General features: G+C 63.7%; 49 protein-coding genes and 1 pseudogene (2 of these 50 only partly in view). 8 read left to right on the top strand and 42 right to left on the bottom strand.

Annotation, left to right across the window (positions count from 1 at the left end; genetic code table 11):
• From AB4Y35_RS22250 to rbsK, 8 genes and pseudogenes are all read right to left on the bottom strand, one after another.
• Positions 1 to 732, bottom strand: partial view of a glucosidase gene (locus AB4Y35_RS22250; protein ID WP_368705947.1) — the beginning only. 1,998 nt of this gene lie to the left of the window's left edge; 732 of the gene's 2,730 nt are visible here — the first part of the coding sequence; its start codon is at positions 730 to 732; its stop codon lies beyond the left edge, outside the window.
• A gap of 92 nt (positions 733 to 824) precedes the next feature.
• The gene (locus AB4Y35_RS22245; RefSeq protein WP_368705946.1) at positions 825 to 2,792 is read right to left on the bottom strand and encodes an amylo-alpha-1,6-glucosidase; all 1,968 of its coding nucleotides are present in this window, start codon (positions 2,790 to 2,792) and stop codon (positions 825 to 827) included.
• Between the two features lie 95 nt (positions 2,793 to 2,887).
• Positions 2,888 to 3,916, bottom strand: coding sequence for a substrate-binding domain-containing protein (locus AB4Y35_RS22240; protein ID WP_368705945.1), 1,029 nt, complete (start codon positions 3,914 to 3,916; stop codon positions 2,888 to 2,890).
• 197 nt (positions 3,917 to 4,113) lie between these two features.
• A complete protein-coding gene (gene rbsB, locus AB4Y35_RS22235) occupies positions 4,114 to 5,079 on the bottom strand; it encodes a ribose ABC transporter substrate-binding protein RbsB (RefSeq protein WP_324162576.1) in 966 nt (321 codons plus the stop codon).
• A gap of 106 nt (positions 5,080 to 5,185) precedes the next feature.
• Complete coding sequence (locus AB4Y35_RS22230) at positions 5,186 to 6,145, bottom strand: ABC transporter permease (protein ID WP_368705944.1); 960 nt, start codon at positions 6,143 to 6,145, stop codon at positions 5,186 to 5,188.
• Between the two features lie 43 nt (positions 6,146 to 6,188).
• Positions 6,189 to 7,697, bottom strand: a complete 1,509-nt coding sequence (locus AB4Y35_RS22225; protein ID WP_368705943.1) for a sugar ABC transporter ATP-binding protein — start codon at positions 7,695 to 7,697, stop codon at positions 6,189 to 6,191.
• A 10-nt stretch (positions 7,698 to 7,707) separates the two neighbouring features.
• Positions 7,708 to 8,106 carry a D-ribose pyranase gene (gene rbsD / locus AB4Y35_RS22220; protein ID WP_368705942.1) on the bottom strand — a complete coding sequence of 133 codons (399 nt, stop codon included), beginning with the start codon at positions 8,104 to 8,106 and terminating at the stop codon, positions 7,708 to 7,710.
• An 8-nt stretch (positions 8,107 to 8,114) separates the two neighbouring features.
• Positions 8,115 to 9,079, bottom strand: a pseudogene (rbsK, locus tag AB4Y35_RS22215) (ribokinase).
• 165 nt (positions 9,080 to 9,244) lie between these two features.
• Between rbsK and AB4Y35_RS22210 the strand changes: the two are divergent.
• Entirely contained in the window at positions 9,245 to 10,165 is a 921-nt protein-coding gene (locus AB4Y35_RS22210; protein WP_368705941.1) for a 3-hydroxyacyl-CoA dehydrogenase family protein, read from the top strand.
• 18 nt (positions 10,166 to 10,183) lie between these two features.
• Here the strand turns inward: AB4Y35_RS22210 and AB4Y35_RS22205 are convergent, their stop codons facing one another.
• Complete coding sequence (locus AB4Y35_RS22205) at positions 10,184 to 11,641, bottom strand: sigma-54 interaction domain-containing protein (protein ID WP_368705940.1); 1,458 nt, start codon at positions 11,639 to 11,641, stop codon at positions 10,184 to 10,186.
• Positions 11,642 to 11,998: 357 nt separating this feature from the next.
• Here AB4Y35_RS22205 and AB4Y35_RS22200 point away from each other — a divergent pair, with 357 nt between their 5' ends.
• Together AB4Y35_RS22200 and AB4Y35_RS22195 are read left to right on the top strand one after the other, a co-directional pair.
• Complete coding sequence (locus AB4Y35_RS22200) at positions 11,999 to 13,399, top strand: GntP family permease (protein WP_368705939.1); 1,401 nt, start codon at positions 11,999 to 12,001, stop codon at positions 13,397 to 13,399.
• Between the two features lie 24 nt (positions 13,400 to 13,423).
• Positions 13,424 to 14,215 (top strand): 3-hydroxybutyrate dehydrogenase, encoded by a 792-nt coding sequence (locus AB4Y35_RS22195; RefSeq protein WP_368705938.1) that lies wholly within the window; start codon positions 13,424 to 13,426, stop codon positions 14,213 to 14,215.
• Positions 14,216 to 14,246: 31 nt separating this feature from the next.
• On the opposite strand, the gene AB4Y35_RS22190 is transcribed toward AB4Y35_RS22195, so the two are convergent.
• The 15 genes from AB4Y35_RS22190 to AB4Y35_RS22120 all read right to left on the bottom strand — a co-directional run bounded on the left by AB4Y35_RS22190 (position 14,247) and on the right by AB4Y35_RS22120 (position 32,893).
• On the bottom strand, positions 14,247 to 15,026 hold the full coding sequence (locus AB4Y35_RS22190) for a hypothetical protein (RefSeq protein ID WP_368705937.1): 780 nt from the start codon (positions 15,024 to 15,026) through the stop codon (positions 14,247 to 14,249).
• Between the two features lie 187 nt (positions 15,027 to 15,213).
• On the bottom strand, positions 15,214 to 18,174 hold the full coding sequence (locus tag AB4Y35_RS22185) for an EAL domain-containing protein (protein ID WP_368705936.1): 2,961 nt from the start codon (positions 18,172 to 18,174) through the stop codon (positions 15,214 to 15,216).
• On the bottom strand, positions 18,171 to 19,415 hold the full coding sequence (locus AB4Y35_RS22180; RefSeq protein WP_368706135.1) for an ABC transporter substrate-binding protein: 1,245 nt from the start codon (positions 19,413 to 19,415) through the stop codon (positions 18,171 to 18,173). The genes AB4Y35_RS22185 and AB4Y35_RS22180 overlap by 4 nt, the downstream gene beginning before the upstream one ends.
• 332 nt (positions 19,416 to 19,747) lie before the next feature.
• On the bottom strand, positions 19,748 to 20,983 hold the full coding sequence (locus tag AB4Y35_RS22175) for an MFS transporter (RefSeq protein WP_368705935.1): 1,236 nt from the start codon (positions 20,981 to 20,983) through the stop codon (positions 19,748 to 19,750).
• Between the two features lie 484 nt (positions 20,984 to 21,467).
• Complete coding sequence (locus AB4Y35_RS22170) at positions 21,468 to 22,619, bottom strand: diguanylate cyclase (RefSeq protein ID WP_368705934.1); 1,152 nt, start codon at positions 22,617 to 22,619, stop codon at positions 21,468 to 21,470.
• Between the two features lie 193 nt (positions 22,620 to 22,812).
• Positions 22,813 to 23,151 carry a type II toxin-antitoxin system RelE/ParE family toxin gene (locus tag AB4Y35_RS22165; protein ID WP_368705933.1) on the bottom strand — a complete coding sequence of 113 codons (339 nt, stop codon included), beginning with the start codon at positions 23,149 to 23,151 and terminating at the stop codon, positions 22,813 to 22,815.
• Positions 23,151 to 23,435: a type II toxin-antitoxin system Phd/YefM family antitoxin gene (locus AB4Y35_RS22160; protein ID WP_133183973.1), complete on the bottom strand. Its 285-nt coding sequence runs from the start codon at positions 23,433 to 23,435 to the stop codon at positions 23,151 to 23,153. The genes AB4Y35_RS22165 and AB4Y35_RS22160 overlap by 1 nt, the downstream gene beginning before the upstream one ends.
• 156 nt (positions 23,436 to 23,591) lie before the next feature.
• The gene (locus AB4Y35_RS22155; RefSeq protein ID WP_368705932.1) at positions 23,592 to 24,218 is read right to left on the bottom strand and encodes a hypothetical protein; all 627 of its coding nucleotides are present in this window, start codon (positions 24,216 to 24,218) and stop codon (positions 23,592 to 23,594) included.
• A 138-nt stretch (positions 24,219 to 24,356) separates the two neighbouring features.
• Entirely contained in the window at positions 24,357 to 25,241 is an 885-nt protein-coding gene (locus tag AB4Y35_RS22150) for an SMP-30/gluconolactonase/LRE family protein (RefSeq protein ID WP_368705931.1), read from the bottom strand.
• On the bottom strand, positions 25,238 to 26,005 hold the full coding sequence (locus AB4Y35_RS22145) for an SDR family NAD(P)-dependent oxidoreductase (RefSeq protein WP_368705930.1): 768 nt from the start codon (positions 26,003 to 26,005) through the stop codon (positions 25,238 to 25,240). The genes AB4Y35_RS22150 and AB4Y35_RS22145 overlap by 4 nt, the downstream gene beginning before the upstream one ends.
• Before the next feature lie 88 nt (positions 26,006 to 26,093).
• A complete protein-coding gene (locus tag AB4Y35_RS22140; RefSeq protein ID WP_368705929.1) occupies positions 26,094 to 28,502 on the bottom strand; it encodes a glycoside hydrolase family 3 N-terminal domain-containing protein in 2,409 nt (802 codons plus the stop codon).
• A 107-nt stretch (positions 28,503 to 28,609) separates the two neighbouring features.
• Positions 28,610 to 29,740, bottom strand: a complete 1,131-nt coding sequence (locus AB4Y35_RS22135) for an ABC transporter ATP-binding protein (protein WP_368705928.1) — start codon at positions 29,738 to 29,740, stop codon at positions 28,610 to 28,612.
• A gap of 45 nt (positions 29,741 to 29,785) precedes the next feature.
• On the bottom strand, positions 29,786 to 30,616 hold the full coding sequence (locus AB4Y35_RS22130) for a carbohydrate ABC transporter permease (RefSeq protein ID WP_368705927.1): 831 nt from the start codon (positions 30,614 to 30,616) through the stop codon (positions 29,786 to 29,788).
• A gap of 3 nt (positions 30,617 to 30,619) precedes the next feature.
• Entirely contained in the window at positions 30,620 to 31,537 is a 918-nt protein-coding gene (locus tag AB4Y35_RS22125; RefSeq protein WP_256094494.1) for a carbohydrate ABC transporter permease, read from the bottom strand.
• A 60-nt stretch (positions 31,538 to 31,597) separates the two neighbouring features.
• Complete coding sequence (locus AB4Y35_RS22120) at positions 31,598 to 32,893, bottom strand: extracellular solute-binding protein (RefSeq protein WP_368705926.1); 1,296 nt, start codon at positions 32,891 to 32,893, stop codon at positions 31,598 to 31,600.
• 312 nt (positions 32,894 to 33,205) lie between these two features.
• Between AB4Y35_RS22120 and AB4Y35_RS22115 the strand changes: the two genes are divergently transcribed.
• Positions 33,206 to 34,255 carry a LacI family DNA-binding transcriptional regulator gene (locus tag AB4Y35_RS22115; RefSeq protein ID WP_069262205.1) on the top strand — a complete coding sequence of 350 codons (1,050 nt, stop codon included), beginning with the start codon at positions 33,206 to 33,208 and terminating at the stop codon, positions 34,253 to 34,255.
• On the opposite strand, the gene AB4Y35_RS22110 is transcribed toward AB4Y35_RS22115, so the two are convergent.
• From AB4Y35_RS22110 to AB4Y35_RS22065, 10 genes are all read right to left on the bottom strand, one after another.
• The gene (locus tag AB4Y35_RS22110; RefSeq protein ID WP_201695153.1) at positions 34,234 to 34,623 is read right to left on the bottom strand and encodes a type II toxin-antitoxin system VapC family toxin; all 390 of its coding nucleotides are present in this window, start codon (positions 34,621 to 34,623) and stop codon (positions 34,234 to 34,236) included. The genes AB4Y35_RS22115 and AB4Y35_RS22110 overlap by 22 nt on opposite strands.
• Entirely contained in the window at positions 34,623 to 34,853 is a 231-nt protein-coding gene (locus AB4Y35_RS22105; protein ID WP_069262207.1) for a type II toxin-antitoxin system Phd/YefM family antitoxin, read from the bottom strand. The genes AB4Y35_RS22110 and AB4Y35_RS22105 overlap by 1 nt, the downstream gene beginning before the upstream one ends.
• Positions 34,854 to 35,541: 688 nt before the next feature.
• On the bottom strand, positions 35,542 to 35,763 hold the full coding sequence (locus AB4Y35_RS22100; RefSeq protein ID WP_368705925.1) for a hypothetical protein: 222 nt from the start codon (positions 35,761 to 35,763) through the stop codon (positions 35,542 to 35,544).
• A gap of 29 nt (positions 35,764 to 35,792) precedes the next feature.
• Complete coding sequence (locus AB4Y35_RS22095) at positions 35,793 to 36,923, bottom strand: ABC transporter ATP-binding protein (RefSeq protein WP_368705924.1); 1,131 nt, start codon at positions 36,921 to 36,923, stop codon at positions 35,793 to 35,795.
• A gap of 96 nt (positions 36,924 to 37,019) precedes the next feature.
• Positions 37,020 to 38,357: a GH1 family beta-glucosidase gene (locus AB4Y35_RS22090; RefSeq protein ID WP_368705923.1), complete on the bottom strand. Its 1,338-nt coding sequence runs from the start codon at positions 38,355 to 38,357 to the stop codon at positions 37,020 to 37,022.
• 67 nt (positions 38,358 to 38,424) lie between these two features.
• A complete protein-coding gene (locus AB4Y35_RS22085; protein ID WP_028204698.1) occupies positions 38,425 to 39,255 on the bottom strand; it encodes a carbohydrate ABC transporter permease in 831 nt (276 codons plus the stop codon).
• The gene (locus AB4Y35_RS22080; protein WP_342921768.1) at positions 39,252 to 40,277 is read right to left on the bottom strand and encodes a sugar ABC transporter permease; all 1,026 of its coding nucleotides are present in this window, start codon (positions 40,275 to 40,277) and stop codon (positions 39,252 to 39,254) included. The genes AB4Y35_RS22085 and AB4Y35_RS22080 overlap by 4 nt, the downstream gene beginning before the upstream one ends.
• 106 nt (positions 40,278 to 40,383) lie before the next feature.
• A complete protein-coding gene (locus AB4Y35_RS22075) occupies positions 40,384 to 41,631 on the bottom strand; it encodes an ABC transporter substrate-binding protein (protein ID WP_368705922.1) in 1,248 nt (415 codons plus the stop codon).
• Between the two features lie 175 nt (positions 41,632 to 41,806).
• A complete protein-coding gene (locus tag AB4Y35_RS22070; RefSeq protein ID WP_368705921.1) occupies positions 41,807 to 42,898 on the bottom strand; it encodes a LacI family DNA-binding transcriptional regulator in 1,092 nt (363 codons plus the stop codon).
• Between the two features lie 207 nt (positions 42,899 to 43,105).
• On the bottom strand, positions 43,106 to 44,260 hold the full coding sequence (locus AB4Y35_RS22065) for a porin (protein WP_368705920.1): 1,155 nt from the start codon (positions 44,258 to 44,260) through the stop codon (positions 43,106 to 43,108).
• An 862-nt stretch (positions 44,261 to 45,122) separates the two neighbouring features.
• Here AB4Y35_RS22065 and AB4Y35_RS22060 point away from each other — a divergent pair.
• Positions 45,123 to 45,416: a BON domain-containing protein gene (locus AB4Y35_RS22060; protein ID WP_368705919.1), complete on the top strand. Its 294-nt coding sequence runs from the start codon at positions 45,123 to 45,125 to the stop codon at positions 45,414 to 45,416.
• Between the two features lie 67 nt (positions 45,417 to 45,483).
• On the opposite strand, the gene AB4Y35_RS22055 is transcribed toward AB4Y35_RS22060, so the two are convergent.
• The 5 genes from AB4Y35_RS22055 to AB4Y35_RS22035 all read right to left on the bottom strand — a co-directional run bounded on the left by AB4Y35_RS22055 (position 45,484) and on the right by AB4Y35_RS22035 (position 50,784).
• The gene (locus AB4Y35_RS22055; protein WP_368705918.1) at positions 45,484 to 46,758 is read right to left on the bottom strand and encodes an ABC transporter permease; all 1,275 of its coding nucleotides are present in this window, start codon (positions 46,756 to 46,758) and stop codon (positions 45,484 to 45,486) included.
• Positions 46,759 to 46,782: 24 nt separating this feature from the next.
• Complete coding sequence (locus tag AB4Y35_RS22050) at positions 46,783 to 48,303, bottom strand: sugar ABC transporter ATP-binding protein (RefSeq protein WP_368705917.1); 1,521 nt, start codon at positions 48,301 to 48,303, stop codon at positions 46,783 to 46,785.
• Positions 48,304 to 49,278 carry a substrate-binding domain-containing protein gene (locus tag AB4Y35_RS22045; RefSeq protein ID WP_368705916.1) on the bottom strand — a complete coding sequence of 325 codons (975 nt, stop codon included), beginning with the start codon at positions 49,276 to 49,278 and terminating at the stop codon, positions 48,304 to 48,306.
• A gap of 72 nt (positions 49,279 to 49,350) precedes the next feature.
• Positions 49,351 to 50,418 (bottom strand): LacI family DNA-binding transcriptional regulator, encoded by a 1,068-nt coding sequence (locus tag AB4Y35_RS22040; RefSeq protein ID WP_368687993.1) that lies wholly within the window; start codon positions 50,416 to 50,418, stop codon positions 49,351 to 49,353.
• A 129-nt stretch (positions 50,419 to 50,547) separates the two neighbouring features.
• Entirely contained in the window at positions 50,548 to 50,784 is a 237-nt protein-coding gene (locus tag AB4Y35_RS22035) for a hypothetical protein (RefSeq protein WP_368705915.1), read from the bottom strand.
• Between the two features lie 376 nt (positions 50,785 to 51,160).
• On the opposite strand from AB4Y35_RS22035, the gene AB4Y35_RS22030 reads away from it, so the two are divergent.
• On the top strand, positions 51,161 to 51,598 hold the full coding sequence (locus tag AB4Y35_RS22030) for a YMGG-like glycine zipper-containing protein (protein ID WP_368706134.1): 438 nt from the start codon (positions 51,161 to 51,163) through the stop codon (positions 51,596 to 51,598).
• A 26-nt stretch (positions 51,599 to 51,624) separates the two neighbouring features.
• On the opposite strand, the gene AB4Y35_RS22025 is transcribed toward AB4Y35_RS22030, so the two are convergent.
• The 3 genes from AB4Y35_RS22025 to AB4Y35_RS22015 all read right to left on the bottom strand — a co-directional run bounded on the left by AB4Y35_RS22025 (position 51,625) and on the right by AB4Y35_RS22015 (position 54,830).
• Positions 51,625 to 52,197: a hypothetical protein gene (locus AB4Y35_RS22025; RefSeq protein WP_368705914.1), complete on the bottom strand. Its 573-nt coding sequence runs from the start codon at positions 52,195 to 52,197 to the stop codon at positions 51,625 to 51,627.
• Positions 52,198 to 52,527: 330 nt separating this feature from the next.
• A complete protein-coding gene (locus AB4Y35_RS22020) occupies positions 52,528 to 52,926 on the bottom strand; it encodes a 2-oxoglutarate dehydrogenase (protein WP_368705913.1) in 399 nt (132 codons plus the stop codon).
• An 83-nt stretch (positions 52,927 to 53,009) separates the two neighbouring features.
• Positions 53,010 to 54,830 carry a peptidase S10 gene (locus AB4Y35_RS22015; protein ID WP_368705912.1) on the bottom strand — a complete coding sequence of 607 codons (1,821 nt, stop codon included), beginning with the start codon at positions 54,828 to 54,830 and terminating at the stop codon, positions 53,010 to 53,012.
• Between the two features lie 831 nt (positions 54,831 to 55,661).
• Here AB4Y35_RS22015 and AB4Y35_RS22010 point away from each other — a divergent pair.
• Both AB4Y35_RS22010 and AB4Y35_RS22005 read left to right on the top strand, forming a co-directional pair.
• On the top strand, positions 55,662 to 56,819 hold the full coding sequence (locus tag AB4Y35_RS22010) for a hypothetical protein (RefSeq protein ID WP_368705911.1): 1,158 nt from the start codon (positions 55,662 to 55,664) through the stop codon (positions 56,817 to 56,819).
• Positions 56,820 to 56,879: 60 nt separating this feature from the next.
• Positions 56,880 to 57,220: the start of a TAXI family TRAP transporter solute-binding subunit gene (locus AB4Y35_RS22005; RefSeq protein ID WP_368687999.1), read on the top strand. 760 nt of this gene lie beyond the right edge of the window; the window shows 341 of its 1,101 coding nt (coding positions 1-341); the start codon lies at positions 56,880 to 56,882; its stop codon lies off the right edge, out of view.

Here is a 57,220-nt window from a genome sequence, read left to right as displayed (position 1 = left end):
GCCACAGTGCGCCACGACGTGCTCGCCGCCGGCCGACGAGACGAGCGCGAGCGACGGCTTGCTGCCTGCGGCCTTCCACGACCACGTGTTGCGCGCCCAGAACTGCGGCAACACATCGATCGATGCGTGCTGCCCGGCGCGGTTCTCGACTGTCACGCGCATGACGATGTCTTCCGGCGTGTGCTTTGCGTATTCGATCTGTACATCGAAATAATGCTCGTCATCGAATGCGCCCGTGTCGAGGATTTCATATTCGGGCGAGCCGGCGCCGCGCCGCGCGTTTTCGTCGACCAGGTCCTGGTAGGGAAACGCCGCTTGCGGGTACTTGTAGAGCATGCGCATGTACGAATGCGTCGGCGTGCTGTCGAGGTAGAAGTACAGCTCCTTCACGTCCTCGCCATGATTGCCTTCCTGATTCGTGAGGCCGAACAGACGCTCCTTCAAAATCGGGTCGAGGCCGTTCCACAGCGCGAGCGAGCAACACCAGTCCAGCCGCTCGTCGCCGAAACCGGCCAGGCCGTCCTCGCCCCAGCGATAGGCGCGCATGCGCGCGTGGTCGTGCGGGAAGTAGTCCCACGCGGTGCCGTGCTCGCTGTAATCCTCGCGTACCGTGCCCCATTGGCGCTCGCTGAGGTACGGTCCCCAGCGCTGCCAGCGGGCGTAATCGGCCGAGTAGAGGCGTTGGCCTTCAACCGTGTGGATGAGGCCGGCGGCGCGCTGCAGCATGGGCATCTCCTTGAATTGGGGCGCGGCGCAAGCGTCGCGAGTCTCCCATGCTAGCGCGGTTTGCCCGCCGGGCGTGCGCGCGGCGCTTCGGCTGCGGACTAGCCGGCGTCGCCGAGCCGTTTCAGGACGCGCAGCAGTTCGCCGAGCGACCAAGCCTGGAACGGCGCGCCGCCAGGCCGGTGCGGCGCATCGCCATCGGCGACCTCGGGAAGGTGGTCGAGCCCGGCGCGGTCGAGATGCGCGAGCAGCGGCGCGACGAACCGCTCGCGAGCGAGCGCGCGCTGCGCCGCGGTATCGCCGTTCACGCGCAGCCAGGCGTCCACGAAGGGGCCGAGCAACCAGGGCCAGACGGTGCCCTGATGATAGGCGCCGTCGCGCTCGAGCACGCCGCCACGGTACTGCCCGCGATACGCGCGGTCAGACGGCGCGAGCGTGCGCAGCCCCATGGGCGTAAGCAGCCTGGCTTCGACCTGCGCGACGACCGGGCGCGCCGCGTCGCCTTCGAGCAGCGCGAACGGCAGACCGCCTGCCGCGAAGATCTGGTTCGGCCGGATCGAGCGATCGGCCGTGCCGTCTACGTGGTCGACGTCGACCACGTCGAATAGCGCCCCCGTCGACGGATCGACAAAGCGCCCGGCAAACGAGGCGCTGGCGCGCGCTTCGAGTTCGCGCCAGCGCGTATCCCATGCCGCCGCAATGCGCAGCGCGTTGATCCAAAGCGCCTGAATTTCGACCGGCTTGCCGATACGCGGTGTGACCACCCAGTCGCCCGCCTTCGCATCCATCCAGGTGAGCTGCATGCCCGGCACGCCGGCTCGCAGCAGGCCATCGCGCGGATCGGCCGCGATCCGGTAGCGCGTGCCGCGCGCATAGCCTTCGAGGATGGCATCGACGGCGCCTTGCAGCGCATGCCGCGCTTCGTGCGGCACGTTCCCGGCCGCGAAGTACTCGTGCACCGCCACGACGAACCACAGCGATGCGTCGACGGAGTTGTATTCGGGCGCGCCGCCCGCATCGGGAAAGCGGTTCGGCAGCATGCCCTCTGATACGGTCGCCGCCCATTCGAGCAGGATCTCGCCCGCCTCCTCGTAGCGCTCGTTCGCGAGCAGCAGACCACGCATGGCGATGAACGTGTCGCGGCCCCAGTCGGTGAACCACGGATAGCCCGCGACGATCGTGCGGCCGTCGCCGCGCGCGACGACATAGGCGCTGGCCGACCGCTGCAGGCGCGAGCCGAACGACGCCCGGCGCACTTCTTCAAAGCCGGCGAGCAGTTGCGCGCGGCTCGCCGCGCTTTCGCCGCTGTCGAGCGTGGTATCCGGCGCAGGTGCACCGGACGATGGTTGCGCGCGCAACAGCATCACCGCGTCGCCCTCGCGCAGATCGAACGTGAACACGCCTGGCGTCGCGAGGTCCTCGGTGTAGTCGAGACCGCGCTCGCGTTCGCACGTGTAGCAGAAGTTGCGGTACCAGTCCGGCGCATGCGTATAGCCGCCGTTAGAGTGCGCGACGATGGCCGGTAGATCGCCGTACGGTTGCCAGCGCACGTGCTCGCCGTCGATCCGGGCGTTGAAGTCGAACGCGGAGTTCTCGTGGTGGAGCCCGTGATAGTCGCGGCCCGAGATCAGCGGGCGGACCTTCAGCACGGCACCGCCAGCCCCGGAGGGCGCATTGAGCCGCCAGCGCAGCACGGTCTCGCGGCTCGCCTTTGCCACGAACACTTCTGCCGTGAGCATGGCGCCGCCGTCCAGCCGGTAGCGCCACGTGGGCCACGGCGTGGAGTCGAAGCTCGCGATGCGCTCGGAGGTATCGGCATAGAGCAGATCGGGCGCGTAGCGCTGCATCGTCAGTGCGGTCTTGCGCTCCCCGTCCTCGAGCCAGGCTTCGATGCCGTTGACGAGCACCACGCGGTTCGTGGGCGGCTGCCTGGCCGTGAGCAGCAGCGCGTGATAGCGGCGCGTGCGCGCGGTGCCGACGGTGCCGGATGCGAATCCGCCAGCGCCGTCCGCTTCGAGCCATTCGTCGTCGAGGCGCTGCGCATCGATGGGGCTGTCAAGACGCGTCATCGGATGTCCTACCCTCGTGGATCATCTGCGCAACGATACTCCCGTTCGCCTCGGGCTGCCGTGAGCGTCAAAGTCGGCGCAGTTGCACCGCCCCGTCATTCGACGGTTCGCCCGCGCCGCTGCCGGTAATGGATCTGCGCGGGCACCTGAATGGACTCGGGTGCGCCCTCGCCTTCGAGCAGTGAAAACACGCAACGCAGGCTATGTTCCGCGAGTTGAGCGCTGTCCTGCACGATGGCGTCGATGCGAAGCGGCAGGCAGTCGAGCAGCTGATGATCGTCGAAGGTCATCACGCAGCCCGGCGCCTGGGCGAGTTGGTGTGCTTCGTTCACGAACTCCAGCAAGCCTTCGAGCAGCGTGATCGAACCGGCGAACAGCGCCTCGGGATAGCGCCCATGCGCTTCGAACCAGGCCTTCATCAGCGCATAGCCCGACTCACGCTGGTAGTCGCGCTGAAACACCCAGTCGGCCTGCTCCGCAATGCCGTGGCGCTCGAGCGCGAGCCGGTAGCCCGCCAGGCGGTCGCGGCTCGGTGACAGTTCGGGCTGGCCGCCGAAAAACACCACTTCCCGCACGCCCTGCTCGATCGTCTCGCCCACCAGGGCCGCCACCGTTTCGGCGGCGTCGGTAATCACATAGGGAATCGCGCTCGTCGCCACGCGGCGGTCGGCGAACACGATCGGCAGACGCTTGACCCACTTGTCGTAGCGCGGCGCATCGGCGGTGCACGGCACGACCACCACGCCATCCACCTGCTGCGCGACCAGATGCGCGAGGCCCTCGGTCTCGCGCACCGGATCTTCGTCGCTCGTCACGATCACGAGCTGATACCGGTAGCGCTCGCGGCATTGCCATTCCATGGCCTGGGCGAGCGCGGCGTGCGCCGAGTTGGTCAGATCGGGAATCACGAGGCCGATCGTGTTGCTGCGCCGCGAACGCAGCGCGCGCGCCGATTGCGACGGCGTGAAATGATGGTCCCTCGCCACCTGCAGCACGCGCTCGACCGTGGCCGCCGAAATACGGTAGCGCTCGGCGTTGCCGTTGAGCACCATGCTGGCCGTGGTGCGCGAAACCTCCGCGAGGCGGGCAATGTCGTCGATAGTCAGACGCTCGAACTGGGACACGCGGCGTTCCTGCTAGGTGTGGGTTGGGGATCGGGTGAACGCGGGAGCGAAGAGCCCGCGACGCGGCTGGGAGCCCGGGCAAGCCCAAAAACAAAGCGCCCCGTGTGGCACGGGGCGCGCGGTCGCTCTCAAGCGCGCGCGGACGCGAAGATCTTCGCGTCCGATGGTACTACGCTCGCGCGCGCCTGAAAACGTGCTTACTGCTTGTACAGGTTCAGCGGCACCGGGATGAACTTGTCGACCGGCTGACCGTCGACCACCTTCTTCGCGGCCTGCACGCCATACTGGCCGATCAGTTCGGGCTGCTGCTGCACGGTCGCGGCCATCTGGCCGGCCTTGACCGCGGCGATCGCGTCGTCGGTGGCGTCGAAGCCGACCACGGCCACGTTCTTCAGGCCCGCAGCCTGCAGCGCCTTGACCGCGCCCAGCGCCATTTCGTCGTTCTGCGCGAACACGCCCTGAATGTCCTTGTTGCTCTGGATGATGTTTTCCATCACCGACAGGCCCTTGGCGCGATCGAAGTCGGCCGGCTGCTTCGTGACGATCTTCACGCCGCCCTTGGCTGCGATTTCATCGTCGAAACCGGCGCCGCGCTCGTTGGCCGCCGACGAACCCGGAATGCCTTGCAGCTCGACGATGTTGCCCTTGCCGCCCAGCTTGTCGGCGAGGAAATCAGCAGCCATTTTGCCGCCCGCCTTGTTGTCCGAAGCGATATGCGAGCTGACTTCCGCGCCGTTCACGCTGCGGTCGAGCGAAATCACCTTGATGCCCTTGCTCGTCGCTTCCTTCACGACGTTGGCCACCGCCGAAGAATCGGTCGGGTTGATCAGGATGACGTTGACCTTCTTCTCGATCAGGTCTTCCACGCTCGCCTGCTGCTTGGCGGGATCGTTCTGCGCGTCGACGGTGATGAGCGTCACGCCGTCCTTCTTCGCTTCGTCTTCGGCGCCCTTCTTGAGCGAGACGAAGAACGGATTGTTGAGCGTCGAGATCGACAGGCCGACCGTGACCGCGCCGCCCGAAGCCGGCGCCGCAGCCGACGCGCCGGCATCGGCGGTGCTGCCCGGACCTTCCTTCGAGCAGGCCGCGAGGCCCAGCACGAGCGAACCGGCGGCAAGCGCCGCAAAGAGTTTCGAGATCGACGGCGAATTGTGCTTATGCATAGTCTTCCTCCTCGTTATTTGTCGAGTATGTGGAGATAAAAAACTCAGGATATCTATTGATGCGAAACTGCCGCGCCACGCGAATGGAGCGTGGTGCGGCCGGGGATTACGACGACTTCTTGTTGCCGCGGTCGATCAGCACGGCAAGCAGGATCACGATGCCCTTGATGACCTGCTGATAGAACGACGACACGTCGAGCAGGTTCAGGCCGTTGTTGAGCACGCCGATCAGGAGCGCGCCCACGAGCGTGCCGAAGATCCAGCCGCGGCCGCCCGTGAGGCTCGTGCCGCCCAGCACGACCGCCGCGATGGCGTCGAGCTCGTAGCCCGTGCCGGCGGTCGGCTGCGCGGAGTTCAGGCGCGAGGTCAGCACCACGCCCGCGAGCGCCGACATGACGCCCGCGATCGTGTACACCCACAGCTGGATGCGATCGACCTTCACGCCGGAAAGCTTCGCCGATTCGGCATTGCCGCCCGTCGCATAGATATGGCGGCCGAACACGGTCTTGCGCAGCAGGACCCAGAACACGCCGAACATCACGAGCATCAGCACGACGGGAATCGGCACGAGGCGCGCGACATAGCCGCCGCCCAGCAGCGAGAAGAAGTCGCTGCTAAAGCTGCTGATCGGGCTGCCGTTCGACACGACGAGCGCGAGGCCGCGCAGCACCGTCATCGAACCGAGCGTGGCGATGAACGGCGCGACCTTGCCCTTGCTGATCACGAGACCGTTGGCAAAACCCATCAGGCCGCCGGCCACGAGACCGGCGAGCGTCGCGACGACGGCGGGCTTACCCGCGCTCAGCAGCGTCGCGATGATCACCGAGGAAAGCGCGAGCACGGAGCCCGCCGAGAGATCGATGCCGCCGAGCAGGATCACGAGCGTCATGCCGAACGCGATCAGCGCGTTGATCGACGCCTGCCGCATCACGTTGAGCAGGTTGTCGAGCGTGAGGAAATCGCGGCTCACGATCGAGAGCGCCACCGAAATGATCAGCAGTGCCATGAAGGGTCCGAGCTTTTGCAGCGTCGCCCGGCTGCCGGGGGTAAGGGTCACTTGCGACATGTCATGTCTCGCTAGTTTTCAGTGATTGGGTAAGCGCCTTCGCTCAGGCCGCCACGGCTTGCGTGGCACTCGCCTGGCCGCCGGCTGCCGCCGTCATGATCCGTTCCTGGGTGGCCGCGGCTGCCTCGAAGATGCCGTTCTGGCGTCCCTGATGCATGACGAGAATGCGGTCGCTCATGGCCAGCACTTCGGGCAGCTCGGACGACACCATCACGATGGCGACGCCCTGCTCCGCGAGCTGATTGATGATCGTGTAGATCTCGGCCTTGCCGCCCACGTCCACGCCGCGCGTGGGCTCGTCGAGCAGCAGCACCTTCGGCGGCTGCGCGAGCCACTTCGCGAACACGACCTTCTGCTGATTGCCGCCCGAAAGCGCCTTGACGTCCAGTTCGGCGTCGCGCGTGCGCACGCGCAACTGCTTGATGAGCCCGTCGACGGCGCTGCGCTCCGCGCGCTCGTTGACGAAGCCGAGCGTGGCGTACTGGTCCAGATGCACGAGCGTCGCGTTTTCGCGCACCGACATGCCGAGCACGAGCCCCTGTCGCTTGCGGTCTTCCGTGACGAAGCCAATGCCCGCCGCAATCGCGCTCGACGCGTCGCGCACCTCGAGCGGCTTGCCGTCGAGCGTGACCGTGCCCGCGGTCTTGCGGTTCGCGCCGAACAGCGTACGCAGAATCTCGCTGCGGCCTGCGCCCATGAGCCCGGCGATACCGAGCACCTCGCCCGCGCGCACGTCGAACGTAATGCCTTCGATATGGCCGTCGTCCGCCAGACCGGACACGCTCATGCGCACGTCGCCCGGCGCATGGCTGCGCTTTGGGAATCGCTCGCCGATCTCGCGGCCCACCATCAGGCGCACGATCTCGTCGAAGCCGGTGTCGCGAATCGCGCGCTCGCCGACGAAATGGCCGTCGCGCAGCACGCTGATCTTGTCGCATACACGGAAGATCTCTTCCATGCGGTGCGAGACGTAGACGATCGCCACGCCGCTCGCCTTGAGCGACTGCATGATCTCGAACAGCGTTTCGATCTCGCGGTTCGTGAGCGCGGCGGTCGGCTCGTCCATCACGAGGACTTGCGCGTTCAGCGACAGCGCCTTGGCGATTTCCACGAGTTGCTGCTGACCGATGGAGAGCAGCCCCGCCTCGGTCTGCGGATCGATACGCTGCGCGCCTACCTTGTCGAGCCACTTGCGCGCCTCGTTGCGCATCGTCGCGACATCGACCATGCCGAAGCGGCTCGGCTCGCGGCCGAGGAACAGATTCTCCATCACCGTCAGTTGCGGGATGAGGTTCAATTCCTGGTGAATGATGGCAATGCCAGCGCGTTCGGCCTCGACGGTGCTGCGGGTCTGCACCGCGCGCCCATCGACGAGGACCTCGCCTGCATCGGCTTGATACACGCCGCTCAGGATCTTCATGAGCGTCGATTTGCCTGCGCCGTTCTCGCCCATCAGCGCGTGGATCTCGCCGGCCTCGATGCGGAAATCAACGCCTTCGAGCACCCGAACCGGACCGAACGCCTTGCCGATCCCCTGCATCATCACTTGCATCCTGGACCTCTCAGAAGATCACGCCCGAATGCAAAATCACATTCGCGTAGGGGCTGCATTCGCCGGTGCGGATCACCGCCTTCGCCTCGCGGCAGCGGCGCTTGAATTCTTCGTGCGGTACGTTTTCCACGGCGATGTGCGCGGCGGCCATCTCGCGGCTGCGCGCCACCACGGCCGCGTTGTGCGTCTGCGCCTCGCTCGCGAACACCGCGCGCTCGGCCTTGAAGTCGGCGAGCACGCTGTCGAGCACGGCGAAGAAGTCGGGCACGCCCACCGCGAGCGAAACGTCGATGCATTCCACACCGTCGGGAATGGGCAGGCCGCAGTCGGCGATCACGAGGCTGTCCGTGTGGCCCATGCGCGCGAGCACGCGTGCGATATCGCGATTCAGATGTCCGTGTTTTTTCACTGCGAATCTCAGGCTTGCGTGTTCAGGAAGGCTTCGAGTTCGGCGAGCGTGGGCATGCCGCCCTGCGCACCGGCGCGCGTCACCGAGAGCGCGCCCGCCGCGTTCGCGCGCCGCACGGCCTCGCCAATGCCGAGATGCCAGAACGCCGCGAGCGCGCCGTTGAAGGTGTCGCCGGCGCCGGTCGTATCGACGGCTTCGACGGTGAATCCCGGCTGATGCACGAGCGCGCCATCGGCGTCGGTGTAGTACGCGCCGTCTTTACCGTGCGTCATGGCAATGCGCACAGGCGAGCGCGCGATGACCTCGGCCCACGCGCCTTCCGGCGTTTGCAGCGCGGTCGCGAGCTCGTGCTCGTTGGGCGTGAGCAGCGTGGTCAGCTCGAGCAGCTCGCCGCTCAGTTCGACTGCGGGTGCGGGATTAAGGAAGAACGGCTTGCCGTGTTCGCGAGCGCGCCGCGCGGCATGGAGCACCGTTGCATAGGGCACTTCGAGTTGCGCGAGCACGACGTCGGCCTGGGCGATCGCGGCGCTTGCACGGTCGATGTCTTCGGGCGAAAGCTCGTGGTTCGCGCCCGGCACGACGATGATCGCGTTGTCGCCGCCCGAGAGTGTGATCGAGGCAATGCCTGTCGCCTCGCGACCCGTGCTCACATGCGCGATATCGACGCCTTCGCGCGCCAGCGTCGCTTTCATCTCGCCGCCGAACGCATCGGCGCCGACGCAGCCGATCATCGTCACCTCCGCGCCAAGGCGCGCCGCCGCGACCGCCTGGTTCGCGCCCTTGCCGCCCGGATGGGTCGAAAAATGCGTGCCGAACAGCGTCTCGCCGAGCCGGGGAAACGTGTCGGTCGTGACGACCATGTCCATGTTGATGCTGCCCACCACCACTACGCGCGCCATTGCACTCCCTTTCCACGGCTTGCCGCGCCTGCGGTTTTTTGCCGTGCTAAAACGTAATCAGCTTGGGAGCGCAGTTATACCAGAGTCCTCACGCGGGTGAAATAGACCCAGGGTATTACCGGATACGCATAACAATATGTCCCTGATTATTGGCAACCAGCCGAAGCGGGACGACGCCGCGTCATGCGAAGCGCTATGCTGTCGAACCCAATTGAAGAACAGCAAGGAGATGACGAAGCATGAACAGAACGGTGACGGTGGCGGGCGTGATCGGCACGGGATTGATGGGCGTCGGCATCGCGACGCAATGTGCGCTGCACGGCCTGCGCACGATCGTCCATGACGTCGATCCCGCACGGCTCGACAGTGTGTCCGCGAAGGCCCAGGCCGTGCTCGACGAACTGATCGACGCAGGCCGCATCGACGCGGCAACAGGCGCGGCCGCGCTTGCGCGTATCGAAACGAGCGCGACACTCGACGCCATGGCCGAAGCCCAGTTCGTCTTCGAGGCCGTGCCCGAAGTGCTCGATCTCAAGCACCGGCTCTATACGCAACTCGGCGCGGTGCTCGCTCCCGACGCGATTCTCGCGAGCAACACGAGCGGCTTCGAGCCGGATCTGCTGGCAGAGCCGCTGGCCGCGCCCGAGCGCTTCGTGATCGCGCATTTCTGGAATCCGCCGCACATGATCCCGCTCGTCGAAGTCGTGCCGGGGCGCGCCACCACGCCCGACGTCACCGCGCGAACCGAGACGCTGATGCACGCGATCGGCATGGAGCCCGTCGTGCTCGCCAAGGCGATCCCCGGCTTCGTCGGCAACCGGCTGCAATTCGCGGTGCTGCGCGAGGCGCTCAATATCGTGCGTTCGGGCGCGGCGAGCCCCGAGGTGGTGGACCGCGTGATGAAGGCGTCGCTCGGCCGCCGGTGGGGCATCGTCGGCCCGTTCGAGAGCGCGGACATGGGCGGCCTCGACACCTTCGTCGACATCTCCTCGCATCTCATGCCCGAACTGGCGAAGGACGAAGACGTGATCGATTTGTTGCGCGCGCAAGTCAAAGCGGGCCGCGTGGGTGTGCGCAGCGGCGCGGGCTTTTACGACTGGGATGAAGCACACGTGGCGCGCGTGAAGGCCGCGCGCAAGCAGCTGATTGCGGGCGGGTGACTGCGCGGACTCACGGCATCAAACGTCGATACCCAGCGCAACGATGCGCCGGTACAGCGTCGCGCGCGCCATGCCGATCTGCGCGGCGGCTTTCGTCACCTGGCCGCCCGCCGCGCGCAACGCGTCGGTCAGGAAGCGGCGTTCGTAGTCGCGCATTGCTTCGTCGTACTGCTGATACTGCGGCGCGCCGGTGTCGTCCTGCGTATCGTGCTGAGCGCCCTCCTCCTCGTCCCGGCGCTGCCCGCGCCCGTCGCCGATGAAGCGCGCGAGCGAGCGCGCATCGATGCGCTCGCTATCCGATAGCAGCACCGCGCGCTCGAGCGTGTTGCGCAACTCGCGCACGTTGCCCGGCCAGCCATACGCACACAGCACTGCGAGCGCGTCCTTGTCGAGTTCGAGATGCCCCGCGCCGCTCTCCACCGCGAGCTTGTCGAGAATCGAATACGCCATCGCCTCGATGTCCGCCAGGCGCTCGCGCAGCGGCGGCACACGAATCATCAGCACGTTGAGCCGATAGTAGAGGTCCGCGCGAAACCGGCCCTGCGCCACGAGCGCGGGCAGATCCGCCGAGGTCGCCGCGATGATGCGCACGTCGGTGCGCACGATGCGATTCGAGCCGAGCGGCTCGAACTCCTGCTCCTGCAAAACCCGCAGCAATTTGCCCTGCAGCGCGAGCGGCATGTCGCCGATCTCGTCGAGAAAGAGCGTGCCGCCCTGGGCCAGCTCGAACTTGCCGATGCGCCCCTTGCGCTCCGCGCCCGTGTACGCGCCCGCCTCCGCACCGAAGAACTCGAGTTCCAGCAGCGTGTCGGGAATCGCCGCGACGTTCACCGTCACGAGCGGACTGTCCGCGCGTCCGGACGCGCCGTGGATGGCGTGTGCGAGCAATTCCTTGCCCGTGCCCGTTTCGCCGAGCAACAGCACCGGCGACGCGAGACGCGCGGCCCGGCGCGCCTGGCGCTTCACTTCGAGGCTTGCGGCGCTGGTGCCGATCAGGCTCGAAAAGCTGTACTTCGCGCGGCGCACCTGCGCGAGCGACTGGCGCGTGCTGATCAGTTCGGCGCGCAGCCGCGCGTACTGGCTGAAGAGCGGCGACAGTCCCTTGAGTTCGTTGAACAGCACGAAGCCGACGGCGCCGATCGTTTCGCCGTTGTCGTCCTTGATCGGCAAACGCGTGACGACGATCGGATCGCGATCGGTCTCGAGAATGTCGAGCAGGATGGGTTCGCCCCCCTTCACGACGTCGCGCATCATGCTGTTCGGAATGACGGCTTCACAATCGAGACCGATCACGGCCATGGGGTCGTCAAAGCCGAAGCGCGCCGCGTAGTCCCGGTTGATCCAGACCACGCGCGCGTTGCGATCGACGATCACGGTGCCTTCGCTGAACTTGTCGAGCGATTGAAAGAGCGATTGCATCGCCAGCTTGCGCACGTGGTCGTAGTCGGCCAGCAGCGCGGTCGTTTCGATTTCCATTCGGTGCTTTTCTTTGGGCGCGGCCCTGACGGAGCCCGTCACGGCCAGTGGATTCTCATTTTCGGGACGCATTATCTCAGAAATGAGATTGCGCCACGTCCCCTGAAATTACCCGGCTTTGCGCGCGGGGTGGCAAGCGGCGGCGCGCTTTCTTCGCCCAAGCTGTCTCAGTTCTGAGACTCGCAGCCACCGCAACCACCCCAGCGCACCCCTGCGCCCCATGCCGCCCGTTCGCGCGCCGCTTCGCGCAAGGCTCCCCGCCCGCTGGCACATATCGTGCTCTATTGCGCGGTCGCGCCGGCTTCGGCGCGCGCGAACAACAAACAGACCTGCACGAATAAACCAACTGGAGACAAGATGTCCTTTGTGATTGTGATCGCCGCTTTGGCGTTCCTGATGTTCGTGGCCTACCGCGGCTACAGCGTCATTCTCTTCGCGCCCATCGCCGCACTGGGCGCCGTGCTGCTGATCGATCCTTCCGCCGTCGCCCCCGTGTTTTCCGGCATCTTCATGGAAAAGATGGTCGGCTTCGTCAAGCTCTACTTCCCCGTCTTCCTGCTCGGTGCCGTGTTCGGTAAGGTCATCGAACTATCGGGCTTCTCCGAGGCGATCGTGGCCGCCGCGATCCGCTACATTGGCCGCTCGCGCGCCAACGCCGTGATCGTCGCGGTCTGCGCGCTGCTCACGTATGGCGGCGTCTCGCTCTTCGTCGTGGTGTTCGCGGTGTATCCGTTCGCCGCCGAACTCTATCGCCAGAGCAACATTCCCAAGCGCCTGATGCCCGGCGCGATCGCGCTCGGCGCGTTCACGTTCACGATGGATTCGCTGCCCGGTACGCCGCAGATCCAGAACATCATTCCCACCACGTTCTTCAAGACCACCGCGTGGGCCGCGCCCTGGCTCGGCGTGATCGGCTCGGTCTTCATCATCGTGGTCGGGCTCTCGTACCTCGAATGGCGCCGCCGCAGCGCCATGGCGAAGGGCGAAGGCTATGGCACGTCGCTCGTGAACGAACCGGAGCGCGTCGAGACCGGCAACCTGCCGCATCCGGCGCTGGCCATCGCGCCGCTCGTGCTGGTTGGCGTCGCCAACTTCCTGCTGACGAAGTGGATTCCGCAGTGGTACGGCGAAAGCTTCACCGTCGCACCCGACGTGCTGCCCGGCATGCACGCGCCCGTAACGGTGGCCGTGAAAAGCGTCGTCGCCATCTGGGCCGTGCAGGGCGCACTGCTGCTCGGCATTCTGCTCGTCATCGTGACGGCGTTCGGCCGCGTGAAGGAACGCTTTGCGACCGGCACGAAGACCGCAGTGAGCGGCGCGCTGCTTGCCACGCTCAATACGGCATCCGAGTACGGCTTCGGCGGCGTGATCTCGGCGCTGCCCGGCTTCCTCGTGGTCGGCAATGCGCTCAAGGCCATTCCGAATCCGCTCGTGAATGCGGCCGTTTCGGTTTCGGCGCTCGCGGGTATCACGGGTTCGGCTTCGGGCGGCATGAGCATCGCGCTCGCCGCCATGTCGGACACCTTCATCAAGACCGCGCAGGCCATGCACATTCCGATGGAAGTGCTGCACCGCGTGGTGGCAATGGCGAGCGGCGGCATGGATACGCTGCCGCACAACGGCGCGGTCATCACGCTGCTCGCGGTCACGGGCCTCACGCACCGCGAATCGTATCGCGACATTTTCGCGGTCACCATCATCAAAACGCTTGCGGTCTTCTTCGTGATCGCCGTGTTCTACCTGACCGGCATCGTCTAACCGGCAACTACACCAGGCCCACCCATGCATCTCCCCAACACGCTCTCCCTCGCCGGAAAAACCGCCGTAGTCACCGGTTCGACCAGCGGCATCGGTCTCGGCATTGCGACGGCGCTGGCTCGCGCAGGCGCCAATATCGTCCTGAACGGTTTCGGCGAGCCGGCGGCCGCGCTCGCGCAAATCGAAGCGACTGGCGTGCGCGTCGCGCATCACAACGCGGACATGAGCCGTCCTGCCGAGATCGAAGCCCTCGTGGCTTTCGCGGCCAGCACGTTCGGCGGTCTCGATATTCTCGTCAACAACGCGGGCATTCAGTATGTCGAAACGATCGAGAACTTTCCGGTGGAGCGCTGGGACCAGATCATCGCGATCAATCTGAGCGCGACGTTTCACGCGACGCGCGCGGCGCTTCCCATCATGCGCGCAGCGGGTTGGGGACGCGTGATCAATATCGCTTCGGTACACGGGCTCGTGGGCTCGGTCGGCAAGTCGGCGTATGTCGCGGCCAAGCATGGCGTGATCGGGCTCACCAAGGTCGCGGCACTGGAAACCGCGCGCACCGGCGTGACCGTCAATGCGATCTGTCCGGGCTGGGTGCTCACGCCGCTCGTGCAAAAGCAGATCGACGATCTGGCCCACCGCGAGGCCATGTCCATCGAAGACGCTACGCTGAAACTGCTCGGTGAAAAGCAGCCGTCGGCAAGCTTTGCGACGGTCGAGCAGATTGGCGGCGTGGCGGCGTTCCTGTGCTCGGAAGCGGCGAGCGAGATGCGTGGCGCCGAGCTCAAGGTGGATGGCGGCTGGCTCGCGCAGTAAAAGCGGCGGCGCGCGAGCGACGCACAACGCGTCAATCGCGCGCCATGCGCCGCAGCTTCATGGCGTGCAGCCGTTGGCTGAGCCCTTTGAAGACACTGTTTTCGTGCGGGTCGCCGAAATGAAACAGCACCGTGCATCGAACGCTGGAAGGCGCGCAGGCCTGATTCGCATGCAGCGAGCGCAAGCCCCAAATGAAGTAAAGGTTACCCGGCTGCAACGTCACGACCTTCGCAGAAAGCCATGTCTGCACACGCGGTGAGCGCCAGATCCTCGCGAGCAGTTTTTCCACGATCGCCTTCTCGACGATGTTGACGATCGCAAAGCGCCGCGCCTTGCGTAGATTCGGAAACATGACGAGATGGCCGGCCCGTTCGCCCGGGTCATTGGGAATCAGAATCGGCAGCAGGATCGATATGGCGTACGAGTCGTAGTGGAAATTGTTCGAGTGACGGATGCCCTGCTTTCCCGAAAGCACGCGCATCACCGGATAAATCCGCTCGCTCGGCGGCAGCGTCCCCATCTTGCGCACATAAAGCTCGCGCAACAACGCGTGCAGCCTCGAGTCTTCGAATAGCGGGGCGAGACAGGTGCCCGTTATCCATTGCGCCCCGCTAAAGCCAAAGTATCGGGCGCCCTGCTGCCCCACCAGCTCGGCTACCCCGCTGCGCAGCTTCGTGAGAATGGCGGCTGGCACGATGTCGCGAAGCACGCCCACCCCGTCGTCGTCCATCGACTGAGCGAGCGCCAGCGCACTCTGCACATCTATCCGCACGATTTCATCGAGCGGCCGTTCATCGTCCAGCACGTTCATTGCGGTCCCTCGCTCAGCCCGATCGGCGAATACGGGCACACGGTCAATGCAGACCGTAGACTGAGGGAAAAAACTTTCGTATTCCGTACGTCTTCGTACAGAACGCCCGAACGCGTCGATTTATATGCTGGCTGATTACTTCGGGTCGCTTCACAATGAGTCGATGCGATGCTGCCGCATCGATTCGTCAGCGATCGCTTCGCTCCGGTTCGCCCGTTGCGCCTTCTGCGATCAACGGCCAGACCACCTGTTCGAACTGCTCGGGCTCGATCGGCCTGGAGTACAAATAGCCCTGCGCGAAATCACAGCCCATCGACTTCAGAAAATCCCGCTGTTCGACGGTTTCCACGCCTTCGGCGATGACCTGGATTCCGAGCTTGTGCGCGAGCACCACCATCGCCTCGCAGAGCACCTGATTGTTTTCGTCCACGCTCAGGTTCTGGACGAATGAGCGATCGATTTTCAGGTAATCGATGTCGAAGCGTTTGAGATAGGCCAGCGAAGAATAGCCCGTGCCGAAGTCGTCGATCGAAATGCCAATGCCTGCAAGACGGAAATCGAGCAGCCTCTCGTCGATATTCGATTCGGCCTGCAGCAGCAGCCCCTCGGTGATTTCCACCACCACGCTTTGCCCCGGCATGCCCTCGCGGTCGAGATAGTCGTGCCACCGCACGCCGACCGTGCTGTCCTGGCGGACCTGCACCGGCGACATGTTCACGCTGATCTGGAAGGACGGATCGTATTGCTCACGCCAGATGCGCGCTTGCTGCACGGCTTGCCTGAACACCCAGTCGCCGATGGGAATGATCAGCCCGGTATCTTCGGCCAGCGGAATGAATTCGAGCGGACTAATCATGCCGCGCTCGGGATGCAGCCAGCGCAACAAAGCTTCCGCCTTGCAGACCCGGCCCGTTGCCAGGTCGACGACCGGCTGATAAACCAGCCGAAGCTGACCGCGCGGCAGCGCCGAACGCAGGTCGCTGGTCAGGCGCAAGCGCGTTTCCGCCTCCAGCTGCATGTCGGGCGTGAAGTAACTGAAGCGGTTGCGTCCGGCATTCTTGGCCGCGTACATGGCCTGGTCGGCGTTCTTGAACAACGCGTCGAGTTCCACCGTGTCGTCGGGGAAAACGGTGACGCCGATGCTCGCCGAAATGTAGACCTCGTCCGCGCCGAGCTTGAACGGCTCGGTCAGTCTGCGATTGATATTGCGCACAGTCTGCTCGACCGTTTCCATGTCTTCGAGATCGGGCAAGATCACCGTGAACTCGTCGCCGCCCAGCCGCGCGACGGTATCCAGATTGCGCACGCACGCGCTGATGCGGCGCCCGGCCTCGATCAACAGCACGTCGCCGCGGTCGTGCCCCAGCGAGTCGTTGACCTCCTTGAAGCGATCGAGGTCGATCAACATCAGGGCCACGCGCCTTTGCGAACGGCGCGCGAGCGCGGCCTCCTCGGTGAGACGATCGTGGAATAACTGCCGGTTCGGCAGCCCCGTCAATGCATCGAAATTGGCCTGCTTCCAGATGGTCGCCTCGAACGCCATCCGGTCGGAGAGATCGCGACCGACCGCCAGCACGGATGTGACATGGCCGGACCGATCGATCTCAGGCGTGATGCGAATGTGAGTACATTGCTCCTGCCCGTCCTTTCCCGCCCACCGCAGTTCGAACTGCGCGCTTTTTCCCGTCGCGATGACTTCGCCGATCTTCTTTTCGTAGACCAGCGCATTGGCCCCGCCGGGAAGCTCCGAGGGCCGCTTGCCGAGGACGGTGGCGAGATCGCATCCCGCCGACGTGCAAAAGGCCGGATTGGCGAAGGTGCGGCGCAGCTCGCGGTCATATCGCGTGATCGTATCGGGCGAATTCTCGATCAGCGTGCGCGCCTCCCGTTCGCGGGCGACGAGTTCCGCCGTCCGGTCGACGACAGTCTGTTCGAGCGACGCATTGATTTCGTTGATCTTGTGAATCTTCTGCCTGATCGCCGTGCGCATGCGCTCGAAACGCTGCGCCAGGCGGGCCAATTCGTCCGGTCCGCCAAGCGGCCCTTCCCCGTCCTTGCCATCGTCCTCGACGGCGCCGGTATCCTCGCCGGTGTCGTGCATGCGGCGCACCAGATCCTGCAGCGGCGCCGAAATGCTGTACGAAATAAAGTAGGCAAGGAAAATGGAAAGCAGAAACCCGGAGATGCCGACGACCACGATCTGGTTGCGTACGGCCTGGGCCTCCGCAGTGAGATTCTGCTCGGCGATCGTGCTGACCACGAACCAGCTCGTGCCGGGAATGCGCGCGTAGGCGGCAAGATAGTGGCCGCCGCGCTTTGCTGCGAAATTGACGAACCGGCTTGACTCGCCCGATACGCGGTGGCGCGCGATATCCTCGATCAGGCCAGGCTCGGGGGCGGCGCCCGGGTTGGGCGACGACGCGTGATTCGGGACTACGATGATCTTGTTGTCGCTCGCATCGAATACGTAAATCTCGGTTCCGCTGCCCGTCGCGACGTCGTTGAAAATCGTCGAGAAGTACTCGGGGCGAACGACCAGAACCAGACTGCCGATCTTCGCGTTGTCGCTCTTGTTGTAGATGGCGCGCACCATCCCCAGGTTCTGCTGCCCGACGCCGTCGTCGTAGCTGCCCCAGTAGGTGCGTTCATGCGACTCTTCCGCGATGCCGACGAGCGCCGTCACACCCGAAGTCAACTGCGCAAATGCCTGCGTATCGAGAATCCGGTCTTTCTGGTCGAGCAAATATTTCTGGTTGATGAAATCGACCGACCCATAATGCTCGAGCAGCAAACGCGTCATGTCCTCGCGCGCCTCGCTCTGCTCCCTCGCGCTGCCGCCCGCCGCTCTCGCCAACGCGCCCTGGACCCGGTCCGAAAGCACGAGCAGATTGCTTTCCGTTTCGATCTCATGCATGCGCAGTTCGACATTTCTCGAAACCTGCCTCACCACCTCTTTCGAAAATATCTCCGCATTTTCCTTGATCGCAGCAACTGACTTCACATAGGAAATGCAGCCCGAAATGATAATGGGCAACAGCGCCAACAGAATGAAAGCGGCAATCAGTCGATAGCGAATCTCGACGCGTCGAAGCAAATCCTGGCAGAGGTAGTCGAAAGCGCGTCGCAGCAGTGCGGAGATTGCATTCATTTGTAGTGCATCTTCGCTTCAGTCTTGACCGAGATGTCCAGGCGCTGCGCAGCCTGCCTGGGTGTAATTTTCCTGAGCAGCACATCCTGCATCAATTTATGCACCAGCTCAATCGTGTTGGAAGGAAGCGACGAATAATAGGGGCTGGCCGTGACCGGATAACGGCTGACCGCGTTCGTGTAGTCGACGATCTCCACATCGCTCACCACGGTGCCCATGCCTTGCTGGAACGGCGAAATGTTGTGGCGTTTCCTCTGAAGAATCGGGAATCCCTTGCCGGCGATGAATTCCAGAAAGCGCATGGCCGCGGCCTTGTTGGGCGTTTCGCAAACGGCAAAGCCCGTTTCGCTGCCGAGCACCGGCACGACACGTTCGCCGCGCGCGTTCCAGGGCGGCACGAACACGCCCACCGAGAAATCGTTTCCATGCAGCATGAGCCCGGCGGCCCAGCTGCCCTGGAACGCCATCGCCACCTTGCCTTCCTTGAAAAGGCGAATGCCTTCGTCGTAGCCTGTCGTCATGAACGAGGGCTGCGCGTAGCCGCGCTCGGGTATCAGTGCGATCCTGGCGAAGATCTCGGCCACCTCCGGCGTATCGAGGTTCAGCGTGCCGTCCGCCATTTTCTCTTTCCAGTGGGGCTCGTGCGCGACCACATCATTGGCAAAGCCCGAAGCGAACGGCCCGTTGCCGAGCATGTTCGGAAAGCCGCCGCTCCACATCACCGGAATCATGCCCGCCTGCTTGAGCCGCGCGCACACCGCCAGAAACTCGTCGAAATTCGTCGGCAGCGTGTCGATGCCGGCCTTGGCGAACATGGCGCGGTTGTAATAGATCATCGTCGTCGCCACGCCGCCCGATATGCCGAACCCCTTGCCGTCGCGACTGGTCCAGTCGGCCTTGAGCGGATCGAGCATGTTCTTCCATGCGGCGCTCTGGCGGACATCGGCGAGCACGCCCTGGTCGGCCAGCTCCGCGGCATAGGCGTTCGGATTGATGCTGACGAGGTCCGGCAGCGTGCCCGCCGCCACGCGCGGCTTGATGTTCTCCTCGACCGAGTTGCCGACCATGAACTGCACGTTCACGTGCAGATCGGGATTCAGTTTGTCGAACTCGGCGGCGATCTGGAGCATCTCCTCCGGCCAGTCCGGCGCCCAGATCAGCGCGGTGATGGTGGTTCGTGCCGGCGCGGCCTTGCTGCTCTGGGCGCCGTTCTGCTGATCGCAACCCAGGAGCAAAAGCATGCCGATCAGACCAGACCACAGCCAGGCAAACTTGATTCCGTGCACGTAACGCTCGCTTTCAGTTCGGGAATGGCGGACCCTGCGGAACGCAGGGGAACCACATTGCATATCGGCCGAAACCGGGCGTCACTTGAGGGGGTTACGCGTGAGCGTGGCACGCGATAATCGGCGAGCCTTGCGGGCGGACGATCATGCCCGTTCGCAAACGTTAGCGCAGTGCGCGACGCGCTAACGCGGTGCAACGGTCTCTTTGCGCAGACCCGGAGCGCGAGTGCGGCGAGTTCGATGGCTCGCCGCTTTGTGTCGCTTTCGAATCAATCGTTGCAATCGTTTCAATCGAGCGACGGGCTGCATTCGCATTCGAGCGCCGCGACCCGCGCCGGCCGCTCCATTGCCGCAAGCCGCTGCAGCGTCACGAGTCCGAACACGGCGAGCGCGCAGCCGAGCACCAGATCGGCACGGATGCCCGCACGGTCCACGATCGTGCCGCCCACCGACGAGCCAAGCGCAATCGCCACCTGGATCACGCTCACGAACATCGCCGAGCCCGCTTCGGCGAGATCGGCCGTGCCGCGCTGAATCCACACGGAGAAGCACAGCGGAATCGCGCCGAACGCCACGCCCCACATCAGCATCGCCGCGATCTCGCCGATTCGCACGTGGTCGAGCAGAATCATCGCCGAGAGCGCGCACAACAGCAGCGCCGTCATCGTCGCCACGGCGGACTTCAGTCGCGTGGCCACGACCGCCGAAGTCAGCGCGTTCGAGAAAAAGCCGATCACGCCGAATGCGAGCAGCAGCAGCGTGATCGCGCTCATCGAGAAGTCCTGCTGAAGCAGCGGCGCGATGAACGTATAGGTCGAAAAATGCGCGCCGAACACGAGCGCCACCATCAGCATGCTCAGACGCACATGCGGGCGGCGCAGCAGCGTGGCGAAATCGGCGAGACGCAATGCGGCTGCGGAAGGCAGTGAAGGCACCAGCAACGCCTGCGCAGCGAGCGCGAGCGCGACGAGGCCGCCCGTCACGAAAAACGACATGCGCCACGACGCGAAACCCGCGATAAAGGTACCGAGCGGCACGCCGATCACCGTCGCGAAGGTCACGCCGGTCAGGATGATGGCCGTTGCGCGCGCGGCGTCGCTCGTATGCACGAGGCGGCCCGCCGCTGCGGTCGCGAGGGTCCAGAAGCCGCCGAGCGCTGCGCCGAGCATCGCGCGGCCAACCAGCATGAGCGCGAAATTCGTCGCAAGCGCGGAGACGATGTTCGATGCGAGCAGCACGGCCGTGAGCAGGAGAAATACCTGCCGCCGGTCCATGCGGCCGGCGAACATCATCAGGCCCGGCGCGAAGATCGCCGCCATGACGCCCGGCGTGGTCACCATGAGGCCGGCCGTGCCCGGTGTCACGCCGAGGTCGCGGGCGATCTCGGTGAGCAGACCGACCGGCAGGAATTCGGACGTCACGAACGCGAATGCGCTGATCGCCACGGCAAAGACAGACAACCACTGGCGCAGTGTCGTCTCTTCGAGCGGCGCGGGCGCGAGATTGGGAGAACGGTCGTTCATGTTTCTATGACTGTTTTGTGTGTGGCGAATAATAAAAGCCATTGTTCGGCAATTTCGCACCAAAAAAATGGGGAAAATCGCCGTTTAAATGGCCAATCGGGAATGGGGTTTAAATTAACATCAAATAAAGAATGGCGTGCGGCCCTGCGATTAGCGGGGTCGTCAAAAGGGTTATGAATGGAATGTGACGCGGCCCGCCGCGCGCCGCGCCAGCGGGGCAGAGATTATGTCATTTCAGCGCCGGAAAAATAAACGATATTTTTCCGGGGACAAATTAGGCATCGAATCGATGCTTATGCTGGTCGCGGGATAGCTGGCTGAGGGCGCCGGGAAAGCGCCACTTGAGGTATTGCCGGAAACCGGTCTTCCAAGTCGGCACGCGGCGCTCGCGAGCGACCCAGTTCAGAACCGTGTCTGCACGCCTGCGCGGGCGATGAACTGGTTAGGACCACTCGACGTACCGGCGCGATCGGGCAGGCCGCTCTCAAGACGCGGGGCGTTCGACCGCCCCAACGGGCTCGCCCGGCGCCTTTTCGCGCTTGACGGCGTACATCGCGAGATCGGCGCGGCGCAAGACCTGATCGACGTCCAGGTCGTCCGCCGCCACCGTCGTGAAGCCCACGCTCGCCCCAACGTTCACCAGCAGCCCCGGTGCAAGCTCGAAAGGACGCTCGATCGCTTCGGTCACGAAGCTGGCCCAATCGCACGGCGCCCGGTCCACCTGAGGATCGACGATGACGAATTCGTCGCCGCCCATGCGGGCCACCCACGCGCCCGCGCTAGCGAGCATGCGCAGACGGCTGGCGACCTGCACGAGCAGCATGTCGCCGGCCTTGTGGCCATGCGCATCGTTCACCAGCTTGAAGTCGTCGAGATCGACGAAAAACACCGTCATGCCGGCCCTGAGTGGCGTGGCGCTCGTGGGCCCGGCCGCGCTGAACAGACCATCGCGGTTCAGGAGTCCCGTGAGGGCGTCATGGCGCGCGCGATGGCTGTTTTCCCGTTCGGCCTTCATCGTCGAGATGAGCATGGCGTTCAGGTGGCGCGCGGCGGCGCTCATCGCGAACAGATAGAAGGGAATTTGCAGGAGCGAGAGCAGGAGAACTGGCTCGCCGCCCAGCAGCGCGCCAATGCAGCACGGGCCCAGCGAAAGGCAGATCATGACCGCCACCAGGCGCGGCGCCGCGAAATTGCGGAAGCAGATCCCGCCCACCATGGCGGCGGCGGAAAGAAAGGCGAGCGTAGCGGATACCCAATCCCGGCTCATGGCGCTGACGAGCGCGCCGTAGCCGACCGTCGCGCCCCACAACGGCGCGAGCAGAATATAGAAGTCGGTGGGCGTGCTCTTGCCCTCCCTCGCGCGGCGGCGCGACAGGGTGAGCGTGGCGAGGCGCACCGCGCAGACGAGGATTTCGGCGATGAGCCAGCACTTGAACGGCAGCGTGCCGTGCCGGCGCGCGAGCACCCACGCCACGGCCACGGTATTGGATACGCCGCCAAAGAAGATCGGCAGCGTTCCAAACAAGGTGCCGACAAGGGCGACACGGATTTCGTGCGGCGTGTCCCGTCCGGGTTCGGTCAACCAACGGGCCAGCTTGCCGCGCGGCAAAGAGTAGATTTCGTTGCGGGAGCTCACATGCATCACCGTCGGTCGTACCGCGCGCCAGACGTTATCGCCTCTCGCGCCCTGTCAAGTCCGGGTCGTACGGCCGTGCGAAAGCAACAGGCGGCCACCCAACTGCGATAACGGCAGCTGTAAGGGAAACTTTAGGAATGCGGGTGGATATCGTTGGTTGAGCTAGCAACCAATTGGAGATTTGGTATGCGATTTACATCAGGCGAAGCACGATTCTTTGTAGAAGCGCTTGCAGGTCGCGTCGCGTGTCGATCACGAGGTGAATAAAAACGGTGTCGTCGCGGACCTGATAGATGATCCGGTTCTTGCCCGAAAGTATCTGTCGAAAAGTGTCGTCGACAAAGCCTTCGAGTTCGGCAGGCAAGTGGCCGCTCTCCGGGAACTGGCGGATCTGCGCAATGGCGTCCTGAAGTTGAGCCGACGTCTGGCGCCACGTCTCCCATCCGAATGCGCGGACGATGTAGCTTCTCAACTCATCGATACTGATCCGCGCGGTCGGCAGGACGCGGTACTTCAGCAGCGGGGCCTGCATTAGCGAAGCTTTTCCTGGCGGTCGAGTTCGTTGAGTTCTGCAAAGAACTCGTCGCCATCCAGATGGTCCGCACGCTCGATCTGTTTTTGGCCGATGGCCAGGATCTTCAGCAATGCAAGCGTTTGTTGAGTCGATTCATAGGTTCGCACGTCCTGAACAACGAGCTTCGCTTCGCCGTTCTGCGTGATGATGAGCGGCTCCCCTGAATCGGTCAGATCCTTGACGATTTGCGCGGCTTCACTCTTGAGGTAGCTGATTGGCTTCACGTGATCGGCGAGATGCATGAGGTGCTCCCGTAGCAAGTCAAACAGGACCAAATATAGACTATTATCGGTCCGCTTGCACGCACCACCTTTTAGGGCCGGGTTAGACCGATCGCAACTCCGCGCCGATCGAGATCGGCGACGCGTGCGAAACGCGCGCGTCCCGCAGCGTGGCCGCTAACGGGCGACGATGATCGTCATCTCCGATTCGTACTTGATCCGCACGTGGCTATGGTGCTTGAGGGACTGCATTACTTCGATCAGGTCCGGGCGGCTGACCCGAATGGAACGGGCGGTGCCGGACTTGTCCACGACGGTCAGGAGGTTGAGCTTGCGGTCCACGCCGGTGACCTGCGCCACGCCGCTGAACTCGCGGAGCACCTGGAAGTTTTCCTGGTCGGCCCCGGAGGAATGCTGGGTCACCTTTGCCGTGTGGGTCAGGCGCGTGACCGCCGCGCCCTCGGCAGGCGTCAATCCGGTAACGTACGGCTCCATGTAGTGGGTCGTGAGCTTGTCGCCGACCCGGATGACCTTGAGCACGTCGGGATGATCTTTCACATTGAAGCTCAGGTCGTCGTGACCCGGCACGGTCACGACGATGAGTGCATTCTTCTGATCGATCAAACTGATGGTGCCGCTTTCCGTGTCGACGGAGGCCCCGGCTGGCATGGCCTCCGAGGCGGCGGAAGCTTCCGTGTCGGCCGCGCGGCACAGGGGCGCCGAGGCGGCAAAGAAGCCGCAAGCCGCGACTGAGAGCGCCAGGCCGCGCGCGAACGCAATGCACGTATTCGATCGATAGAGCATGGTAGTCCCCCTGGAACGATCAGGTGCCACGCTTGTTGCGCCGGTCAGGGACCATGGCGTGTGCTCTCGGAGCCTAACACCGCAGGACGCCCCGACCATCGGACTTTGGTCCTATAGGGTCAAGAGGGTCGAGGCTGCCTACCGTCCGAATGCCGCCGCGCAGTTCGCCGGCGCCTGCCCCGGCACCAGCGAGCGGAACGTGAACAAGCCGCCCGCCAGCGGCTGTTTCTCGCGCTCGGCAGCCGTGAGCCCCTTCCATGCGGTGGAAACGTACACGGTCTGCAGATCGTCCCCGCCGAACGCGAGCTTCGTGATGTTCGCGCACGGAAACGCGATCTGACCGGCCAGTTCGCCCTCGGGCGAATAACGGTCGATGCGCCAGCCGCCGAACAGCGCGACCCACACGTAGCCCTCGGCGTCCACCGCCATGCCGTCCGGGTGCCCGTCGCCGGCAATGGCGGTGAACACGCGCTTGCCCGACAGCGTGCCATCCGCGGCGACGTCGAACGCATACACGACGCGACGCATCGTGTCGTTGTGATAGAGCGTGCGGCCGTCCGGACTCATGGCCGGGCCGTTGGTGATTACGTAGCCGCTGTCCTGTGCGCTCAACACCGCGCCTGCGTCCACGCGATACAGCGTGCCGCTCGGCGCTTGCTCGGCGTCGTCCATCGAGCCGAACCACAGGCGCCCGCGCGCATCGGCGAAACCGTCGTTGAGGCGGTTGCCCGGCAGATGCGGCTCGACATCCACCAGCTTGTCGAATTCCCCGCTCAAGGCGTCGAAGCGATACAGGCCGTCAGGCAAGCCGCACACGAACACGCGGTCGCCCAGCGGCGCGATGAAGCCGACCTGGTCGGGCGCGTACCAAGTCGTGCGCTCCCCGGTCGTGACCTCGAAGCGATGAATCCGGCGGCCCTTGATATCGACGAAATAGACCGCGTTTTCCGCGGCCTGCCAGAGCGGCCCTTCGGCCAGCTCGGCGCCGATCGGCCAGACGCACACGGGATGCGGCATCGTCATTCTCCGTACCATCCCGCGTCGACGAAGTAATCGCGCCCGGAGCAGCGCGAGGCGTCGTCGGATGCGAGGAACAAGGCCATGCGGGCCACGTGCTCGGGCTCGATGCGCAATTGCAGACACTGCCCCGCGACGACCTTCGCCTCGCTCTCCGCCGTTTGCCACAGGTTCATCTGCCGCGGCGTTTTCACGGCGCCGGGGATGATGCAGTTCACGCGAATACCCGCGCCGCCCAGGTCGCGCGCGAGGCCGCGCGTCAACCCTTCAATGCCGGCCTTCGCGGTCAGGTAGATCGGCAGGTTCGGCAAGGCGACGTGCCACGACACCGAACCGAAGTTAAGGATCACGCCGCGTCCCGCCTGGCGCATGCCCCGCGCGGCGGCCTGCGCGCAGAAGAACTGGTGGCGCAGGTTGACGGCGATACGCCCGTCCCAGTAGCTCGCGGTCAGCTCGCCGATATCATGGCGATCGTCGTTGCCCGCGTTGTTCACGAGCACGTCGATCGGGCCCGCGGCATCGACGATCGATGCGAACACGCTTTCGATCGCGTCCACGCTGCACAGATCGCAGCGCTTGAACAGCGGCGGATGCTTCGCATCGCGAAGCTTTTCCTGCAGAGCGAGCGAATCGTCTTCGGCCACGTCGAGGAAAAACACGCGCGCGCCTTGCTGCGCGAATGCCTCCACGACCGCGGCGCCGATCCCGCTGCCGCCGCCGGTGATAACGACGGTTTTGTCCGCCAGGCTCGGATAGATTGCGTACGACATCAGATATTCCAGTGTTGACTTGTCAGAACCCAAACAGGGCGGCGAGCCGCAGATGGCTCGCCGCCCTGACCTGCCGCTTCCCTTGCGCTTACGAGACGACCTCGACGGCGCTCAGCATGCGCCAGTCGCGCGGGAGCGTGCGCGTGGCATTGCCCACCACCGTGACCGTACCGCTCAGATGGATGTCGCGGCTCGAACTGCCCACCATCAGATCGAACTTGCCCGGCTCGACGATGCGCTCGCCGCGTGCGTCGGTGAAATTGAACAGATCGACGGGCAGCTTCACGTTCACGCGAGTGCGCGCGCCTGCCGCGAGCGGCACACGTGCAAACGCCTTGAGTTCGCGTACCGGCCGCGCCGTCGACGCGTGCTGGTCGCGCACGTAGATCTGCACCACTTCCGTGCCGTCGCGCGAGCCGGTATTCTCGACCGTGAAGCTCAGTTCGACCGTGCCGTCTTCGAGCGGCACTTCGCGTTGCGCCATCGCGAGATCGCCGTAGCGGAACTGGGTGTAGCCCAGACCGAAACCAAACGGATAGCGACTGCCGAAGTGATAGGCGATCGGCGTGCCCGCGCTCTTGAGGCGATGGTTGTACACATACGGCACCGCGCCTGCGCTCTTCGGCACGGAGAGCGGCAGACGGCCGCTGAACCCGGCGCGCCCCACCAGCAGATCGGCAAGCGCCTCGGCGCCGCGCTCGCCCGGCGCAAACGCCATGATCTGCGCGGCGATGCGATCTTCGAGGCCGCCCAGGTTGTACGGCCGGCCGCCCGTCATCACGACGACCGTCGGCGTGCCGCTCTCGACCACGGCCTTGAGCAATTGCAGTTGCACGCCCGGAAGTTCCAGGCTGTCCGTATCGGAGCCTTCGCCCACCGTACCGGACTGGAACAAGCCCGCCAGATCGCCGACGAACACGACAGCCACGTCCGCCTTGCGCGCGGCTTCGACCGCGGCGGGGATCGCTTCGGTATCCTTGCTGATCAGGTCGTCGCGGTTGGCGGCGGCGCTCAGTTCGAGCGACACGTCGCCCGGGAAAACCGGCGCGCCCGCACGGCGGGTCTTGATGATGTCGCAACCCTTGGCATGCAGCACGCGCGATTCGCCCAGCACCTCGCGCAATGCGCCCAGCGGCGTGGCGATCGAAGCGACCGACTGCTCGCCCGAGTTGATGAGGTGCACCGGGAAGCTGTAACCCGCGAGCAGCGCGAGCGGGTCGTCGGCGGTCGGGCCGATTACCGCAATTTTTTCCGCGCCGTTGGCGTTCAACGGCAGCACGCCACCTTCATTGCGCAGCAGCACCGCCGATTCGAGCGCGACCTGATACGCGGTATCGGCCGCCGCCGTGCCCTTCACGTCCACGCGCTCGGGGTCCGCATACGGATTCTCGAACAGGCCGAGGCGGAACTTGGTGCTCAACACGCGCGACACCGCGGTGTCGATCGTCGCTTCGGCGATCTCGCCGCGATCGAGCGCTTCTTTCAGATGGACCGCGCACTCGTGCCCCGGCAACTCGACGTCGAGTCCAGAATTGAACGCGAGCGCCGCCGCCGACGCGCTGTCGTGCGCTACCGCATGATGGCTGTAGAGCAGGTCGACAGCCGCATAGTCCGCAACGACGAGCCCCTCGAAACCCCACTTCTCGCGCAGCGTATCGTGCAGCAGCGTGCGGTCCGCATGGCAGGGCACGCCGTCGATATCGTGGTACGCGGGCATGATCGAGCCCGCGTGCGCGAGCTTGACCGCCATTTCGAACGGCAGCAGAAACACGTCGTTCAACTCGCGCGGTCCGACATGCACGGGCGCATGATTGCGGGCGCCTTCGCTCGCCGAGTGGCCGACGAAGTGCTTGAGCGTGGCGAGCACGTCGCGCCGCTCGCCTTGCAGACCGTTCACGTAGTGGCACGCGAGCACGCCCACCAGATACGGATCTTCGCCGAGCGTTTCTTCGGTGCGGCCCCAGCGCGGATCGCGCGATACGTCGAGCACGGGAGCCAGGCCCTGGTGGCAGCCGATCGAGCGTGCCTGCTCGCCGATGATGCGCCCCACTTCGCCCACGAGATTCGGGTTCCACGTCGCCGCGTAGTTCAGCGGCGAGGGAAACAGCGTGGCGTCCTTGATCATCAGGCCCACGAGGCACTCCTCGTGCGACATGACGGGAATGCCCAGGCGCGTGTCTTCGACCATCTTGCGCTGCAGCTCGTTGAGCGCGCGCACGCCCTCTTTGGGATCGACCGTGTGGGTCCCTAGCGGACGCGTGATCTGCCCAAGACCGTGTTCGAGAATCTGGTTCACCGTAAGGCTGTTGGCGCTTTGCGCGAAATCGATACTGCGCGCCTTGTGCTCGCCGTCTGCCGAGAGCACCAGCCACGCAGCGTGAAGTTGGGCAATCTTTTCATCGAGCGTCATGCGCGCGAGCAGGTCGGTCACGCGCTGCGCCGTCGGCGCGTCGGAGCGGCGGTAAAGCGGAATCTCTGTGGTGTGTTCAAGCGACATTGCTTCACTCCCTGGTATTGCACGAGACGGCGTCTTCTCTCGCCGTCCGTTTAGTTGTGCTTTTGAAAATGGCGTTGCGCGGTCGCGCGGCGAAAGCCGCGCCCGGCTTAGATGAGACGACGCAGCGCCATATCGTGATCGTCGAACACGTGGCATGCCTCGGCCGGCAGCGCGAGCTTGACCACTTCATCGTGCGTCAACGCGCTGTCGCCGGGCACCTTGGCGATCAGTGTCGCTGCGCCCGAGCCCGTCTGCGTCGCGTGAATATAGCTGTGCTCGCCCATGTGCTCGACGAGCTTCACGCGGCACGCCAGCGTCTGCTCGTTGCGCGCATCGCCGGCCACACGCAGATGCTCTGGACGCACGCCAAGCGTCACCTTCATGCCGGCACGCGCGCGCGAGCCGTCCACGCGCGCGCGCACGCGCTCGCCGCTTTGCAGGTCGATGTCCACGCCGCCATCGTCGCCGCCCACCACCGTGCCCGCGAAGAAGTTCATCTTCGGCGAGCCGATGAAGCCCGCGACGAAGCGGCTCTTCGGATGGTGATACAGATCGAGTGGCGCCCCCACCTGCGCGACGCTGCCGTGGCGCTCCATGTGATCGCCGGCCTGCAGGAGCACGATGCGATCGGCCAGCGCCATGGCTTCGACCTGATCGTGCGTCACATACACGGCGCTCGCCTCGCTGAACTCGCGATGCAGACGCGCAATCTCGGTGCGCGTCTGCACGCGCAGCGCCGCATCGAGGTTCGACAACGGCTCGTCGAACAGGAACACGCCCGGCTCGCGCACGATCGCGCGCCCAATCGCCACGCGCTGGCGCTGGCCGCCGGAAAGCGCTGCGGGGCGGCGTTCGAGATAGCTATCGAGCTGCAGTGCGGCAGCCGCGCTGCGCACCTTCTTGTCGATGACGGCCTTGTCGACCTTCGCCTGACGCAGACCGAATGCCATGTTCTCGTACACGCTCATATGCGGATAGAGCGCGTAGTTCTGGAACACCATCGCGACCTTGCGCTTCGCGGGTTCGACCTCGTTCATCCGTTCGCCGTCGATGCGCAGTTCGCCGTCGGTGATCGATTCGAGTCCGGCGATCATGCGCAGCAGCGTAGACTTGCCGCAGCCCGACGGGCCGAGGAACACGCAGAACTCGTTCTTGCCGACTTCGAGGTTGGCGTCGCGGATCACGGCGTTGCCGCTCGCGTAGGCCTTCTGTACGTTATTGAGGGAAATGCTTGCCATATCGATTTATGCGAAGTTCGGTTAGCGGTGCGAATCAGACCTGAATCAGCCCTTCAGCGAGCCGGCCATCATCCCCTTGATCACGCGCTCCTGACCGAACGCGTAGGCGACGATCAACGGCAGCGACGTGAGCACGAGAACGGACAGCATCGAGGGTATGTTCGACGCGTATTGCCCCATGAAATCCCAGATCGCGAGGGGCAGCGTACGGTGCTCGGACGTCGACGTGAGCATGTACGCGAAGATGAACTCGTTCCAGAGACCAATGCCGTTGAAGATCGCCACCGTGGCGAGCCCCGGTCCCGAAAGCGGGAAGAAGATACGCCAGAAAATGCGGAACGGACTGCAGCCGTCGAGTTGCGCGGCTTCTTCGAGCTCGCGCGGAATCTGCCGCATGAACTCGGTCAGGATGAAGATCGACACCGGCAGGCTGAGCGCCACATACGGGCCGAGCAGCGCGAACTGCGTATCGTAAAGATCGAGGTTGCGCGTGAGCAGGTAGATCGGCACCAGCGTGGCATGCAGCGGCACGATCATGCCCGCCACCACGAGACCGAAGAGCAGCTTGTTCAGCCTGAAGCGCATGCGTGCGAAAACATAGGCCGCCATCGCGCTGATGACGACGATCAGCAGGACCGACACGCCCACCGTGAACAGGCTGTTCCGGAAATACGTGAAGAACGGCCCCTTCAGCACGGCAGCGTAGTTGCCCCAGTACAGGTGGCTCGGCGGCGCCCACACGGAAGTCGTGAAGGTTTCTTCCTGACTCTTGAAGCTCGACACGACCATGAAGAGGAACGGGACCGTCGTGACAGCCAGCCAGATCAGCGCGAGGATCGGAATCGTCACGCGGGGAAAGCGGAATTTCTTGATCATGCTTCAGACCTCGGTTGCATAGCGGCGCGTGAAGTACATCGACACCGCCGCCACTGCGATGACGATCAGGAACATCGCCGAGCCGATGGTGCTGCCGTAGCCGAGCTGGAACGAACTGAACACCGTGCGATACATGTAGGTGGCCATCACCTCGGACGAGCCCTCGGGGCCGCCGCCGGTCATGACGAAGACGAGATCGAAGTAACGCAGCGAGCCGAGCACGGAAAGGATCACGGCCGTGCGCACCGTGCCTTGCAGGTGCGGCAGCTTGATGCGCCAGAAGATGGTCCACTCGGAAGCGCCGTCGAGCAGCGCCGCCTCGTTGACCTCGGCCGGCATCGACGAGAGGCCGGCGAGGAACAGAATCATGTAGAACGGCGCGTTCTGCCAGATGATGACGGCGATGGTCGCGCCCAGCGAGAAATGCGGGTCGCCCAGCCAGTCCTTCGCGAGGCCATCGAGTCCGAATGCCTGCAGCGCGACGTTCAGAGGCCCGAAATTCGGATCGTAGATCTGCTTGAACAGCACGCCGATCGCCACGCTCGACATGAGCAGCGGCAGAAAATAGAGAACCTTGAGCACGCGCGAGCCACGGCCGGCCTTTTCCAGCAGCACGGCGAGCGCGAGCGCGACAGGAAGCTGAATGACGATCGAGGCGAGCGCGAGAATCACGTTGTTCTTGAGCGATTGCCAGAACACCGTGTCATGGGCGAGCCGCGCCCAGTTCGCGAGCCCCGTATAGCGGGCCGTATTGCCGAGGCCATTCCAGTCGAGCAGCGACAGCCGCAAGCTGGAAACGAGCGGATAAAGCAGGAACACGGCCAGCAGCAGCAGCGCCGGCGCGAGAAACACGACCGTGACGAGCGTTTGCGAGGAGAGCTTCAGCCGGCGTTCGGGTGTAGCGGAAAGTGCAATATTCACGAGCTTTTCTGCCGGCCGGCGCCTTGCGGCGCCAGCCGGACTTTTCCTGAGTGCTGGAGATCAACCGCCCTTCTTCGAAGCGGCTTCCATTTGCTGCGCGGCCGCCTCAGGCGTCACCGACAGACCGAACAGCGCCTGCGTCGTGTCCTTGTGCAGTTCGCCCAACGCCGGCGGCAGGGCCTGGTCGTACCAGAGCTGCACGCTCGGCGCCGCGGCCAGCAGTTGCTGCAGACGCTGCGTGAACGGATCGTCGATCTTGACGTTGTTGACCGGCGGGAGCTTGTGGTCATCCGACGCGCGTGCCTGCATCGCCTGGTCGTCGGTCAGCGCCTGGATCAGCTTGAATGCAGCGTCCGGCGTCTTGCACTCGGTCGAGATGCTCAGGAAGCCATCGCCTACCGTGCCGATCAGGTCGCGCGGGTCGCCCTTGCCGCCCGGCACGCTCGGGAACGGGAAGAAGTCGAGATCCTTCGAGAACCCCGGGTTTTCGTTCGCGATCGTCGAAGCTTCCCAGGCGCCCATCAGCTCCATCGCGGCCTTGCCCGAATACAGCAGACGGCGCGACGCACCCGAGTCATAGTCGAGACCGTTGATGCCCGGCGCGAACGCGCCCGCCTTCACGAGCTCCTGAATGCGCTTGCCGGCTTCGACGAACGCCGGATCTTCGAAGCCCTTGCCCTTGCCTGCGATCGCGTCGCTCACCACTTGCGGACCGCCGATACGGTCGACGAGGTACATGTAGTACATCGAGCCCGTCCACTTGTTCTTGTTCGCGAGCGAGAACGCTGCGACGTTGTGCTGCTTCAGCACATCGACGACGTGCATCAGCTCATCCCACGTCTTGGGCGGCGTGATGCCGTACTTCTTGAAGACTTCCTTGTTGTAGAAGATCACCGCGGCCGCCGCGTTTTCGGCCGCCACACCGTAGGTCTTGCCGCCGAACGTCGTGACGCTCCACGACGACTGCATGAAGCGGTTGCGATACGCCGGGTCCTTGTTCAGGTACGGCGTGAGGTCGACGATCTGACCGGATTTCACATATTCCTGCAGGCCGCCGCCGCCCCAGTTCTCGAACACGCACGGCGGCTGGTTCGCACCGAACGCCACCTTCAGCTTCGTCTTGTACGCCTCGTTCAGGACGTGCGAATTCTCGACCTTGTAGCCCGGATCGGCCTTTTCGAAGCGGTCCGACGCGTCACGGATGATCTTGCTCGACGACGCATTGGTCTGCTGATCCCATACCGTGATGGTTTTGGATTCCGCCGCAATGGCGTTCGAAACGACTGCAGACAGTGAAAACAGCAGTGCCGTGGCGCCGACAATCGCCCGCGCCTTGGAGAAACCTGGGTACGCCATGTTTGTGTCCCCTCTTTAGGAATTTTGAGAGCTACCGGAGTTATCTGCGGGTTTAACGTTAGCCTTAACGTTAGTGGATGTTAAGCCGTGAGCCGAACTACGGCTATGCGGGATTTTCCTGGTGAGCGCCCGCCGGAGCTTGCGCTCCGCGCAAGGTTGGTACGCGTGGCAACGGTTGAACAAGCGCGCATCTGATAGAATAGCCGGCATATAAACGGTATCGCTAACGTGACGAGCGACCCATCCGCGGAGTAACCAGCGAGTCACGAGCGAGTCTTCGCAGACATGACCTCTCGTAAGCCCACACCACGCATGGCAAGGCAAACTCCCACGCTTGAGCACGTCGCCAAGCTTGCCGGGGTGTCGCAGATGACCGCGTCGCGCGCGCTCAACGGACGCCCGGGCGTGTCGCGCGAAACGCGCGACGAAGTGCTGAGAATCGCTTCGGACATCGGCTATGTCGTGAACCGCACCGCCCAGAAACTCTCGGGCGGGCGCAACGGCATCATCGGCATCATCACGCCTACGCTCGACACGCAGTTCTCCAGCGAACTGGTGCTCGGCGCGGGCCGCGCGGCACGCGGCGCGGGCATGGAAATGCTCGTGTACACCGTGTTCGACGAAGACCGCCATACGCATCACGACCTGCTCGGGTTGATCCAGCAATTTTCCGACGGCATTCTCGCCATCCTGCCGCGCGAATCGCTCTGCCTCGAAGCCCTCGCCACGGCCAAGGTGCCCGTAGTGGTGGTCGATCAGCGCGGCACGCTCACGGGCTTTCCTTCGGTATCCGTCGACAATTACGGCGGCGCCTGTCTCGCGGTCGAGCATCTCGCGGAGCTCGGCCACAAGCGCATCGCGTTTCTCGCCGGCGACGAAACCATCGAAGGCGTGCGCGACCGCCAGCGCGGCTATCGCGACACGCTGGCCAAGCTCGGCCTGCCGCGCGAAGACGCGCTGGTCGCCGCCGGCGATCTCTCGCAAATGATGGCGTTCGACGTCACGTTCGACCTGCTCAATCTCCCCGATCCGCCCACCGCGATCTTCACGGCCAACGACCAGAGCGCGTTCGGCGTGATCGCCGCGGTCAGGGAAGCGGGCCTGCGCGTGCCCGACGACATTTCCGTGATCGGGTTCGACGACATTCCCATGTCCGAGCAGTTTCATCCTGCCCTCACTACGATTCGCCAGCCGTTCCAGCAAATGGCGCGTTCGGCGGTCAATACGCTGCTCGCGCAGATCGCCGGCATCGACGCCGCTTCGCAGCGCATCACGCTGCCTGCCGAGCTGGTGGTGCGCGACTCGACCGGACCGGTGCGAGCGCGCCACCGCCGCTCGCGTCACCAGATCGTTTCGACGTAAGTCGAGGCGCGCACCTTCGCATCGGAGGTCACGAGCGCGCCGCCGTGCGTGCGGGCGGTCGCGACGATCAGCCTCTGATGCGAGGTGAGCGCGGGCGGCAGCGTCGCCGCCCGGAACGCAATTTCCGAATCGACCGGAATCAGGCGCACGCCATCCAGCTTCAGAAACGTGGAGAGCCAGCTGCGGGCGTCCATGGATAGCCCGAGGCTGCCCGCCTTCACGAACTCCGCGATTTCGAGCGCGCTGATGGCCGAAATGAGGATCTCGCCGCCGTCCAGTTCACGGTCGATCGCATCGTGCGCGGCCTGACTCAGCGCTTTCTGCCTGCCGAGCCAGCACACGAGCGCAAGCGTGTCGAGCGTGATCATTACTCTTCCTGCTCGGCGGGAACCGGTGCAAGCGCGTGCTTGAGGTTGAAATGCGTGATCGACGCGCGCAGCAGCTCGAGCGGATTCTCCGTCTTGCTGCGATACGGGCGGATTTCAATGGTGGGTTGTCCCCGGTCCGTCACGACGACGGTTTCGCCCAGCGTTTCGACCTGGCGGAACAGCTCGCAGGCGCGGGACTTGAAAATGGCTTTGGATACTCGCTTTTCCATGACGCTCTCCACCCATCAAAATTCTATCGGATTTTTATTGCATCGGGTCGTTGCGCACGCAACGAAATTGCGTATCGCACCCCAATGGCTCGTTATCGGTGTTGCCCAACCGTTTGCTACCTGCACTACGCCCTTGCACCGGTCTAATCCGCGCGAACGGAATGCGGGTTTTTACCGGTAACATGTTTCGCCCGAATCGGCCCCGCGGCCCTTGCGCTTTCATATAATCGATCTGTCTGGTGAATGCCCGTCAAGCAGCCCGAGTTGTGATCGGGCGACCCGCGAGGCACGACAACAGGATGTGTTGCTTGCCGGCGGATGTGCGCGAGTCGCGGTGTGCGCTTCGCTTGCCGATACGGACGCTGCCGCAGGAAAGCGGAGCGTTGGGGAAGATGATTGCCTTGCTGCAGACCGTCGATTAAGCAGAAACATAATAACGTTACCCTTAACGTTAATTCATGTTAAATGTCCGCTTCGGGCGCCGCCATGCGTGGTTTACCTGGGCTTGGCGAATTGACGCAGAGCCCGCGTCAACCCCGCCAGATCCCGGCCCAGCAAGGAAAGAGCGCCTGGCAAGCTGGCCACAGGGTACTGCAAAAAAGTACCGTTCCGGCTAACGTTAAATGGGCGGTAAGCAAATTCGTAACGCCCATTCGCGACACTCATAATCATCCCTGCCCCTATATCGTCACACCCGCGAGTCCGGATCGCCCGGCGGCGGCTTCGACGAAGGCTCCGCGTCGAAATGGACGATGAACGCATGCAGCGGCTCGCGCCGCTTCTGCTGGCGGTTGCCTTGCGGCTCGTATTCCCTGTCCGTCACGTGGCGCGTTTGCGCTGATGTCGCGGCCTGCCCGTTCGGCGCATTTGCAGCGGACGCGAAATCGTCCTTCGACCCTTTGTTCGCCATGGCACTCTTCCCCTAGCCAAACCGGCACGTCAAACGACGGCTTGAACGTGCTCTCCCACCTGGGGGCGCTCGAACGCCACGGCGTCGCCCTTCGCATCGAACAGCGTGACCGCGGACGAGGCCACCTTGATGCCCACGCGCGCGCCCGGCTCGTATTGCGCGTCCTTCTTGTCGAGCTTGAGCGCGATGGCGTGCGCCATGCCGTCGAGGCGCGCGTGCAGGATCGACACGTCACCCAGATGTTCGACCAGCTCCACGCGCGCGGCGATGCCTTCGTCCGCGAAGCCGATGCTCAGGTGCTCGGCGCGCACGCCCAGGGTCAATTCGCCGTTGAGTGCGCGATCCGGACGGCCCGACAACGCGATACGGTGGCTCGCACCCGCAAGCGCGAGGACGGTTTGCACGCCGTTTTGCGACACGACCGTGGCGGCGAGCATGTTCATTTGCGGCGAGCCGATAAAGCCGCCGACAAAACGGTTCGCGGGCCGGTCGTACAGATCGAGCGGCGCACCGGTCTGCTCGATGTTCCCCTTGTTGAACACCACGATCTGCTCGCCGAGCGTCATCGCCTCGACCTGATCGTGCGTGACGTAGATCATCGTCGTGCCGAGTTCGCGGTGCAGCTTCGCGAGTTCGATACGCATCTGCACGCGCAGCGCCGCATCGAGATTCGACAGCGGCTCGTCGAACAGAAACACGCGCGGCTTGCGCACGATCGCGCGGCCAATCGCGACGCGCTGCCGCTGGCCGCCCGAGAGCGCCTTGGGTTTGCGCTCGAGCAGGTGCGTGATCTGCAGGATTTCGGCGGCGCGGCCCACGACCTCGCGCACTTCGCGCTTCGACTTGCCCGAGAGCTTCAGCGAAAAGCCCATGTTCTCCGCAACCGTCATATGCGGGTAGAGCGCATAGCTCTGGAACACCATCGACACGCCGCGATCCACCGGCTGCAGATCGTTCACGCGTATGCCGTCGATCAGAATGTCGCCGCCGCTCACTTCCTCGAGCCCGGCGATCATGCGCAGCATGGTCGACTTCCCGCAACCCGACGGCCCGACGAATACCGTGAACTGTCCGTCGGGAATATGAAGATCGATGCCCTGAATGATCTGCGGACCTTCGCCATACGTCTTCACGACGTTGCGCAATACGAGTTCGCCCATTGTTACGTCCTCCTTGGTGCTCTTGCTTGCCGTCCCGCGCGAGACAGGCGTGCCTGCCCTCTTCGCGCGGGTTACGGTGCTGTCTGTGTGCCCGCGTTAGCGTGCGGCCTCGGCCGCGGCATGCTCCGCGATCACCTCGCTATACCAGTGCGCGCTGTCCTTCAGCGTGCGCTTCTGGGTCTCGTAGTCGACGTACACCATGCCGAAGCGCTTGTCGTAACCGGACGCCCATTCGAAGTTGTCCAGCATGCTCCATGCGAAATAGCCGGCCACGTCCACGCCCTGTCGTGCGGCTTCGGACAGTGCGGCCAGGTGCAGATCGAGGAAGTGGATGCGGTCGGTGTCCTGCACGCGGCCGTTTTCGAGCACGTCTTTCGAGGCACAGCCGTTCTCGGTGATGAAGATCGGCGGCAGCTTGTACTCGGCATTGAGCTTCGTGAGCAGTTCGGTCAGGCCTTCCGGATAGACTTCCCAGTCCATGTCCGTGAAGCCGTGCACGCCCGGCGGACGCTTGTTGCCCGAAGCGCTCGCGAAGATACGCGTGTAGTAGTTGATGCCGAGGAAGTCGAGCGGCGTGCCGATGATGTCGAAGTCGCCTTCGCGGATCACCTCTTGCGGGCCGTTCGCGCCATACCATTGCAGCGCTTCGGCCGGATATTCGCCCTTGAAGATCGGGTCCATGTACCAGCGCACGAACTTCGCGTATTCGAGCGAAGCGGCAGCGAGGTCGTCAGGCGCGTCGGTCGCGCCGTGTGCCGGCGACTGGTTGAGCACGATGCCGAGCGGTGCCTTCACGCCGTCGGCGCGCATGGCCTGAACGGCCAGGCCGTGCGAAAGCAGCAGATGATGCGCCACGTGCGCCGCCTTCTTCAGGTCGGCGTTGCCCGGCGCGAAGTAGCCCGTCGCGTTGCCGAGCCATGCGGTACACCAGGGCTCGTTGTGCGTGGCGATCGAAGCCACGCGGTCGCCCAGCACGCTGCCGATCTTGCGCGCGTAGTCGGCAAAACGATACGCCGTATCGCGGCTTTCCCAGCCATTCTGCGCCGTCTGCAATGCTTGCGGCAGGTCCCAGTGATACAGCGTCGCGAACGGCTGGATGCCGCGCTCGAGCAGGCCGTCGACCAGACGCTCGTAGAACGCGAGGCCCTTTTCGTTGTACGCGCCGCGACCATCCGGCTGCACGCGCGGCCACGCAATCGAAAAGCGATAGGCATTGACGCCCATTTGCGCCATCAGATCGAGATCCTGTTCGAGGCGATGGTAGTGATCGCAGGCCACGTCGCCGCTTTCGCCTTTCACGACCTTGCCGGGCACGCGGCAGAACGTGTCCCAGATCGATTCGCCACGGCCGTCCTCACGGGCCGCGCCTTCGATCTGATACGAGCTGGTGGCCACGCCCCAGACGAAGTTTTCCTTGAATTGAAACGTCGACATAACGATAGGTATCCTGATTAGTCGTGTCCGCTCTTGCTCGAGCGGCATGAAATGAACGAAGCGAAACTCAGGCCTTGACGGCGCCGGTCGTCAAACCGTCGATCAAGCGCCGCGAGGTGAAAGCGAACAGCACCAGCAACGGCACCACGGCAACCGCCGAGCCCGCCATCACCGCGCCCCAGTCCGAATTGGTCGGGCTTTGCAAAATGCGCAGCGCGAGGGGCAGCGTGTACATCGAGGGCGAACGCAGCACCACGAGCGCCGAGAGAAAGTTGTTCCAGGCCTGAATGAAGCTGATGAGGCCGAGCGTGCCCAGTGCCGGCCCGAGCAGCGGCAACACGATGCTCCAGTAGATGCGGAACTCGCCGCAGCCGTCGATGCGCGCCGCCTCGATCAGGTCGGACGGAATCGCCGACGCGATGTACTGGCGCATGAGGAACACGCCGAGCGCGGCCGCCGCGCCGGGTACGTAGAGCGCGCGCGGCTGATTGATCCAGCCGAGCAGGTTCATCGTCATGAAGGTCGGAATCATGCTGAGGAACGGCGGCACCAGCATGGCCGTGAGCGCGACGGCAAAGAGCGTCTTCTTGAAGCGGAACTCATACATCGCAAACGCGTAGCCGGCCATCGAAGTCACGAGCAGCGTCAGTACGGTCTGGATCGTGGCCGTGTAGAAACTCCAGCCCAGATTGCGCCAGAACGGAATGTGACGCATGAGCGACGCCATGTTGTCGAGAAACGCGTTGCCGAACCACAGCGGCGGCGGCATCGAGAAAATCTCGGAACTCGTGTGCGTGGCAAAAACGAACATGAACCAGAACGGCGAGAACATCAGCACCGCGCCCGCCAGCACGACGGCGTAGCCCGTATAGCGCGCCTTGTTTTTCGACAGTTTCATCGCTGTGCCTCTTCTTTCATGCCGCTGCGGTGGAAAATGCGCGTGTTGAGCCACATCAGCGCGGAAATCGTGATAAAGAGCAGCCACGCAATCGAACTGGCCGTGCCGAAGTCGCCGTCGTGGAATGCCGTGCGATACATGTAGACTGCCGTGGTCAGGCCTGACTGGCTCGTGCCCATGCCTTCGTTCGGGAGCAGGATGAACGGCTCTTCGAACAGTTGCAGCCCACCGATGATCGAAAGCGTGACGGCGAAGAAGATCATCGGTTTGAGAAGCGGAATCGTGATGCGCGTGAACTGTTGCCAGCCATTGGCGCCGTCGATGCGTGCCGCCTCGTAAATGTCCTTCGGAATGGTTTGCAGCGCGGACAGATAAAGCACCGTATTCCAGCCCACGTAGCGCCAGAAGACGACAACCGAAACCGCCGGCTTCACGTTCGCGGGGTTATACAGCCACTCGATCGGTTTCGAAGGCACGATCCAGTGCAGCCCCGGAATCTTGCCGATCTCGGCAATGGCGAGGTTGATCATGCCGAAGTCGGTCGAATACAGCGACGAGAAGATCAGCGCGATTGCCACGCTCGACGTGATGAAGGGCAGGAAATACAGCCCGACCACGAAATTGCGCCAGCGGCGAAATGCGGTCTGCAGAAAGAACGCCAGCGGCAGCGCAATGAGGTGCTGCGGCACGCCGGACATGACCGCCATCGAAGCCGTGTTGTAGAGCGATTTCCAGTACCACGGGTCAGTCAGCGTGAAGGTGAAGTTCGACAGGCCCACCCACTTCATGCTCGCCAGACCCGCTGTCGCGTCCCAGCTCTGGAACGAGAGATACAGCGAAAACAGCAGCGGAAAGGCCAGGAACACGGCGAACAACAGGAAAAACGGCGCGAGAAACAGGTACGGCGCGATCTTGACCGGATTGAGCCGCGGTTTGCCACGAGCGTGGGCGAGCGGCGCGAGCGTATCGCGCACGAGCCCTTCCCGGGAGACCTGTTCAGTTGTGGGCAGAGGAGAGTTCATCAATAGTTCCGTCCATTCGGGCGTGGCCGGCCGGGGCGACCGGCCACGCTGTTGCAGCGGGCTTCAAAGCGCGGCGATGCATGCCGCGCCGTTTCATCAGAACCGCTTAACGGCGGACCCGATGCGTGATCTCAGCCTGTGCTTCCTGCAGCGCCTGGTGGATGTCCTCGTTGCTGTCGACCACCTTGTCGAGCGCCGAGTGGACCGCCTCTTCGGCAACCTGGTCATACTTGCTGCGCTGGATCGCCGGGATATGCGAGGCCGCATCGCGCCAGATCAGGCGAGCCTTCTCGTTGCCGAGGAACGCCACGGGCTGCGCAAAGAAGTCGTCGTGCTGCGCCGAAAGCAGCGCCGGGAAGGCATCGATCGAGCGGAACGAAGCGAGCTGCTCGTCCGGGCGCGTCGTCAGGAACTTGATGAATTCCCACGACAGCTGCTTTTGCGAGGCCTTCACCGGAATCGACCAGAACGTGCCGCCGAACGATGCATAAGCACCGCCGGGCAGATTCGTCGCGCGCCACAGGCCCTTCGTATCGGGTGCGATCCACGACGAGAGGTGGCCGCCGAGCCATGCGCCCATCATTTGCGTGGCGACCGTGCCGCGCTTGAAGCTCTCGGCCCACTCGTTCGACCACGGCGTGATCTTCGCGTCGAGACCGAGATCGCGCGCCTTCTTCGCCAGCTCGAATGCCTTCACGAAGCGCGGCGACGTCACGACCGGATTGCCAGCCTTGTCGAAGTACACGCCATCGCCTTCCTTCAGGTCGGCGCGAATATAGATGTCTTCGATATCGCGCGACGACGCCATCAGGTACGCGCCGGTCGCCTTCTTGATCTTCTGGCCGGCCGCGAGATACGAGTCCCACGATTTGGTCAGATCGGCTTCGGTCACGCCCGCCTTGTCGAGAATGTCCTTGCGGTAGAACAGCGTGCCCGGGCCGATATCGCCCGGCATGCCGACGATCTGGCCGTCCTGCGTCGTGGCCTGCGCGAACGTGTAGTTGATGAACTGGCTCTTGTACTGACCGGCGCTATAGGGCGGCTTGGCCAGGTCTTCGAGACCGCCGCCCGCGGCGAAACGGCCAATGAAACCGACTTCGACGGCCATCACGTCGGGCAGGTCAGAACTCGTTGCGAGCGCCGTGGTCATGGCGTTGTGGTGATCGGCGATCGCCAGCGACGACACCTTGATGTCGACGTCCGGATGCAGCTTCTTCCACGCGGGAATCGCGTCCTTGATTTCCTGGTCGAGCTTCGGAAACACCGCGACGGTCAGCGTGGTGTTCGCATGCGCAGCCACGGTAGCCAGGCTGAGCAAAACTGCGGCGGCAGTGCCTGAAAAACGGAAATTCATTACATGTCTCCTGGTGAAACGTTTGTGAGTGACGTTCAATTGCTCCCCTGCTGCTACGAACTACTTCCCCTGTTGTATTGATTCGCAGTGCTTGACGCCCTGCTTGCCGCGCTTCCGGTGTTTGAAAGCGCTTTCACCGCAAAACCAAAAAAACGGCCCGAAGTGGACGCGGACCTTACGCCCCCTTGTCTGCCGGGGTCAACGACGGCCCGATGCGACGCGTCGTCTCGCGCGTCACCAGCGTGAGCGGAATGGGGCTCAGCGCGATGGGCTGCTTGCGGATCATCTGCACGATGCCTTGTGCGGCGAGACGGCCGATTTCATAGGTCGGCTGGCGCACTGTCGTCAGAGGCGGCGTCATGTACGAAGAAGTCGGCAGATCGTCGAAGCCGACCAGCGACACATCCTCGGGCACGCGCACGCCGCGGCGGAACATCGCGAGACGCGCGCCGTACGCGGTCTGGTCGTTCGCGCAGAACACCGCGCTCAACGACGGCCGGCGCACCAGCAGCCGCTCCATGGCCGCGAGGCCGCCTGTTTCGAGGTAATCGCCCTGCTCGACCAGATCGGCGTCGAAGCCGATTCCCGCTTCTTCCAGTGCGATGCGGTAACCGTCGAGACGTTCGATCGCGTCTTCGTGACTGCTCGGGCCGGCAATGAACGCGATCTCGCGGTGGCCCTGCTCGATCAGATGGCGGGTCGCGTCGCGTGCGCCCTGCAGGTTGTCGATCGGCAGGCCCGCCAGCGCCGTGCCGTTTTGCACCGAGCGCCCAAGCACCAGCATGGGCGCGTAGCGCGAGTATTCGGTGAGCGTAGGTTCGTCGAGTTGGGCATGCAACAGAATGATGCCGTCCACGCGGCGCGCGATGAACTCTTCGAGGCGTGCCTTTTCGTCGACGACATTCCAGCGGCTGCTCACGAAGATCGGCGTGAAGCCCGGCTCGGAAAGCGCCTCTTCGATACCGCGCAGCCACTCGGCGTAAAACGGGCTCGACACGGCCTGTGTCAGGACGCCGATGGTTTCGGTCCGGCCGCTCGCAAGACTGCGCGCCAGCACGTTCGGACGATAGTTGAACCGCGCGATCGCCTCTTCCACCGCGCGCTGCTTTTCGGGAAGAACACGCGCGGTGCCGTTCAGGATGCGCGACACCGTGCTCGGAGACACGCCGGCAGCGCGCGCAATTTCTTCCAGCGTCACGTTGGGACCCGGAGTGGGTCCGCTCTGGACACTGGGCGCGCCGGGTGCTTCGTTGGTGCCATCGGTCATGAGTTCCGCCTGAACATTTTCATGAAAGCGCTTTCAGACACTGAAAAAAGCGTTTCCAGATACGAATTCGAAGTGGTTAAAAACAGCAGAAAAAGCAGCCGGTGCGACCAGGGTGGAGGAGAGATCGCACCGGCCTCTCTATGAAAGAGAATTAAGCAGTACCTAACACAAAGAGATCACAACAACTACAGGTCAAACGAAGTCAAATCAGAACATGTGCATGATGCCCGCGAACACGCCGGTCTGGCTGTGGCCGTAGTTCGGGTTGTCGTTCGACGACGTGCCCGTCGTCGCGTCGAAGTTGTTGTTGCCGTAAGAGCCGTTGCCGAGGTTGATGTTCGACGTCGAGCTGTTGTGCACGTAGCCGGCTTCTGCGTACAGGAACGTGCGCTTCGACAGGTTGTACGTCGTGCCGAGCGTGAACAGCGTGGCATTGCCGTTGCCGTTGTTCGCGTTCGCATGGAACACCGCAGCCGTGATCGCCGAAGCGTCGTTCACCTGCCAGCCAGCACCGATCCACTCGTGGTCCACCGTCGTCGGTGCACGCACGCCAGCCGGCTGCGACGCGTCGGTCACGCCCATGCTTGCGTTGGTGGCGCTCGGTGCGCTCAAGTGCTGGTAGCCAGCGTAAATCTTCACCGGACCGATCACATACGTGCCGCCAGCGAGAATCGAGCGCGAAGCCGAATACACGTTGTTGAACGAACCGTCTGCACCGCGGACTTCGTCATAGATCACACGGAAGTCGCCGCTGCCCCACGTGTAGATACCTTCAATCGCGTTCGTGCGGCCCTGGCCCGTCGGCACGCCTTGTGCGTTGACCGGCGCCGAGTTCCAGCTCGTGTTGTTGGTCAGCGAATACTGGCCCTTGATCACGAGACCGCCAAACAGCGTGGGCGAATCATATTCCGCGCCATTGCTCGTGCTCGTCCAGTTACGGCCGCGCACCAGCGTCGAGATGGCGTAACGCTGCATCAACTGCGGGTCCGCGCCCCAGCTGTCTTGGGCGAGTTCGCCGGCGCCGAGATTACCCATCTTGAACAGACCGAAGCGGTCGTTGCTGAAACCCACCGTGGCGTGACGACCGAACAGGTTGCCCGCCGAGGCGCCCGTCATCGTATTGAGCTGGCCTTCCAGCTGGAACACCGCCTTCGTGCCGCCGCCCAGATCTTCCGAACCCAGCAGGCCGAACCAGGAGCAACCCCAGTCGCCGCTCTGTGCCGAGAACTTGTTACCGCCCGGCAGACCGGTTTCATACTGCACGCCGTTGTCGATACGGCCATACAGTGTGACGCTGCTCTGCGCGTGCGCCATCGTCGTCGCAGCAGCCATTACCGACAATGCAATAAGCTTCTTGTTCATTAGATATCCTATATATATTTTGGCGTCTCCAAACCGCGCAGGTCGCGTGCGCTCTACACGTTCCCTACCAGGCTGCCTCACTGAAATGTTCCGAATCACATTTCGAGGCGATTATAGGGACGCGCCTGCCCCGTGTATCGAACCGGCAGTCCAGGGAAAACGCTGTTACCGATAACAGTTGCGCGCCGCGCGGCCCCGGAGTAGGCCCCTGCTTTGTGACCATTCCGTTATGGTCACAAAGCTCGCAACTCCGTTTGCGGTCGTGAGGGAAAATATGCGCAGCAAGGGAAATGTACCGAACACCCGTGCTACTTCGGCCAAATCGCGCTTGACAGCGCTTTCAAAAGCGCCGCTCTGACGTTGTGAAGTTGCAACGACAACACGGAAATTTTTTGCCCGTTGTGTCCGCAGCGTTGCAGTTCTGCTGAGAGCGCTGTCACCAGCAGGCCTCGGCAATAGCGACTATGATCAAGGTATACCCTGCCGGGCAACGAGTTGAGATTCTCCGGTAAGCACACTCAGCGCGGGACGTCGAATCAATCCCGCGGGCTTTCCGGCTTCAGACCATCGCGCCACGCAATTCCCCGCGCCTCGACTCCCGCTGTTCCCCGCCACGTCGCGCGCGCGACGTCCCGTCCGAACGCAATGCACCAGCACGCACCAGCGCAACTTTCGCCGGGCGATGGCGCTGCCGTTCCATGCCCGGCTGGCTAGACCCCCGACGCGTCCTTGCGGTGACCACTACGCCGCGCACTGCGCGGGCTGGTTTGCCCTCTGACTTCCGCGGCCCTGCGTCGAAGAAGGACCGGAAGACTTGCTGCCGGCTGTGACCGGCACTTTTGCCACACTGCAAGGAGGTATCGTGAAAGCCATCATCACTTCCACGCTCGCATTGCTGATCTCCAGCGCCATGGTGCCGGCCGTTCAGGCTCAAACCGATTCGGGCGCAAACAACCCGCAACTCGCGCACAGCGTCCGGGTCGCTTTCGCGCGCAATGGCGTCAACACGTCCCATATCTTTGTCTTTGCTCGAGGAGGCACCGTCACGCTGCTCGGATGGGTCGACGCGCACGAACAGGTCGCGCTCGCCGAGCGCAGCGCGGCTTCGGTCGAAGGCGTGCAATCGGTGGACAGTTGGCTCGCGCGTGGACGCTGAGGTCAATGAGATCGAATGAATCGCGGCGCGCGGACGGCGCCTGTATTGTCCGCGCGCCGTGCTTTATTTATCGATCGCGCCGCGCAATGAGATGTCTGATCCGTTTGATCCAGCCGCCGCGCCCATAGTCGGTCTGCTGCAGAAACACGGCAATCACGATGATCAGTCCTTTGAGGACGAGTTGGGTATTGCTGTCGATATCGTTGAGCAACAGGATGTTGCCGAGGAAGCCGAATATGAGCACGCCCGCCACCGTGCCCGATATCCGCCCAACGCCGCCGGCAAGACTCGTCCCGCCAATCACCACGGCGGCAATCGCGTCGAGTTCCCAGCCGGACCCGGCATCGGCCTTACCCTGGCGGTACTGCGCCGCATAGAGCACGCCAACCAGCGCCGAGAGCAGGCCGGAAATGGCGTAGGCCATCAGCTTGTAGCGGTTGACATCGAGCCCTGAAACCACGGCGCATTTCTCGTTGCCGCCTATCGCGTACAGATATTTACCGAACACCGTGCGATTCATCACGAAGCTGAACACGAGCGCGATCACGAGAAAGAAAAGCGCAGGCACGGGAATCAGGTTGAACAGCAGCGCGCGCAGATTCTCGATTTCGGCGGTCGCGTTCGTTCCGCTGTAAATCGAATAGACGGCGGTGTCCTGCCCGGCGATCAGCCGCGCAGCGCCGAGCACGCCGACCATCGCCGCGAGCGTGACGATGAACGGCTGCATGCGCCCGCGCGTGATGATCCAGCCGTTGATGCTGCCCACCGTGAAGCCCGCGAGCGGCACGATCCAGAGCACGCCTGCGAGCGGCATGCGGTGCGCCGCGTGCAACGCGATATACAGGCACGCCAGCGCCGCGCACAGCAGCGCAATGCCGCCGCGCAGCGCGCGTGCGGCGCCCGCATGCGCGCCATGCGAACGCTGCGGCCTGCGCCATGCACCGAGCACGATGAACACGATCGAGAACACGGCAATCGCGTTGAGCACGAGTGAAGCGTCAGTCGCCCGGTTCCATCCCTCCGTGGTCAGCAGCATGGCGGTCAGCACGCTGCCCAGTCCCATGATCGCGCCGACGGAAAGATCGATGCCCGCGGTGATGATCACGAGCGTCATGCCGATCGACATCACGCCGACGTTGGCGACCTCGCGAAACACGTCGGAGATATTGGCGCTGGAGAGAAAGATGTTGCTGCCATCGGTCGAGTGAGGCGAGGTGAATGCGCCCACCACGAGCAGCAGGATCAGCCCCAGGTAGTACTTCAGGTGCGTCATGAGCGTGCTGAGTTGACGCCTGCGCGTTGGCGCGTCCGGCTCGGCGACATGGTCCTGCACATGCAGCATGGTCAGTCTCCAGTCAGTATCGATTCAAGGCGAAGCGAGATTGATCAGCAGGTCGCCGGAAAAATCGCTGCGCGGCACGATCTGTTTCGCTCGCCCTTCGCACAGCACGAGAATGCGGTCGCACAGCAAGGTCAATTCGTCGATTTCCGAACTGGCGATCAGCACCGTCACGCCCGAGCGCGCCGCGTCGAGTATCTGGCGGTAAATCTCCGCTTTGGCGGCGACGTCCACGCCGCGCGTCGGTTCGTCGAGCAGCAGGATGCGCGGCTTCGTCATCAGCCATTTGCCGATGATGAGCTTTTGCTGATTGCCGCCCGACAGGCTATTGGCGCTTTGCGCGAGGCTGCGATGCTTGACCCGCGAGGCTCGTGCCTGTTCGGCGGCCCAGCCGCACAGCCTGCGCCGCCGGTAGAACGGAAAACCGGGCACGCGCGGCAACGACGGCAGCACGAAGTTCGCTTCGAGCGACTGATCGAGCACGAGGCCGTCCTTCTTGCGGTCTTCGGTCACGAAGGCGAGGCCCGATTCCGCGGCTTCATTCGGCGACCTGAATGACCGGTGCTGTCCCGCAATCGCGATGGCACCCTCCTGCCGGTAGGCCGAGATCCCGTAGATGGCTTCGAGCACTTCGGTCTTGCCTGCGCCGAGCAGGCCTGAGAGGCCGAACACTTCGCCCTCGCGCACCGCAAACGACACGTCGCGCACCATCGCACGCGCCGGCCCCCACAGCGAGAGATTGCGCACTTCCACACTCGTGCTGCGAGCGCGCGGCGCCTCGTCCGCACCGCGCTCGGGCGGCGCGAAGTCCTTGCCGATCATCATCGAGACGAGCGCCGTCGAGGACTCCACCTGCGCGACCGGCAGCGTCGAGATGCGCCGGCCGTCGCGCAGCACGGTCACGCGGTCGGCCACGGCGAAGACTTCGCCCAGCCGGTGGCTGATCAGCACGATGCCCATGCCGCGTTCGCGCAGTTGCCGCGTGAGCGTGAGGAGCGCGTGGGTCTCCGCGTCGGAGAGCGCCGAGGTCGGCTCGTCCATGATCAGCACCCGGGCTTCGGCCACCAGCGACTTGGCAATTTCCACCAGTTGCTTTTCGCCCACCCGCAGCGCGCCGACCAGCGCATCGGGACTCGCGCGAAAGCCCAGTTGGCCGAGTACGCTGCGCGCGGCCGTGCGCATGGCGCGCCGGTCAGGAAAGCCCCAGCGCGTGCGCGGCTCCTTGCCGAGGAATATGTTGTCGACCGCGGATAGCGTATCGACGAGATTCAACTCCTGATGAATCACCGCGATCCCTGCATCGATCGCGTCGTTGACGCTCGCGAGGCGCGTGGGCACGCCCCGCACCCGTATCGTGCCGCTGTCGGGCGTATAGAGGCCGCCCAGCATCTTCATCAGGCTCGATTTGCCCGCGCCGTTCTCGCCAACGAGCGCATGCACCTCCCCCGCCACGACATCGAAGTCGACGCTCGATAACACGGCGCTGCCGTTGAACGAAATCGACAGGCCTGCCGCCTCGATGAGCGGCGCGGTGGCAGTGGCATTCATTCAGGAGTGGCTAGCAATATACGCCTTGGCGTTGTCCGCAAAAATGCCCTGGGTCGGCAACGTGACCTTCTTCGGGATCTTTTCGCCATGCAGCAGCTTGAGCGCCTGGCGTATGCCTTCGGCGCCGGGCGTGGGGTACATGAACGTGCCGGCGAGCAGGCCTTGCGAGACCCAGGTCGCGCCCTCCTGCGGCAACCCGTCGATGCCCACGAACTTGATGCTCTTGTCGCGCCCCGCGTCCTTGGCCGCGAGATAGGCGCCGTAGGCCATCGGATCGTTGTGCCCGTACACCACATCGATTTTCGGATTCACGCGCAACACCGTCTTCATGTACTCGTACGCCTTGTCCTGCTTCCAGTCGCAGTCCACGCGTTCGCCCACGAGCTTGATGCCCGACTCCTTGCCGATCACGCTCGCCGCGCCGTCGTGGCGGTCGTGCGCCGGCTGCGCGCCGAAGCCGCCCCAGACCTCGACGAGATTGCCCTGCGCGTGACCCGGACCGCCCATCAGCTTGACGATGAATGCGCCGGCTTCGCGGCCGATCTGCACGTTGTCGCCGCCGATGAACTGCGTATAGGATTCGCCGTTCACCTCGCGGTCGAGCACGAACACGGGAATGCCTGCCTTATAGGCCTTTTCCACCACGCCGGTCAGCCCCGCCGACTCCTTGGGCGAAATGAAGATCGCATCCATCTTCTGGGCAATGAAATTCTCCATGTCGGCATTCTGCTTGTCGGTGCGGTCGCCGGCGTCGGCAATGATCAGATCGACCTCGGGATGCTTCGCGGCCTCGGCTTTCATGTCCTTGTTGAACTGCACGCGCCAGGGCTCGACCGTGGTCACCTGCGAGAAGCCGAAGCGGTATTTTTTCTGCTGCCCGAACGCGGGCGTGCTGAACGTCCCGAGTAGACCCGCTGCGCCGGCGAGCGGCACGGCGACCAGACCCGCAATCAGAATGCGTCGTTGACTGTCCATTGCCCTGTCTCCTTTGTTGTCTGAACCGGGCGGCGCGTGCGGCCGGCCTCGGGTGCTGCGAAAAATAAAACGTTATAGCGGCGGCGCGGCAGAGGCACGCGCCGCTTCGCCCCATTCGTCATACCGCACCGGGCCCGTGCTGTCGCGCACGCGCAAGTCGGCACGCATGCGCAAGTGCACGATCTCCGCGTTCTCGCCCAGCAACTGCTTGTGCAGGAGATGCCAGATGCCGCGGGCAATCGCCTCGGCGGGCTGACGAATCGAACTGATGCCGGGACGCAGCACCGACATCCACGGCGCGTCGTCGAAGGAAAGCAGCGAGATGTCGTCCGGCAGTTGCAGGCCCGCGTCGCGGATCGCCCGCAGCGCGCCGAGCGTCGCGACGTTCGCGCCCGTGAAGAGCGCCGTGGGGCGCTCGCGCGCGGCGAGCACGCCGAGCGTCGTCGCGTGGCTCTCGGTATCGCTCATGCCGCATACCACGACGTTGGCGTGCTGCGCCAGACCGGCGCGCTGCATCGCGTCCTGGTAGCCCTGGGCCCGCTCGCGGCTGTTCACGAGGTCGAGCGCATTGACGATGAACGTGATGCGGCGATGGCCGAGCGCGATCAGATGCGCGGTGCCGTCCATCGCCGCGCGATGACTGTCGGTCGTGACCGTGTTGGCGGGAAAGCTGTTGTCCACGCGGTCGGCCATCACGAGCGGCACGTCGCATTCGCGCAGTTCGCTGATCGCGTGCTCGTAGCCGTGGCAGGGAATGATGATCATGCCCGCCACCTGGCGCGAAAGGACGAAGCGGATGCGCTCCGCTTCGCGCTCCGGGTCCTCCTGGGCGTGCGCCAGGATGAGCCGGTAGCCGGATTCGAGTGCATGATCTTCGAGCGCGCAGACCAGTTCGATAAAGAACGAATTGGTCAGGTCGGGCACGACAAAACCAATCGACGTGGAGCGGCAACTGCGCAGTTCGGCGGCCAGACTGTTGCGCCGGTAGCCGAGTTTGCGGGCCGCTTCCCAGACCTGGCGCTGGCGCGCTTCGCTCACGTTTGCGGCGCCCGCGAGCACTTTGGACGCCGTGCCCAGCGAGACTCCCGCTGCGTTCGCGACGTCCTTGAGTGTACTGGCACTTTTCTTGCGGTCGTCCATGCTGGTCTGTCCGCCCGAGGTGACGCGCTTGAGGTTATCCGCCCGAACTGAAACGTTTCATAGAGTAGGAAATGGATTTTCAGGCTTCAAGGGAGGGTTTTTCCGGGTCGCCGGGGGAGAGCGTGAGGACTAGCGGTAGTTCACGAAGTTGATGATGTCGTTGAGGAACCACGGAAGAATCAGTTGCGTGTCGGGATCGCTGACGCCCACGGTTAGCCTCGGCGGCTTCGAGGCGGGCGCGCCGGGGTGCGCGCCATCGGGCGTATGCAGCATGTAGGTGTTGGTGTCGGCAGCGGGCGGCGGCGACGGCGAAGCACAGCCGGCAACGAGTAAGGCGAGGAACGCTGCGCAGCACAAACGCTTCATGATCGGCAATCTCCAGCCACGTGATCTCGACAAGCCCAAGCGTACCATTGGCCTCGCCGCAATCGCGCGCAGCTGTGCAGACACCTTGCTTGCCTGGCAGTCAATCAATAGTCGAATCGAGTTCGGTCAGAACCAGAATATTTGTCGCATGCCATCCCACTGCTTTATGCAAAAGCCAATCAATCAAATGCGGCCGCGACCCGCGATCATCGGCTTCGTTTTGACCTCCATTGATACGTATCAACGGGAACAACGCTTATTACCCTATCGACCTACGCGATCGAATGAGCACGAGATATTCTCTGCCGACTCATTCAGGCCACTATGGGAACAGTCTTCCATGAGAATCAATCGCATCGTTTTTATTCCCGCCGCAATGGTGATTGCGGGAACGGCACTTCCGGTCCTCGCGCAGCAAACCGTCGTGTACCCGTCGAAAGGCCAAAGCGCCCAGCAGCAAAGTTCCGATGAAGGTGCCTGCTATGCGTGGGCAAAACAGAAAACGGGCGTTGACCCGGCGGTCGTGGCAAACGCTGCGCCGCAAGCTCAAGCGTCGAATGGCCAACGCGTCCGGGGCGCCGCCGGAGGCGCGGCCATTGGCGCCGCCGCGGGTGCGATCGGGGGCGATGCCGGCCACGGCGCGGCCATCGGCGCCGTGGCCGGCACGGTTGCCGGGGGCGTAGCGCACCGGCGCCAGGGGCGCGCCGCGGCGGCGCAGAACGCACAGATGGAATCGACGCAACAGCAGGCGCTCGCTAACTATCGCCAGGCGTGGGAGGCTTGCATGCAGGGTCGGGGCTACTCGCTGCGCTAGGTGCGGACGATATCGAAGAGACGCGCTTAGCGGAAGCCGTAAACGAGAACCTTCTTCCCCTCGAATTGTTCCTGCACACCTTGATCGCAATTCGGCGGGCACGTCGTGCCGTCGACGGTGGGACCGGACGCGGGCGAATACGCTTTATAGACAACGGACTCGATGAGCGTCCCGTCGTCGGAAACAACGATCTGCAGGTCGGTCTCGACACCGGCCGGCACCGGCCCGCCGCTGCCATAAACCTGTTTCATGATGCCCGTGCAATCGGAATTCACGGTGTAGGTGCCGCTCTGGTACGGGTTGAAGGCAGTCTGCCCGCCTTTCGGCAAGCCGTTGATCATGCCGAAGTCGGTACGGGTGAATTTACCCGAGCCGTCGAACGTCACGATGGCGACATCATCGAGTGTCGACGGTGAGGCAAATGGGTGCAGCTTGTTGTTGCTATCCAGCAGGCCAAGAATTTCTCCATGCCCGTGAAATCCGTAAGCTCCCCTTAATGTTGCGTTCGAGCAAAGGCGGCCGTCGGCGTGTGCGACGCCACTGAGCGAGAGCAGTGCAAAGGCTGTTGCCGACAACATTCTTGAATGCTTGATCTTCATGGTCATCTCCTTGTCACCATAGCAGGCGTCTGGCTTCATAACGCGCAGTGAGCCATAAGCAGTCGTCGAGGGAGGCCCCGGCTCGTGCCGGTGAGCGCTCCGCTTCCTAAGCCTATGGAACCGCGCACGCTTGCGCCTCCATCATTTGATGGAGAGAGCGGGTCAGCAGGAGATTTCGGGTACAGAAAATTCGATGGGAAAGGCGTTACGGCTTCACTGCTTGAGGCATTACGACGGAAACGGCGTCGAGCGCGAAACTGGCTGGGGCGCCTGCCCCCGCCGCCAGCACGCCCACGACGCCGATCACTGCAGCGCGACAGACCGGCGGCCTCATTGGCCCTGCTTCTGCAGATACTGCCGCACGTCGCTCATCGACACCCTCCCTGTATGTGCCGTGTCGATCTGATCGAAATGTTGCGCGATATACCCGAGCCCGCTGCTTTGCGCCTGCGCCTTCGTGATCGAAGCGCCGTTGCTCAACGCGGAAGTCGCGCCGAGGCGTGCCTCCACCCTCTGCTGCGCTTGCTGCTGCAATTGCGTTCCGGTGGAGGGTGTAAGCGGTGCTGGGCGGTTCGACGGGAAGAATGGGCCATCCACGCCGTGGCCGCCCTTCGGCAGCTGAACGGGCGCCACCGCTTGCGTTGCCGCCTGCGCATGGCCTGTCGTGACCGCAGCCATCGCGCAAAGCATGAGCGGAGCAACGTACCACAGCTTTTTGAATGTAGACATGATCGCTCGCCTTCAATGAGTGAGGAGCGGGCCTCAATCGACTATCGATGATCGACGCTCGACGAGGCCCCCGGCCTGTGACGTTATTGGCCCGCTGCCGCGACTGCCGTGGAAGTCGGCGTACCCGCGGGACTCTCGTCGGGCCACGGCTGCGGAAGCGTCCAGAGCGAAAGCGCCAATGGGATGGGTTGACCACCATAGTAGCTCACGAGATCCGCCTTCATCTTCGGGCGCGCCACGTCGTCCAGATAAATCATGTGTCCGCCCTGGAAGAAGTTGACCTGCAGGTTCGGGCTCAATCCGGCCACCGTTTGCAGACGCGCGAGCTGCTTCTCCGTATTGAAGAACGGCGTGGCGAGATCGTGATAGCCGTTCTCCGCGAGCACCTTCAATTGCGGATTGAGCTGGATCGCGCCGAGCAGGTCGGGCAGCGTATCGGGCAGCGGCTGACCGTCGTGCGAGAAGTCCCAGACCTCGATGATGTTGTCGTTCAGCGGCATGTACGTCGCATTCGGCGCCGTGTAGCCGAGATAATCCGGCAGCTGCGTGGCGAGTGCGGTCGTGAACGGCTGCGAGATGAGAATGTCCGACGGGTCGCCGTCGCTCTGCAAACGCGGATCCGAGTTCGGCAACGATACGCGCCCGTCGTAACGACCGATCGTCGTGCCCGGGATCAGTTCGTTATTGAACGGATTCACGTTGAAGTAGCCATTGAGCGCCTGCAATGTGAGGCTCGAAGGCCAGCGCCACGAATCCAGCGTTTTCTCGGGCGGAAAGACCGGCTTGCCCAGCGCGTCGGGAATGCCGAGTTGACTCAGCACCCACGATTGCGCGTACTTGCGGAAATGCTTGTACTGGCCCGTCGCGAAGATCTCCGACTGCAACGCGAAGAGGCCCTGATCGATCAATGGCGGTGAAACCAGATTGAAATAGGCGGCCACCTCCGCATAGCCGGGGTAATAACCCGCGAGTGTATCGGTATCGAGCACCAGGCCCGCCGTCGAATCCGTAATGGCCGTCGCCTCGATCGCATCGGCAAAGTAGTTCAGGATGGACGACTGCAGCACGATGCCGGTCAGCTGCACGCCCGCCGCTTCGAGCGCGAGCGCAAGCATGTCGGTGCGCGGCGTGCCATACGATTCGCCGTAGAGATAGATCGGCGAACGACTGCGGTTATTCACGGCCAGATAGCGCTTGATGAAATCGCGCATCACGTTCACATCGGGATCGCAGCCCCAGAACTTCTGGTTCGTGTTCGGCAGGATGGCCTCCGAAAGCCCCGTGCCCGGCGGGTCGATGAACACCATGTCCGTCGTATCGATCAGACTCTCGGCGTTGTTGACGAGCGGGAAGTTCGGCCAGTTGGTGAGCAGCGGGTCGGGCGTGGCGACACGCGTTGGGGCAAACGAGCCGAGACGCAACCAGATCGACGACGAACCGGGGCCGCCGTTATAGATAAACGTCACGGGCCGCGGCGAGCCGTTCGTACTCGGCGCGGTATAGGCGACATACGACATCGTCGCCTCCGGATTGCCGTTTGCGTCCGAAGCGGTCAGATGGCCGGTTGTCGTCGTGTAGTTGATCGTCGTCTTGCCCGAGGTCCACTGGTAATGCATGATCGCGGCTTTTTCGGCAACCTGTGATGCGGCAAGGCCATCGTTGGCGTTCGGCGAGTAGGCGATCGGGTCGGTATAGGGCTGGTTGGCGTTTGGCGAGTTCGGCGTTTGCGCGGCCGCTTTCGCGCTTGCCGAAACCTGGTTCATTGCGCTCGCGGCAGGCGAGGACGGGCTATCGCCACCGCCGCAACCCGCCAGCATCAGCACGCCGATGGCGATTGCGCCTGCATGGCGCAGCTGGCACCCCCTGCGGCTCGAGCCCACGCTGGATTTACTGTCCGGATGCATTGTTATACCCCTTCGAATGATGACGTCACACTACGCGGGGGCCGCGTTCACCGGTAATAACGCCTTGAGAAAGGCGTCGAAAATCAAATGCAATTACCTTCACGAAGCGGCTGACATTTAACTTTCCATTCCTGACAAATTTGATTCAAATTAAGCGTCATTTATTTACTATGGATATCTAAATAATCCATAGCGCATCGGGCGAAATCATTGAGTTTCGCCGACGGGATTGCACTGGAAATATTTGGTAATGAGAGATGGCAGAGGAAAAATAGGAGGCGCCGCAGTACTTTGTCAAGGGCTAGTTTCGGAACCTATGCGCGCTGATTCGTTGCGCACGCAGCAATTGCGTCGAGCATGAAACAGCCGCGCGCATGCGGGTCGGCGATGCGGGATCTCGTTGCAACGCGACCGCGAGCGAAGGGCGAATAGATGCTCGACAATGCCCCACGGGTTGTCTGAACGATTGCAATCCGTGGCTTGCGTGCGCCGGCCGACACACCCAATTGGGGCCACACTTCCCGTTCGGTGCGTGACGGTCAAGCCCGTCCGCTCATTTAGCTACTCTTATAAATAAAAAGCCCGCACGGTAAAAAATTCCGCAACGCGATTTTTACCAGAACGCAGCCATCAAGCATATGTGCGCCTGGCAACAACGGAGATTGACGCGCTGTGCGAAATCAACCATATTTTGACCAGACGGCTGCGCTCGGTCCGGCCCCGTCGCTTTCCTGCGCATGCAGATCGTGAGTTCCGCGAGGCCTTGCCCCTCGCTTCAACGACGATTCTGAGCATGCCGAAATGGCATCGCCATAACGGTGGGACGACATCATGTCCGCTCAGATTGGTCGCGACCAGAATTTCCCCGCGGCGTGCAAGCGTTGCGGCGGACTACTGTACGAAAACTTCGAATTCTGCCCTTACTGCGGCACGGATTGTCCACTCGACAAGGTCCCGCTGGGCACCCATCCGAAAGCCACGTTGACACCCCTCGGCGCCACGGCGGCGGCGCCCCCCGCGGCCGCGAAGCTCGCGCAGGCGGCCGTGCCCGCGACCGACGGGCCATCGCTGGACACCGGCTACCCGCACGCCGCACAGCACGCCGCAGCGCTTACGCACGGGTTGCACTTCTCGCACATGTCGCAATGGATCTTTCCCAAGGGCCTGTTCGTGATCGCACTGATTCTTGCGTTCGCGTACGGCACGTATCTGCTGCTCGGTGCGAACCGCCAGCGGGAAGGTACCGCCAGCGAAGAGACCCTGCACTCTTCGGGCGGTTCGGTTTCAACCGATGCCTCGGCGCGACAGACCGATGAGATGCCCCCAGGCGCCGGCAGGCAGATCAGCGAGCAGCCGCAATCACCCCCGCGCAATGCGCACCCCGCGCCGCAATTCGCGGACGTGGCCGACGGTCTGCGCATCGCGCGGAACAGCCTTGCAGAAAACAACCTGTTCGACGCGAAGGCCGTGGCGAACGCCGTGCTCGCGCGCGACCGAGACAACGAGGAGGCGCGCGCGCTACAAGGCGATATCGCGGCGCGCGAGCAACGGCGCGATAGCGCGTTGCAAAACGCGGACCGCTGCGTCGCGCAGCATGCCTGGGCCTGCGTGCAGCAACAGGCTTCGGAAGCGCTCGCGATCGATTCGAGCAGTCAGGCTGCGCAATCGTTGATGGAGCGCGCCATCGTATCGACGGCCTGGAAGCCGCTCAGTCCACCCAATGGCGCCCCGCAAACGAACGCGGCAGCGGTGTTGCCGCGCGGCGCGAACACCGTGCGGCTGCCGTCGTCGCAGGATTGGAACACGAGCGCCTCGCCGCCGCCACTGCCCGGCGCCCTGAACACTGCGAACGTGACGAACGCCACGCACGCGGCAAACGTCGCGACGGCCGCCAGTCCCGCCGGCGGCGACAACAGCGTCGACGCCCAGCAGCGCGCGATCGTGCAAAACGGCTGGAAGCACGCCGCGCCGCCCGGCGCCGCGCATTGAACAGGATTCCATAACATATCGAAGTCTGCCGTACATCGCAAACAAGGCGGGAGAGAGACCATGCTGAAAACGACTCTAGCGGGAGTGGCGGCGCTGATCGCCCTGCTTTTCCCGGTGCTCGCCGTCGCCGCCGAGGTCGACGCGCACTACCGCATCGTGACCGGCCCGGAGCGCGGCACCTACATTCAGATCGGCCAGGACCTCGCGAAATGGGTCGCGCAGCCGGCGGGTATCGACCTCGAAGTGATCCCATCGAAAGGGTCTGCGGAAAACGTGCAGCGCATGCGTTTCGAGCCCGGCGTGAAGCTCGCGCTCGTGCAGTCCGATGTCTACCAGGCCTACGTCGACATGGCCAATTCCGGCAACGAAGAGGCCGGCACGCTGATACGGCCGCTGCGGCT

Origin of the sequence: Paraburkholderia sp. EG286A, assembly GCF_040965375.1 — a bacterium.
Classification (GTDB): Bacteria; Pseudomonadota; Gammaproteobacteria; order Burkholderiales; family Burkholderiaceae; genus Paraburkholderia.
The sequence above is the reverse complement of the archived record's forward strand: the minus strand, read 5'-3'. Positions and strand labels throughout refer to the sequence as shown.

Excerpts from the sequence above, each read along its gene's own strand:
- AB4Y35_RS22245 (WP_368705946.1), bottom strand. The coding sequence starts at position 2,792 with ATGACGCGTCTTGACAGCCCCATCGATGCGCAGCGCCTCGACGACGAA.
- rbsB (WP_324162576.1), bottom strand. The coding sequence starts at position 5,079 with ATGCATAAGCACAATTCGCCGTCGATCTCGAAACTCTTTGCGGCGCTT.
- AB4Y35_RS22230 (WP_368705944.1), bottom strand. The coding sequence starts at position 6,145 with ATGTCGCAAGTGACCCTTACCCCCGGCAGCCGGGCGACGCTGCAAAAG.
- AB4Y35_RS22225 (WP_368705943.1), bottom strand. The coding sequence starts at position 7,697 with ATGCAAGTGATGATGCAGGGGATCGGCAAGGCGTTCGGTCCGGTTCGG.
- AB4Y35_RS22210 (WP_368705941.1), top strand. The coding sequence starts at position 9,245 with ATGAACAGAACGGTGACGGTGGCGGGCGTGATCGGCACGGGATTGATG.
- AB4Y35_RS22205 (WP_368705940.1), bottom strand. The coding sequence starts at position 11,641 with ATGGAAATCGAAACGACCGCGCTGCTGGCCGACTACGACCACGTGCGC.
- AB4Y35_RS22200 (WP_368705939.1), top strand. The coding sequence starts at position 11,999 with ATGTCCTTTGTGATTGTGATCGCCGCTTTGGCGTTCCTGATGTTCGTG.
- AB4Y35_RS22195 (WP_368705938.1), top strand. The coding sequence starts at position 13,424 with ATGCATCTCCCCAACACGCTCTCCCTCGCCGGAAAAACCGCCGTAGTC.
- AB4Y35_RS22190 (WP_368705937.1), bottom strand. The coding sequence starts at position 15,026 with ATGAACGTGCTGGACGATGAACGGCCGCTCGATGAAATCGTGCGGATA.
- AB4Y35_RS22185 (WP_368705936.1), bottom strand. The coding sequence starts at position 18,174 with ATGAATGCAATCTCCGCACTGCTGCGACGCGCTTTCGACTACCTCTGC.
- AB4Y35_RS22180 (WP_368706135.1), bottom strand. The coding sequence starts at position 19,415 with ATGCTTTTGCTCCTGGGTTGCGATCAGCAGAACGGCGCCCAGAGCAGC.
- AB4Y35_RS22175 (WP_368705935.1), bottom strand. The coding sequence starts at position 20,983 with ATGAACGACCGTTCTCCCAATCTCGCGCCCGCGCCGCTCGAAGAGACG.
- AB4Y35_RS22165 (WP_368705933.1), bottom strand. The coding sequence starts at position 23,151 with ATGCAGGCCCCGCTGCTGAAGTACCGCGTCCTGCCGACCGCGCGGATC.
- AB4Y35_RS22160 (WP_133183973.1), bottom strand. The coding sequence starts at position 23,435 with ATGCATCTCGCCGATCACGTGAAGCCAATCAGCTACCTCAAGAGTGAA.
- AB4Y35_RS22155 (WP_368705932.1), bottom strand. The coding sequence starts at position 24,218 with ATGCTCTATCGATCGAATACGTGCATTGCGTTCGCGCGCGGCCTGGCG.
- AB4Y35_RS22150 (WP_368705931.1), bottom strand. The coding sequence starts at position 25,241 with ATGACGATGCCGCATCCCGTGTGCGTCTGGCCGATCGGCGCCGAGCTG.
- AB4Y35_RS22145 (WP_368705930.1), bottom strand. The coding sequence starts at position 26,005 with ATGTCGTACGCAATCTATCCGAGCCTGGCGGACAAAACCGTCGTTATC.
- AB4Y35_RS22140 (WP_368705929.1), bottom strand. The coding sequence starts at position 28,502 with ATGTCGCTTGAACACACCACAGAGATTCCGCTTTACCGCCGCTCCGAC.
- AB4Y35_RS22135 (WP_368705928.1), bottom strand. The coding sequence starts at position 29,740 with ATGGCAAGCATTTCCCTCAATAACGTACAGAAGGCCTACGCGAGCGGC.
- AB4Y35_RS22130 (WP_368705927.1), bottom strand. The coding sequence starts at position 30,616 with ATGATCAAGAAATTCCGCTTTCCCCGCGTGACGATTCCGATCCTCGCG.
- AB4Y35_RS22120 (WP_368705926.1), bottom strand. The coding sequence starts at position 32,893 with ATGGCGTACCCAGGTTTCTCCAAGGCGCGGGCGATTGTCGGCGCCACG.
- AB4Y35_RS22115 (WP_069262205.1), top strand. The coding sequence starts at position 33,206 with ATGGCAAGGCAAACTCCCACGCTTGAGCACGTCGCCAAGCTTGCCGGG.
- AB4Y35_RS22110 (WP_201695153.1), bottom strand. The coding sequence starts at position 34,623 with ATGATCACGCTCGACACGCTTGCGCTCGTGTGCTGGCTCGGCAGGCAG.
- AB4Y35_RS22105 (WP_069262207.1), bottom strand. The coding sequence starts at position 34,853 with ATGGAAAAGCGAGTATCCAAAGCCATTTTCAAGTCCCGCGCCTGCGAG.
- AB4Y35_RS22100 (WP_368705925.1), bottom strand. The coding sequence starts at position 35,763 with ATGGCGAACAAAGGGTCGAAGGACGATTTCGCGTCCGCTGCAAATGCG.
- AB4Y35_RS22095 (WP_368705924.1), bottom strand. The coding sequence starts at position 36,923 with ATGGGCGAACTCGTATTGCGCAACGTCGTGAAGACGTATGGCGAAGGT.
- AB4Y35_RS22090 (WP_368705923.1), bottom strand. The coding sequence starts at position 38,357 with ATGTCGACGTTTCAATTCAAGGAAAACTTCGTCTGGGGCGTGGCCACC.
- AB4Y35_RS22085 (WP_028204698.1), bottom strand. The coding sequence starts at position 39,255 with ATGAAACTGTCGAAAAACAAGGCGCGCTATACGGGCTACGCCGTCGTG.
- AB4Y35_RS22080 (WP_342921768.1), bottom strand. The coding sequence starts at position 40,277 with ATGAACTCTCCTCTGCCCACAACTGAACAGGTCTCCCGGGAAGGGCTC.
- AB4Y35_RS22075 (WP_368705922.1), bottom strand. The coding sequence starts at position 41,631 with ATGAATTTCCGTTTTTCAGGCACTGCCGCCGCAGTTTTGCTCAGCCTG.
- AB4Y35_RS22070 (WP_368705921.1), bottom strand. The coding sequence starts at position 42,898 with ATGACCGATGGCACCAACGAAGCACCCGGCGCGCCCAGTGTCCAGAGC.
- AB4Y35_RS22065 (WP_368705920.1), bottom strand. The coding sequence starts at position 44,260 with ATGAACAAGAAGCTTATTGCATTGTCGGTAATGGCTGCTGCGACGACG.
- AB4Y35_RS22055 (WP_368705918.1), bottom strand. The coding sequence starts at position 46,758 with ATGCTGCATGTGCAGGACCATGTCGCCGAGCCGGACGCGCCAACGCGC.
- AB4Y35_RS22050 (WP_368705917.1), bottom strand. The coding sequence starts at position 48,303 with ATGAATGCCACTGCCACCGCGCCGCTCATCGAGGCGGCAGGCCTGTCG.
- AB4Y35_RS22045 (WP_368705916.1), bottom strand. The coding sequence starts at position 49,278 with ATGGACAGTCAACGACGCATTCTGATTGCGGGTCTGGTCGCCGTGCCG.
- AB4Y35_RS22040 (WP_368687993.1), bottom strand. The coding sequence starts at position 50,418 with ATGGACGACCGCAAGAAAAGTGCCAGTACACTCAAGGACGTCGCGAAC.
- AB4Y35_RS22035 (WP_368705915.1), bottom strand. The coding sequence starts at position 50,784 with ATGAAGCGTTTGTGCTGCGCAGCGTTCCTCGCCTTACTCGTTGCCGGC.
- AB4Y35_RS22030 (WP_368706134.1), top strand. The coding sequence starts at position 51,161 with ATGGTGATTGCGGGAACGGCACTTCCGGTCCTCGCGCAGCAAACCGTC.
- AB4Y35_RS22025 (WP_368705914.1), bottom strand. The coding sequence starts at position 52,197 with ATGAAGATCAAGCATTCAAGAATGTTGTCGGCAACAGCCTTTGCACTG.
- AB4Y35_RS22020 (WP_368705913.1), bottom strand. The coding sequence starts at position 52,926 with ATGTCTACATTCAAAAAGCTGTGGTACGTTGCTCCGCTCATGCTTTGC.
- AB4Y35_RS22015 (WP_368705912.1), bottom strand. The coding sequence starts at position 54,830 with ATGCATCCGGACAGTAAATCCAGCGTGGGCTCGAGCCGCAGGGGGTGC.
- AB4Y35_RS22010 (WP_368705911.1), top strand. The coding sequence starts at position 55,662 with ATGTCCGCTCAGATTGGTCGCGACCAGAATTTCCCCGCGGCGTGCAAG.